The sequence below is a fragment of the Rathayibacter sp. AY1D2 genome (assembly GCF_002932695.1).
Taxonomy (GTDB): domain Bacteria; phylum Actinomycetota; class Actinomycetes; order Actinomycetales; family Microbacteriaceae; genus Rathayibacter.
Map to the genome: position 1 here is coordinate 1 of NZ_PSVX01000026.1, position 49,329 is coordinate 49,329.

The following is a 49,329-nucleotide window of genomic DNA, read 5'->3' on the forward strand; positions in this document are numbered from 1 at the left end:
GTACCGGCGATTGTTCACGGTAACAAGGGAGCACGACCATCGGTTGCGAAACTCCCACACCCGTCGGTCCGCCCGCTGCGGCTTTCTGCGTGCCTGGGCCGACCGACGGGTGTGGGAGTTTCGCAACCGATGGTCGTGCTCCCTTGTTACCGTGAACAATCGCCGGTACCGTGCGAAGACCACACCGCAGGCGGGATCCCCCGTCCGCCCACCGGTTCGCTGCAGAACCCGAGAGGACACGTCGACGATGACGTCACGACCCCCGGGCGGAGGCAGGCCCTCGCGCCTGCTCGCCGCCACCCTCGCCGCATCCGCGACGATCGCCCTCGCCGCCGGCGCCGCCGTGCCGGTCGCCGTCGCCGCGACAGCGGCGACCACTCCCGCGCAGAGCCTGCTCGCGGACTTCACCTTCGACACCGCCCCGAGCGGAGGCGCCTTCACCGACAGGTCGACCCGCGCCGCCGTGAAGGGCACGCCGACCCTCGTCGCCGGCCGCACCGGGCAGGGCAGCGCCGTCTCGCTGTCGTCCTCGTTCTGGCTCGACCTCACTGCGACCGACGGGCAGCCGCTGCTGAAGGGTCGCGACTCCGTCACTCTGTCGTACGACTCCAAGCCCGCCGCCGCGGACAACGTCGGCTGGTCGGTCTTCGCCGCTCGCTCGGCCGCGACCCAGGACTACGCCCAGGAGAAGTACGTCGGCGTCCTCGACAGGACGAACGGCCTCACCGTCGAGCGGTACGCCAACAGCGGCGCCCGCGACTCCTCGGGCAACCTCACCGGCCCGAGCAGCACGGAGTGGAAGCACGTCGATCTCGTGCTGAGCGCCGGCACCGCCCGCCTCTACGTCGACGCGAAGCCCGTCGCCGTCACGACGGCCGGCCCCTCGCTCGCGACGGTCCTCGGATCGACCGGCGGAGTCCTGCAGATCGGCAAGGCCAACTGGGGCGGCGGGGAGTACTTCGCCGGACTCCTCGACAATCTGCGCGTCTACGACCGCGCCCTGACCGGGGCCGAGCTGGGCGCGACGAGCAGCACCGTGGCAACCGACCTGCGCGCCGCCCTCGACGTCCCCACGACCGTGCTCGGCGACCTGCCCGCGCAGGTCCTCGGGAACACCGTGACGTGGACCGCCTCCGGCGCCGGCGCCGCGCGCGTCTCCTCCACCGGCGCCGTGAACCTCTCGGGCCTCACCGCTCCCGTCGCCGTCCGCCTCCAGGCAGCCGTCGCCGGGCAGACCTACGCGTGGGACAGCACCCTCGCCGTGCCCGGCGGGCGCATCGCCACCTCCGTCAAGACCGTCACCACGACGAACGGAGTGAAGGACGACCCGCTGGCGTACAACGACGACCGCCGCGCGGACTCGCTCTTCACGGCCGCACTGCCCGCCGGCGCGACCACCTGGGAGCCGCTGAACCGCTCGCAGTCGATCCTCTCCGTCCTCAAGGACGGCGATCAGGCGCAGCGCCCGAACGCCCAGATGGGCTCGCCGCTGCTGTTCCGCTCGAAGGACGGCTCGCTCGGCGCGGTCTCGTCGCAGAACAACGCCACGGACTCCGTCTACCTCTGGAGCTCCGCCGACGGCCGCACGTTCCGCGACCAGCGCGTCCTCCGGGTCGCGCCGGGCTCGGTCGTGACCGACCCGCGGATCGTCTTCGACTCCGCCCTCGGCGTCTACAAGCTGTTCTGGACCGATCTGCTCACCACCGAGGGCCGCGTGACGCTGTTCACGGACCTCGCCTCCGGCACCGCTCCCGGAGCGACCACCCGCGCCGACGCCCGCGTCCCCGGTGTCCAGGGCTCGGGTCTCCCCGCCGGGTTCACCCAGGGCCAGGCCGGCGAGACGGCGCTGACCTCGGCCGAGTTCAGCACGTTCTACCGCGAATACGTCGACCTGAAGAACACCGGTGTGAAGTCGCTCAGCGGCTCCGTCGACTCCGGCGCCGGATCCGCTGCGATCGCCGCAGCGCTCCCGGGGCAGGCCGTGATGGAGTACAACGACGGCTCGACCAAGTCGCTCAACGTCGACTGGCAGGACGATCTGACCACCGCCGTCGACACCTCGCGTCCCGGGACCTACCGGGTCACCGGCTCCGTCCAGCAGGACCCCGAGGCGATGGTCAACGAGGCCCGCGCGGATCCGCACGTCTTCTTCAACGAGGACGACGGCTACTACTACCTCACGGGCTCGCACTACGGTCAGGACTCGCTCGGCCCGATCGAGGAGAGCTCCAGCTACCGCAAGATCGGCCTCAAGCGCTCGAAGACCATCGCCGGTCTCGACTCCGCTCCCGAGCAGATCGTGATCGACCCCGACGCCGGCACGCCCGGTCGCCAGAGCCAGTACCCGAACACCTTCTACGGCTGGGGCGGATACATCTGGGCGCAGGAGTTCCACAAGATCAACGGCACCTGGTGGATCGTCGCCGGCATGAACAAGGGCTACGCGCCTGTGGGCGGCTGGTGCGACAACACCGTCCTGATCCCCTACACCGGGACCGACGCCTCGATCGCCGAGGGCGGATTCCTCGACCAGACGAAGTGGGGCGAGCCGGTCGTCCTCGAGGGCGCGGCCTTCGACGTCAGCTACATCGACCGCCAGGAGAACGGCGCCACCCAGGGCTACTGGGTCCTGCCCAACGGCAACACGCTCTCCCTCGCCAAGGCGACGATGGGGCCCAAGGGCACCGTCCCGCTGGTGACCGGTGCGGTCACCCGCATCTACGGCGAGAGCCAGCCGTGGGAGTCGGGCAAGCGCTCGCCGACCCCGTCCGACACCACCGAGGGCAACGACCAGGGCGTCGTCGAGGCGCCGTTCATCGTGTCCAAGGGAGGACGCATGTACCTCACCTACTCGGGCGGAACGGTCGACAAGTACTACTCGCTCGGCCTGCTCACGGCCGACGCGAGTGCCGACCTCCTCAACCCCGCGACGTGGACGCAGACCGCGTTCCCCGTGCTGGACACCGAGGACACCTACCTGGGCCGCCTCGGCGCGGACGAGACGCAGTACTTCTCTCGCCAGCAGGCCGGCACCGGGCACAACTCGTTCGTCGAGGACGAGTCGGGCAACCTGCTCCTCGCCTACCACGCCCGCCCCTACCCGGACCCGCACACGGCGACCGATCCGCAGAACGCGGGCGGCCTGTTCGATTCGGACCGCAACACCTGGTTCAAGGGCGTGAACATCCGCGCGAGCGGCCGGCTCGACCTCTCGCTCTCGAAGGAGCAGGAGGTGGCCTCGGCCAACCGCACCGTCACGGCGACGATCACCGTGAAGGCGCCGGCTGTGCCCGTCACCGCCACTGCAGCGGCTCGCTGCGTCGCGGGCAAGGTGGTGGTCACGCTGACCACTGTCAACAAGGCCGCGTCGACCGCCGACCTCCGCTGGAACACCCTGTGGGGCGCGAAGACGCAGCAGATCGATGCGGGCCGGACCGCCTCGCTGGCCGTGACCACGCGGGCCGCCTCGGTCGCCGCCGGCACCGTCCAGGGGGTCGCCACCGTCGGCAGCGCCTCCGCTCCCGTGAGCGCCGCCTACCCGGCGCTCCGCTGCGGCTGACCTGACCGGGTCCTCCGACCGACGACGCCCGGCCGCCTCTCACCTGAGGGCGGCCGGGCGTCGTCGTTCCGGTCTGCGGTGATGTGCCGGGCGACCGGGTCGCGACCCTCGATGATCTCGGCGGTGCAGCCGGCATCGCGGGAGAAGACCCACCGGATGACGCGGCCGCGTCGGACGACCGGACCGTTGCGATCCACGAACGACTCCCCATCGAGGGGAGGTCGTCGGTCGGCGACGTACGGGGTGTCGTGAGTCGGACGGGAAGAGGCGAGCCGGTCTGCCGCTGCTGCACGAACCGGCCCGCCCCTTCGGCATCGTCTCAGTGGACGAGGGCGGCCTCCGCCTCGTCCCAGGCGGGGTTCAGGACTTCCTTCTTCCCTCGGATGAGGAGGAATCCGGTGAGAGAGGCCGCGACCATGGTCACTGCTGCGGCCAGGAACACGGCCTTGTAGCCGTCGGTGAATGCGGTGAGCTCGGCCGTTCCGGACGCCATGGCGGAGTCCGCGGTGCTCGCGTAGAACACGGTGAACACCGCGAGACCGATGGACCCGCCGATGTGGAAGACGGAGTTGACGACGGCGGAGGCCACTCCGGCGTCCTCGTTCTCGACCCCGAGAAGGGCGAGGTTCTGGACGGGCACGAAGAGCATGGAGAGTCCGATTCCGAGCACGACCAGGGCGGGCAGGACCTGGAGGAAGTAGTTCCCGTCCGGGGTGATGCCGAGGAGCAGGAAGAGCCCTGCTGCCGAGACGAGCGGCCCGACGATCATCAGGGGTCGGGGGCCGAACGTGTTGAGGATCTTCGTGGTGACGGGCGAGAACGCCATGATCGCGACGGTCATGGCGAGGTTCGCGAGTCCTGCCATCAGCGGTCCCATTCCGAGCACGATCTGGAAGTAGAACGCGAGATAGAGGATGGCCCCGATCATCACGGCGCCATTGGCGGCCTGGATCAGGATCGCGCCGCCTCGCACACGACGCAGGATGACGCGCAGGGGCAGCAACGGCTGGTCGACCGTGCGTTCGATGAGCACGAAGACGGTCAGCAGGACGATGCCGAGTGCGAGGAAGGCGACGGTGTCGATCGCGCCCCATCCGTGCTCGGCTCGGGTGAACCCGTAGACGATCGCGCCCAGTCCCAGGGTCACGGTGACGGTTCCCCAGACGTCGTAGCGGTTGTCTCCTTCCGCCTTGCTCTCGCGGAGCACGAGAGCCCCGCCGACGAGGCCGAAGGCGACGAAGATGAGGTTAACGAAGAGGCACCAGCGCCAGTCGGTGAATTCGGTGAGCACGCCGCCCAGGATCAGGCCGATTGCGGCTCCGGATCCGGCGACCGTGCCGAAGACGGCGAAGGCGAGATTGCGCTCCTTGCCGTGGGCGAACGTCACGGTGAGCATGGCGAGTGCGGCGGGGGCGAGCAGTGCCGCGAAGGCGCCCTGGACGCCGCGAGCGATGACGAGTTCCATGCCGCTCTGCGACAGTCCGGCCCAGAGCGAGGCCGCTCCGAAGCCGATCATTCCGACCATGAAGGTGCGCTTGCGGCCCCAGTAATCGGCGATCCGACCGCCCAGAAGGAGAAGTGCTCCGAAAGCGAGGGCGTAGGCGGTGACGACCCACTGGCGCAGGCTGTCGCTCATCCCGAGATCCAGTTGGGCCTGAGGCAGGGCGATGGTGACGATCATCGTGTCGAGGACGACGACGAGCTGGGTCATGGCGAGAACGGCGAGCGCCCACCAGCGGGCGTTCGGCTTGTCCGCGATTCTGGACATGAAGAAACCTCCAGGCTTCTGAGGAATGAAGTCGCTGGAGGTTTTCAGCCTCGGATCCCGCACCGGCAGTGCATCTGACCGCCCGCAGCTCCGAAGCTGGGCAGGCCGTTACCGTACCACAACTGTACAATCATGAATGTACAGTTACTTTCTGATTCGTCGACCTTGACAGCCGTCCCTCCGGCTGCAGTCCGTCGTCAGGACGGCTCGACACCGAGGGGGTCGAGCCTCACCTTCCGACGTCGGCAGGAGAGGATGGCAGACTGGCGGCCGACGCTGTCGCACCCGCTCGTGCGGTGACGCGTCGACACCCTCCGGGCGCCTCAGCACCCGCCGTCCCTAGCCGCTCACTCGGACCGAGGGAGCGGCGGAATCGATCACGACATGGAACCGAACCCGCCCAGCGGTGAGGGGGTCCTGCCTTCTCCTCGGACGTCTCCTCGCGCGACGCGACCCAACAACCGGACTCGGATCCTCGACGCAGCGGTCCGTGTCGCGGCGAGGGAAGGTTCTGTTCGCGTCACGCTCGAAGCGACTGCCGAAGAGGCTGGGCTGACACGCGGTGGAATGATGTACCACTTCCGCGATCGAGCCGATCTCGCTCATGCTCTCCAGGAGCACGTCGCGGCAGGCTGGGAAGCCCAGCTGATCGACGTCGCGGGGAAGACCGCGGACGAGGCCACCTTGACGGAGCGCGTGAGTGCCTACGTCACCGTCGCCCTGACGCCGTCGACGCACATGCAGATCGGACTCCTCCAGGCCACGGGCAGCGACACCGCTCTCCGAGCGCCGGTAGCGGAGGTGCGCCGAAGGTGGACGCCCTCCGCAGAGGAGACCGCGACCGATCCGATCGCTCTCCGCCAGTTCATCGCCTGCCTGGCGGCTGACGGCCTGTGGTCACACCACTCCCTCGGAGGCGATCGGATACCGGACGACACTCGAGCCGCGGTGATCTCCGAGATCATCCAGCTCTCCAGCCCGGGGTGATGCACGAAGGGCACTTTCCGGCGCGAGGCGGATCCCGGTCGGAGGAGCTCGACCGGGACCGAGACTCTTCCTTCTGCGGTCGAGGATCAGGACAGGCCTGTCCCCGGACCCGGCTCCTGGGTCGAGGCGAGCCCCAGGCCGGCCTCGCACTGCTGAGGATGCAGCAGGGACGGCCTCCTCGAGGAGCGCCGCCATCGCGTCGCGCCACGGCAGCACGGTCGCGAACGCGGCGCCCAGGATGGTCGGCGACGCCTCGTGCTGCCCCGGAGCGCCCAGGACGCAGCCGGAGGCGACGTCCATGTCGAAGTCGCGCCACGTGGAGCGTCACCGACACGACCGATCCGACGACGGCCGACCAGGAGACGTCCCGCGTGCGCCCGCACAGGCACTCGGCTCGTCAGCGGGACAGCAGCGCGACGTGGATCTCCTCGGCGAGGAGGTCCAGTGCTCTGGCGTGGGACGCCAGGAAGGCCCGGCCGTCGCGCGTGATCGAGAAGCGCTCGATGCGCTGCAGCGGGGTCCTCCTGCCTCTCTCGAGGAGCACCAGACCCCGGCGGGAGAGCCGCAGGAGGCGCTTGCGCACCTCGACGACATCGACACGGTCACCGGAGCGGTGGTCGAGAACCTCTCGGAGGCGGGACTCGCCGCGGTTCTCGCCGGTCGCGAGCGCGATCAGGATGAAGACGTCGGTGCTGCAGTCGAGCCCGCAGGCTCCGCAGCGGTTCGTGCACCGCGCAGAGCGTGCCAGGGACACGAGGAATCGATCGAGGCGCATCACGGGTGTCTCCTGGGGAACGGCGGTCTCCTGCTGCAACGAGAGGAACGGGCCGGACCGGTCACGGTCGGCCCGCATCCGGGAGTCCGCTCAGGAGAGGTTCGCACATCAGCGATCGGTCCGGACAGCAGGATACGGCCCGATCGCCGCCCCGGTCCGCAGCCGGTGGTGATGCCGCCGCGGCGGGATCGTCGGGCGATCAGGGTCGAGGACCCGTCCGTACGGCGCAGGGGGGCTCAGGAGAGAGGGAGGGCGTTGCCGTTGATCAGCAGGAGGTCGTGTCCTCCGACCGCAGCTGCGCTGCCGGCCGCTCCGTCGTCCTTCTCCTCGGTGAGGGTGTGCGACTGCGCGACCTTCGTCAGCACGGGCCCGATGGTCGGGACCGTCCCGGTTCTCACTCTGTGGTGCATCTCGTCGGTCGTCCTTCTGAGGTGGCGGCACTGCAGGGCGGCGCAGTGCCGGTCGGGGGCGGGACGACGAGGGAGCGGGCGATCGTGGCGCCCGCTCCCTCACCGTCTCAGCGGCAGCTGCGCGCCGGGTAGTCGACGCTCGTCTGCGTGCTGACCGTCTTCCCGTCGACGACGGCCTTTCCTGTCGCGGCCACCGACCCCGCGGGGATCGAGACCGCTCGGGTGGTGACGGCGCTCGACGCGGACGATCCCGGAGCGACTCCGGTCACGGTCTTCGAGCCGAAGGCGGTGACGGTCGTGATGTCCATGATCGAGCGGCTGTCGTTCTTGACCACAGTGGTCAGGACGACCTTCCCGCTGACGCAGCGGGTCGACGCCGTGGCGGTCACGGTCAGGGGCGACGTGACGGTGACCTTGGCGGTCACAGTCCGGTTCGCGGGTGCGACCTCCTCCGTCGGCGTCAGGTCGAAGACCGGCCGGCCGTCGGCGGCGTAGTGGATGCGGGCGAGACGGGTGTCGCGGCCGTCACCCCCGACTCCGTTGCCCCAGGTGTGGTAGACGTACACGTCGTTGCCGTCCTCGTCCTGGGTGACGGCTCCGTGGCCGGGACCCTGCTCGTAGGTGCGGTAGTCGAGGACGCCGTCGGGCAGGGGAACGCTTTGCAGGAGCGGGGCGTCGTACTTGGTCCAGCTCGCGATGTCGGTCAGGTCACTGCCCTCCTTCGCCCAGGCGCCGCCCACGATGTACTTCGGGCTGACGCCGCTGCTGGAGTAGACGAGCGTGATCCTCCCGTCGCGCTGGATCGCGAACGCTCCCTCGGACAGGTGGTCCTCGAACGTCAGCGAGGGCACGATGATCGGGGTCGGCTCGCCGATGACGCGGGTGGGGTTCGCGGGATCGACTTTGGCGATCCAGGTCGCCGGGTCGCTCACTCCGTTGTCGACGTAGCGCTGGGACCAGGCGTAGTACGCAGTTCCACCGGACTCGAAGTAGGTCATGTCGAGGCTGATGTTGCGTCCCGTGCCGGGGCGTCCGAGGGCGCTCCCATCGCTCTTCACGACGGCGCGCGGCGCGCTCCAGTCGGAGGGGTTCGCGGGGTCTCCGCCGTCGCGCAGCTGCATGATGTGCGCCTGCACCGTGAACCACTGACCGTTCTGGTTCGACTGGTCGTTGTCCGGGTTGAAGCACGGGGCGAACAGGATGGAGAGCTTGCCGCCGATCTCGTGGATCTCGGGGGCCCAGTAGCAGCCCGCGATCACCTTGCCCTCGGCGGTGCGGTCCATCCGCGTGGTGCGGTTGAGGAGGTCCACCTCACGGGCCCGTCCGCCGTTGTCGTCGCTGAGCTGGTCGATGCTGTCGGCGACCCGGATCGGCAGGTGCTGCGAGGCGACATTGTTGTTGTTCGTGTCGTCCGTGGCGGTGAAGAGGTACTGCGTCTTCCCGTTGCGCTCGTAGCGGTAGATCGTCGGATCCGCGCGGTTGTAGGCGAACGGCTCGTTGTACTGCCGCTGGCGGACGGTCCCGGAGAGGTCGTACGTTCCCGGGCCCTTCGCAGCGAGGTCGGCGAGCTGCTGCTGGTTCCAGTCGATGCCGAGGCTGCCGGTCGAGCCGTCGTTGTAGGAGAGCTGCGCCTTCACTCCGGACAGGGCGGAGGTGTCGCCCTGATCGATCGTCTGCGGTGCGACCGAGGATCCGGTGTTGACCGTGCGGCCGAACCTCTTCACGAGCGAGTCGGCGACGGAGCCGGAGACCGTCAGCGCGCCGCCCGGCAGAGCGTCGGCGACGCGGCCCGGGACTCCGGAGAGGTCGGGAGCGGCGACGGTGGCGGGGCTTCCTCCGAGGACCGCACCGCGGTTCCCGTCGGTCACGACGACGCTGCGACGGCCGCCGTCCTTCGGCCAGAACGCCTGCGCGCGGAGCTCGGTGCGGGCGAGGTCCGTGACGGTCGTGTACTTCGCCGCCCCGGAGGAGTCCGTCCAGGAGACGAGGTAGCGGTTCTGGTCCGTGTCGAAGACGGCCTTCGGCGCGACGACGCCGCCGGTGGTGCCGAGGTCGATGAGGCCGAGCTCGGTGAAGTCGGACGCGGTGGCGTCCGTGGCCTTGAAGATCAGAGCGCTCGAGGCCCCGGTGCCGTCGGACGCGCCCGACTGCAGGACGCGCGTGGCGATCACGCCGACGGTGCCGTCGGCGAAGGTGAACAGCGAGGGGTTCGCGAGGCCGCGGTTGTCGGCCTTGTCGGTTCCGAGGAAGACCCCGTCGGCGAAGAGGACTCCCGAGTTGCCCGAGAGCGGTGCTGCGTCGGCGACGGACGAGCCGAGTGCCAGGTGGAGGCCGCGGGCGATCGTGTCCTGGTTCGCCTTGTCCTCGCCGGTCGGCGTCCGGGTGTACGACACCACGGTCTTCGCCGTGGAGGCGCTGAGGACGGTGGTGCGGAAGGTCTTCGTCAGCGTGGTGGCGCCGACCTTCACGGAGGCGGTGAGCGCGAGTGCCCGGTCGGTCGCCGAGTCGTTCACGAGGCGGCTGCCGGACAGGCCGGCACCGTCCGCGCTCCACGACACGGTGTAGCCGGCGACCGTGGGAAGAGCGGTTCCGGAGGCGACGGTCGGCGGGACGACGAGGGCGGTGCGCAGGCGCGCCGTGGCGTCGGCCTCGGTGTCGGCGGCGACGGTGACGGTTCGCGCGGTGCCGGTGGCGGCGGATCCGGCGAACGTCGCGGTCGGGGTCAGGGTCACGGTGGCGTTCGCCGAGCCGGGTGCCGGGCGGCGCACGGAGCCGTCGGTGCCGATCACCGCGGGGTCGCTGCTCGCCCAGGTGAGGACGGAGCCGCCCGCGCCGCGGGTCGGGAGGGAGAGGTCGCTGGTGACGGGTCCGGTCACGGCGATGGTCGCCGCGGCGGCGTCCGATGCAGCGATCGCGGCAGCGGCCGGAGCCGCGTCCTCGCGCACCTGGTCCTGGGTCAGTGCGGAGGAGTAGACGTGCACGTCGTCCATCGCCCCGGCGAAGAGAGGGTCGGGGCCGTAGAACGACTTGCCGAGGAGGCCGGAGAAGGCGGAGGTGCCGACAGTCGCCGCTCCGGTCGCGGAGGTCGGGGTGGTCTGGGCGAGCCGGCCGTCGACGTAGGTCGAGACGCTGACGCCGCTGCGCAGGACCACGGCGACGTGGCTCCAGCGGCCGGTGGCGGCGGGACCGGAGTCGGCCGCGCGCTGCTCCGAGCCGTTCTTCACGGCACCGATCAGGCTGCTTCCACACTGGGGCGTGGTGAAGAGGTACCGCTCGGTCGACTGCCCGAGCGCGTACGCCCAGCTGCAGTTCTGGTTCCCCTCCCAGCGCAGCCAGGCCGACATGGTCACGTCGGTGGTGGCCGCCGTGGTCAGTCCCGGCGCGATCTCGGCGTAGGCGGCGGAGCTGCCTGCGGCGCCGCCGGGGAGGCGGAGTGCGCGGTCGGTGCCGCCGCGCGGACCGGCGACGGTCGTCGCTCCGGTCCCGCGTACGGTGGCGGAGCGGCCCGCAGCGGAGTCGGTCAGGGTCGTGCCCGCGCCCACGGCGGAGCCGACGGCGGCGGACGAGGAGAAGTCGTAGGAGAGGACCGGGCTGGGCACCGCGGCCTGTGCGGGTGCCGCGCCGAGCGCAGCCCCTCCCGCTGTCAGGCTCGCGGCGACCAGGAGGGCCGTCGTGCGTCGGAACCGCATTGTTCGTCTACTTCCGTGGGAGAGGTGGATGCGGGGAGCACGGACCCAGGGTCCATGCTCCCCTGCTCCGGTGGCCGGAGGCCCCGGAACGGAGGAGGTCAGGGGAGGGGCGGCTGGACGCCGCCCCTCCCCTGTCACCGGCCTAGCGGCAGGTGAGCGCCGAGTACGGCGCGGTGGCCGTCCTGGTGCCGTTCGCGTCCTTCGAGGCGACGCTCACCTCGCCCGCGGTGACCGAGGTCGCCCGGGTGGTGAAGGCGGCGGACACGGACTTGCCGGGAGCGACCCCGGCGAAGGTCCTGCTCCCCCACTGCGAGCCGACGGTCATCTCGACCGTGGAGCCGCTCGTGTTGGTGCCGGTCGCGGTGACCGTCACCTTGCCGGCGACGCAGCGGCTCGCGGCCGAGGCCGTCAGCGACGGTCCGGGAGGAGCCGTGGCGGTGATGGTGGCGATGGCCGGCGTCGCTGCCGAGTTGGCGAGCTGTCCGCGCACCTGCACGGTGTCGCCCGCCTTCTTCAGCGAGCTGAGATCGGCCGTCTCCCACGTCACGGCGACCGTCTCGCGGTGGCCGTCCTTGAACGTCGCGCCCACCGTGGCGGGCAGGTCGACGGTGGTCGATCCGGCCTGCACGGTCCGCGCCACGGCGTCGATCGAGGTCACCAGGAGCGACGGGTTCCACTTCGCGGCCAGCGCGTCGCGCTCCTTCGCGGTGATGGAGACGACGGATCCGTGGCGGGGCGACGTCGGCAGCGAGAAGCTGCTGGGGATCGTCCACTGGATGTCGCCCTCGAGCGAGTTCGTGCCGAGCGGGATGTAGCCGCGTCCGCCGTAGTTGTCGGTCCAGAGGAAGTACTTGTACCCCGCCCGGTCGCCCTCGTTGGTCTTGAAGATCTCGGGACCCTCGACCTCCGGCGTTCCGGCGGTGCGGCCGATGCAGGTGTCGATCAGGCTCCACGCGCCGGAGGCGGTGGTGGCCCGCAGGTTCGTCGACTTCTGTCCGATGATGTCGGGCGAGGGGCAGCCGCTGGTCTCGGTCGCCTTCGTGAAGCGGTAGTAGGTGTCGCCGTCCTTGAGCATCGTGGCGTCGATCAGCCCGTTGCGGCTGTTGAGCGAGGGGACGTCGGCGGCCTTGAACCAGACCTCGGGGGTGGTGAACTCCCGGAAGTCGCGGGTGGTGGAGGTGAGGATCTGCGGTCCGTTGCCGTCCTCGACGTTGCGGGTGCTGTCGGTGAAGAGGGCCGAGGTCCAGTAGACGACGTACGCGTCGATGGTGGGGTCGTAGGTGGCCTCCGGCGCCCAGGTCATGCCCGCGTTCGGCAGGTTGACTTCGACGTGGCGCTGCTGGCCCCAGTTGACGAGGTCCGTGGACTCCCAGATCTCGAGGTAGCGGCTGCCGCGGTTGGTCGAGCCGCCGAAGCCGGTGGTGCCGACGGAGAGGTCGGTGGCCATCAGGAAGAAGCGGTCGCCCTCCTTCGAGCGGAAGACGAACGGGTCGCGCAGGCCCTTCGTGCCCAGGGTCGAGGTGAGGATCGGCTGCGCGTCGTTCAGGGTCTTCCACGTGAGCGAGTCGTTGCCGTCGGAGGTCGCGAAGCGGATCTTCTCGCCCTCGATGCTGTCGCCGGTGAAGTACGCGAACAGGTACGCGTCGAGGTCGCTCGCGGCGACGGGGGCCGCGGCCGGTACGGTGCGCGTGAGGGTCCGGACGAGGGGCGTGGTGCCGGGGACGGTGATCGTCGCGGTGAGGGTGACGGTGGTCTCGGCGGACGGACGCGTGAGCGAGCCCTTCGCGACGACGTTCGGCGCGGTGCCCTTGTCGGCGGAGGTGATGACGGCCTCGTTCGACGAGGTCCAGGTCACCACGGCGCTGGCGCTGTTCGCGCGCGCGGCGGTGGTGGCGACGTCGGCTCCGGTCGAGGGCAGGTTCAGGCTGCCGCGCACCGGTCCGGCGAGGGCGGGATCGTTGGCGATGCCGTCGGCGACGGCCCGGGCGAGCTCGGCCTCGGCGCTGTCACCGGCGGCGTACGCCGGGACGGAGACGGTGGTCGCTCGGCCGACGACGGTGATGCCGCCGTGGACGGCGGTCGGGGTCAGCGTGACGGTGGCGTCCGGGCTGCCCGCGGCGGGCCGGGTGACGACGCCGCTGGTGCTGACGACGCCGGGGGCGCTCGACGTCCAGGTGATCGTGGAGCCGTTGGCGCCGGTCGTGGGGAGAGTGAGGTTCGAGGTGACGTTCGAGGTGTCACCGAGCGAGACGGCGGCGTCCTGGTTCGCGAGCACCGAGTGCACGGACGCGGCGCTCTGCTGCACCTGGCCGGCGGTGAGCGCGGAGGTCCAGACCTGCATGTCGTCGATCGCGCCGGCCCAGTAGGCGTCCGCGCCGTAGAAGGACTTGCCGAGGAAGCCGGAGAACGTGGAGGTGCCGATCGCCGAGGCGGCGGTGAAGGTCGTGCTGCCCTGGCCGACGAGGGTTCCGTCGAAGTAGGTCGAGACCGACTGGCCGCCCTTGACGACGACCGCCATGTGCACCCAGCGGTTCGCGGCGACCGGAGTGTTGCCTGCGGCCCGCACCTCGGAGCCGCTCTTGATCGCGCCGAAGCCGGCCGGTCCGCACTTCGTGGTGGAGAGGACGTGGGAGTCGACGCTGGAGCCGAGCGTGAAGGGCCAGGTGCAGTCCGGAGCACCGCTCCAGCGCAGCCAGGCGGACATCGTGACGTCCTGCGTGCCGGCGGGGATCAGGCCCGGGGCGATCCGGACGTGCGGCGCGGCCGACGTGCTCGATCCGCCCGGGAGCGAGAGAGCGCGGTCGGTGGAGGCGCCGGAGGGACCCGCGACGCTGGTCGCGCCGGAGTTGATCAGGGTGCCGGGGTGATTGCCCGGAGCGGAGTCGGCGACGACGGCTCCGTTGGCGAGCGTCGCGCCGATGCCGTCGAACGAGTACTGCAGCGCGGGAGCGGGGACGGTCTCTGCGGCGCCGGCGGCGCCGATCGGTCCGAGGACGCCGCCGAGGCAGGCGATCGCGAGCGTCAGCGCGGCGCCCGCTCGGGGGAGGCGTGAGCGCCGGGTGCGCTCCTGCCGGGGGGTTCGTGACATGGGGGGTCCTTCAGGTGAGGGGTCGGAGGGGGAGGACGGAGCCCGCGCGATCGGCCGGCGGAGTGGTGAGTCCGGCGTCCGTCTGGCGGGGAGGGAATCGCTGGAAGGCGGCCCGGGACGCGGGCCTGGCGACCCGTGATCGGGAGGCGGAGGTCGACGTGGGTGCGAGGACGAGACGTCGCGCGCTGCGGGCGCCGACCGCGGTCACCGCGTGGGAGGTGTCGGCCGGGCCGACAGTCATCGGGGCCGGGCGTGGGCCTGCGGCGGGAGGGTGCGGCGGGAGGGTGGTGCTGTCGTCATCATCGACGTTCCTCTCAGGTTCGCCTTCGAACCGGTCGGAGTGGGACGCGAGGCGCGAGGACGCGCTTGCCCACTTCAGGTGACACCGTACCGACTTTTGTTAACGGTAACAATGGCGGATTCCGGGCGATGCCGCAGCGACGGCGGGTGTGAGCGCTCTCTCCCTGCGAGCACGGGGATCCGCGTGGACGGATCACCCTCGCCCGGCGGGGCTCGGACCGGATCCGCTCGAGACCGGCACTTGACACCGGCTCCGCGACCGGTCGATGGTTGTCCACGTCAACATGCAGGTCGTGATCAGCTTCCCGTCCCACTCGGAGCGTCGGCGCTGACGCGTCCCGCGGCGGGACGACCGGATCACCATCCCGGTCGCTCCGGCGCATCCTCTGCCGTGCTCCGACCCCTTCGGACACGGCTCCTTCCTGCGACCCTCACCCGCGTCCCTTCGGGGACGCCGGATGTCTGTGAAAGGCACCCATGTCCCGGACAACGAAGTCCCACCCCTCCAAGCGCCTGATCGGCGCCCTGATCGCGGCCGTCGTCGGCATCACGACCTTCGGCATCAGCTCGCCCGCCTCTGCAGCCACCGCCCCGGTCGGCCTCGGATCGGCGCAGGAGATCCGCAACCAGCACAGCGTCATGTGTCTCGACGACTTCGACTTCGGCACTCAGCCCGGAGCCGAGGTGCGGCAGTGGAGCTGCACCGAGGGGAGCAACCAGCGCTGGCAGGTCACCGACCTCGGCACAGGCTACGCCGAGATCAAGAACACCTTCAGCAACCTCTGCCTCGACAACTTCGACTTCGGCACCACCCCGGGCTCGGAGGTGCGGCAGTGGAGTTGCAACGGCAGCACCGCCCAGCAGTGGCGGATCACCTCCGTCGGCGGAGGCTACGCCGAGATCGCCAATCGGCACAGCGACCTCTGCCTCGACAACAAGGACTTCCGCCAGCTCGACGGCTCCCCCATTCAGCAGTGGACCTGCACCGGCTCCAAGGCCCAGCGCTGGGCACTGACCGATCCGACCGTGCAGAAGATCACCTGGACGCTGAACCGCGTCGCGAGCCCGACCGCTGACGAGGCCGACGCCTATGCCCGCATCACCGACGCGATGGACCGCGCCGTGGCCCGCTACAACCGCCTCAGCAACATCTCCCGCTCCCTGACCGTCTCGTACAGCCCCGGAACCCCGACGGCCGATGCGAACATCTACGGCCAGATCCGCTTCGGCAAGGAGCGCGTCTACATGGTGGAGGGCACCGCCATGCACGAGATCTCGCACACCGTGGGCTTGGGCACGTCGACCACCTTCAACACGAACTGCGAGAACAGCAGCTGGGACTCGGCCCTGGCACTGCTGCGCACCTGGGACGGACCGGACGCGACAATCCAGTGCACCCCGGGTCACATCTTGAACTACGGCCTCAACTACAACAGCGAGTTCAGCCAGCTGAACCTCGATCGCCACGTGAAGCTGGTGCAGTCCATGCTCAGTGACGGCATGTAGCCGTCACTCGAGGCACGCCCGAACGAGCATCCTCGCCGCCCCTCGCGGGCGGCCGGCGCCGGCGGGGCGGGGAACCAGAGCCCTCCCCCCCCCGCCGGCGCCGCATGCCCCGATGTCTCCCTCCGGAGGCGCGGGGCAGCGGAGCGCTCGGGAGTCGAGGAGGGCCCCTCGACCGGGTGGTCGCAGCCGACGTGCCGGACGCCGCACCCTGGGGAGGGGGCGTCCGGCACGTCTTCCTCGTGTCCGCGCCGTCCGGTCCGCCGGACCCCCGGAGGCGCATGACGGGCGGCGTCTGCGGGCGCTAGCGGTTCCGCTCGACGGTGCTCGGCGCGGTCCGGTGCGTCTCCGGCGCCTCCGTGCCGACGGGCTCCGCCTCCCCGCTCGCCGCGGCCTCCCGCAGGTACTGCGCCGACATGACGCGGTAGGAGCGGGTGAGCATCGCCGCGCCGGCCGCGATGATCATGACGACTCCGCCGACCAGGAACACCAGCGCGATCCCCCGGCCGATGCCGTCGCCGAGCAGCCCGCCGAACGCCGAGCGCCCGGCCGGCGACTCCATGTACGGGATGAGCGCGAACTCGGCGATCGGGGCGATGAGGAACGACGTGATCGGAGCGGCGGCCGACTCGAACGCCGCCGCGAAGCCGAAGACGCGCCCCTGGGTCTCGAAGGGGACGACCTTCTGGATCACCGTCTGCTCGGCGGCCTCGACCGCCGGGATCAGGGTCATGTAGATCCAGATGCCGCCGGCGTAGAGCCACCACCAGTCGCGGAGGGTGAAGACCGCGCCGATCAGGCCCATCGCCATCACGAGCAGCAGCATCGTCCGGATGGGGTTCCTCCCGAGCCCGAATCTCGCGACGAGCAGACCGCCGATGACGAAGCCGGTCGCCGTCACTCCGAGCACGACGCCCCACAGCTCGACCGGGAACAGCTCGAGGCCGTACGGGTCCATCAGCGCCATGTAGACGCCGCCGATCAGGTTGTTGAACGTCGAGAAGACGATGAGCGCGAACAGCCCGGTCGCCGCCCGCACCGCGGTGATGCTGCCGCGGAGATCGATCAGCGGCTCCCTCTCCCCCGTCGGCGCGGGCCGGTCCTCCGGGATGCGCAGGAAGAGGAGGTGCAGGAGCGCGGCGGCGGAGACGCCGATCGCGATCACCAGCGTCCACCCCATGCCGAGCAGGCCGATGGCGAGCCCGCTGAAGACGCTCGTCACCACGAAGGCGAGGCCCTGGACCGTCCCGACGAGGCCGTTCGCGCGGGCGTGCCCCTCCACCGGGACCAGCAGGGTCACCGTCGTGGACAGGGCGATGTTGCGCATGTTCTCGATGACGGCGCCGAAGAGGATCGTGCCCGAGAACACCCAGAACCAGGGGGCGCGGAAGTCCAGGAGCGCCGCCTCGGGCAGCGCGAGGAAGAGACCGCCCGCGACGCCGAACGACACGAGCGTGACCGCGCCGGCGAAGACCATGACGCGGAACTTGCGGTGCCGGTCCACGATCGTGCCGAAGGCCATCGCGAAGACCGCGACGAGCAGCATGTAGGCGCCGCCGATGATCCCGGTCGCCAGGACGGAGCGCGTCTCGAGGTACACCCAGAACGTGAGCGCGAACCAGAGGAAGCTCGTCGTCACGTTCGCGACGGCGGTGTTGAGGAGGATCTGGTGGAAGTCGCGGAGCCTCGTCGAGGCGTCGACGGCGGGTCCGGACACGGGGGCGGTCGAGGACACGGCTTCCCTCCGCTCGCGACGGCGCCGTCGGTCCCGCGGCGGGAGTCGAGGGTCGTCGCAGCCACTGTAGGACCGCGTCGTCGGCGAGTCGAGAGGGACCGGGCGTCCGGCGGGGATGCGCTGCCGCCGCCCGCGCGGACGCGGGCGCCGCCGCCCTCGCGACCCGGATCAGCGGGCCTCGGGGGCGGCGGCGCCGACGGGTCAGACGATGGCGGCGCGGAGGGCCGCGGCGGCCTCGCCGACGTCCGGGGCGCCGTAGATGGCCCCGCCCGCGACGGCCACGAGGGCGCCGGCGCGCTGCACCGACTCGATGGTGGCGGTGCTCACGCCGCCCGCGACCGAGAACGGCACGCCGGAGGACTCGCCGTCGCGCAGCAGGGTCTCGAAGGTGAAGCCCTCCTCCGCCTGCTCGTCCAGACCGGCGTGCATCTCGACGAACTCGGCGCCGAGGGCGACGACCTCGCGGGCGCGGGCGGCCTTGTCGGGCACGCCGATGAGGTCGACGACGACGCCCTTGCCGTGCTTCCTCCCGGCGGCGATCGCGCCGGAGATGGTGCTGTCGCCGGCGACGCCGAGGACCGTCACGAGGTCGGCGCCGGCCGCGAAGGCCATGTCGGCCTCGAGCTCGCCCGCGTCCATCGTCTTGAGGTCGGCGAAGACCGTCTTGTCGGGGTGCGCCTCCTTGATGGCGGTGATGGCGGAGAGGCCGGCGCTCTTGATGAGCGGGGTGCCCAGCTCGAGGATGTCGACGTGCGGGGCGGCGGCAGCGGCGAGCTCGAGGGCGGCGTCGGTGCTGAGGGTGTCCATGGCGAACTGGAGCTTCACGGGGTTCTTCTTCCTGTCGAGGTGGGGAGTCGGGTCATTCGAGGTTCGCGTGGCGCGGCCAGAGCTCGTCGGCGCTGTCGCCGCGGCGCTGCCAGAGCGCGTGGAACAGGGCGTCGCCGGTGAGCACGACGACCTGCTCGAAGAGCCCGCCGGAGTACTGCGCCGAGGCGGCCCCGGAGCGGTCGAGCTTGTCGGCGGCGGGCACGACCACCACGGCGGAGGCGAGCCCGGCCAGCGGGGAGTCGGCGGCGGTCGTGATCGCCGCGACCCGCGCTCCGGCGTCGACGGCGGCCTGCGCGGCGCGGACGATGCCCCCGGTGGTGCCGGAGCCGCTCGCGGTGAGCAGCACGTCGCCGCCGCGGATCGCCGGGGTCGTCACGTCGCCGACCACGTGCACGACGAGTCCGAGGTGCATGAGGCGCATGGCGGTCATCCGCAGGGCGAGGCCGGAGCGGCCGGCGCCGTGGACGAAGACGCGGTCGGCGCCGGCGAGCAGCTCGAGGACGGGCTCGAGCCGGTCGGTCGTCAGCGAGGCGGTCGCGGCGGACACCTCGGCGGCGATCACGGCGAGCGCCTCTGCGGGGTCGGTGGTGCGGTCGTCAGCGGGCATGGGTCCACAGTGCGCCCGGCGACCGGATCCGCGCGCCACCTGATCGAGGAGGTCTACCTACCCGATCGGGTGGGCGGTGCCGCTCGCGGGTAGGACGGGTAGGTTCGGGGGATGGATCCCGCCGAGTCCCCCGCCTCCCGCACCCTGCTGCAGCAGCACGCCCGCACGGTGGCCGAGCAGGCCGACCGGCACGCGGTGGCGCTGGAGTCGGTGCTCGCCGCCCTGCGCGCCGAGCGCCTCGACGACCGTGCGGCCCGCACCGTCGCGATCGACATCGCCGCGAACGCCCTGGTCGAGCTGCGCACCGCCTCGGACGAGCAGCGCAGCGCGATGCTGGAGCCCGTCGTGGGCGCGTTCGCGCGGCTCCGGAGCGACCTGCGTCCGCTCGCGCGCTTCGGCGACCTCGACGTGCAGTTCGTCGAGCCGCCCGCCACCGGGCGCGCCCTCCCCGGCGAGGTGGCGCACGCGGCCCGCGCGATCGTGCGGAGCGCCGTGCTGGCGTTCGTGGAGTCGGAGCAGACGCGCCGGGTGCGGATCCAGTGGGACTGCGACGGGCTCAACCTGCTCATCGAGATCCGCGACGACGGCCGGGGCGAGCTGACGACCCGCGACGACGCCCTGCGCCCGATCGCCGAGCGCGTCCGCGGGCTCGACGGGGAGCTCTCGGTCGCGTCGACCTCGGGCTGGGGGTCGACCCTGTCGATCCGCCTCCCCCTCGATCCGCCGGCGCAGCCCGACGGGCTCGACCTCGCCGAGCTCAGCGCGCGCGAGCGGGAGGTGCTGAACCTGATCACGCTCGGCGCCTCGAACCAGCGGATCGCGGACGACCTCGGCATCAGCGGCAACACGGTGAAGTTCCACGTGTCGAACCTGCTGCGCAAGGCCGGGGCCCGCACCCGGGCGGAGCTGGCGGCGCTGGCGCGCTGATCGATCCGGGTGCCCCGTCCTCGCAGAGCCGTCCTCGCAGAGCCGCCCCCGGACGCACGGACGGGCCGCGGCGGCCGCCGAGGGTCTCCCGCTCTGCGGCGCCGCGGCCCGTCCGGCCGATCAGCGCGCCCAGATCACTCGCTCCGGAGCAGCCCGAAGCGGAACCGGCCGGAACCGTCGAGCGTGTCGTCGATGCCCGAGATCGTGGAGGAGGCGATGACGGTCTCCGTGCCCTCGAGGAGCGGCACGGTGATCGCCTTCTCCGCCGCGAGGCGCTGCGCCTCCTCGATCGCCGCGGTGCGCTCGTCGCCGGGGGCCAGGCTCCGCTCGCGCAGCACGACCTCGTTGTAGGCGTCGTCCTTCACGGCGGCGCCGAGGATGGAGGGGGCCTCGTCGGTGCCGTAGAGCAGGTTCAGGTAGTTGTCCGAGTCCGGGTAGTCCGCGAACCAGCCCTGCTGGTAGAGCGGGTAGGAGGTCGACTTCTCCTTCACGTACCGCGTCCACTCCGTCGACTGCAGGTCGACCGTGAACAGCCCGCTGCGCTCGAGCTGGTTCTTGATGAGCGCGTACTCGTCCGAGGTGCTGGAGCCGTAGTGGTCGGTGTTGTACTGCAGCTTGAGGTCGACGGGACCGGTGATCCCGGCCGCCCGGAGCGCGGCGGCGGCCTCGTCCGCGCTGGGACCGCCGCTCCCGTCGCCGAAGGCCTGCTCGTACGCCGGCGTCGATCCGGTCAGGGCGCTGGGGACGATCGAGTAGACCGGCGCGTAGGTGCCCTTGTAGACCTGGTCCGACAGCTCGTCGCGGTCGATCAGGTCGGCGACGGCGGTGCGGACGGCGAGCGCCTTGTCGGCGTCGGCCTCGGAGGTGGCGGAGCCGTAGGGCATGGTCTCGGGGTTGAAGACCAGGAAGCGCATCTCGGCACCGGGACCGGAGTGCACCGTCAGGCCCTCCTCGCCGCGGAGGTCCTCCGTGTCGGTCGCGTTCAGCGTGCGGTAGGCGACCGCGATCTCGCCGCGCTGGATGTCGAGCTTGAGGTTGCTCTCGTCCGCGTAGTAGCGGACGATCACGGACTCGTTGGCGGCGGCGCCGAGGAGGCCGTCGTAGGAGTCGTTGCGGGTGAGCTGCACGAGCGAGTTCAGCGTGTAGCTCGTGATGGAGTACTGCCCGCTGAAGGCGTCGCCGGCGACGATGTCGTCGTCGGTGGTGAGGGAGTCGGCCGAGAAGACGTCCTCGTCGACGATCGCGGCGGCGGGGCTGGTGAGGATCTGGGGCCAGAGGGCGTTGTCCGGGGTGGCCAGTGTGAAGACGACGGTGGAGTCGTCCTCCGCCGCGACCGAGACCATGTCCGAGAGCAGCGACGAGGGGCCGTTCGGAGCGGCGATCGCCACCTGGCGCTCGAAGGTGAAGACCACGTCCGAGGCGGTGAGCGGATTGCCGTTGGCGAAGGCGGCGTCCTCGCGCAGGGCGACGCGGTAGTGGGTCGGGTCGGTGAACTCGGCCGAGGCCGCGAGGTCCGGCACGGGATCCGTCGATCCGGGGGCGGAGGTCAGCAGCCAGGAGAAGACCTGGTTCTGCAGCGTCGCCGAGCCGAGGTCCCAGGAGCCGGCGGGATCCAGGGCGGTGACCTTGTCCGTGGTCCCCAGGAGGATCCCGGGGGGCGCCTGGGCGCCGGTGGTGCCCGGCGAGCAGGCGGTGAGAGCGACCGGCGTCGTGCCGTCGCGGTTCCGGCTACTCGAGCAGCTTGCCCGCGGTGGCGACCTCGCCGCTGATCAGCGCCTGGATCTCCTCCGGCACCGCGGGGATCTCCTCGCGCGTGATCCCCGCGGAGGGCGACCAGACGAGGTTCACCTGGAGGGCCGGGTCGATGTCCGGGTAGTCGCTGCGGTTGTGGCAGCCGCGGCTCTCCCGGCGCTCGAGCGCTGCCTCGAGGGTGGCCCGCGCGGCCATCGCGGCCGACTTGAGGTCGAAGGCGTGGGCGAGGTCCTGGAAGCCGGCGATGTCCGGGTGCACGCCGATGTCGGCGATGCGCGCCTCGATCGCGTCCAGCTCGGCGAGCCCGGCGAGCAGGCCCTCCTCGTCGCGGACGACTCCGGCGTGCTCGGTCATCGTGTTGCGGATCGCGCGCTGCAGGGCGCGGACGTTCTCGGTGCCGTCGGCCGCGAGCAGGCCGGCGATCTCGTCGCGGGCGACCTGGACGGACGCGGCCGAGCGGGTCTGGGCGGTCAGCGAGGCGGAGTACTCCGCCGCCGCCTGCCCGACGATCCGGCCGAACACCAGCAGCTCGATCAGCGAGTTGCCGCCGAGGCGGTTGGCGCCGTGCAGTCCGCTGGAGGCCTCTCCGATCGCGTAGAGCCCGGGGACGTCGGTGCTGTGGTCGTCCGAGCGCACCCAGACCCCGCCCATCGAGTAGTGCGCCGTGGGCGCGATCTCGATCGGGTCCTTCGTGATGTCGAGCATCTGCAGCTCGAGCATCGTCTGGTACACCCGCGGCAGCCGGGTCATGATCGTCTCGCGCGGCAGATGCGAGACGTCGAGCCAGACCCCGCCGTTCGGCGTGCCGCGACCCTCCTTGATCTCGGTGTAGCAGGCGAGGGCGACGCGGTCGCGGGTCGAGAGCTCGAGGCGCTCGGCGTCGTACTTGCCCATGAAGCGCTCGCCGAGGCCGTTGCGGAGGATGCCGCCCTCGCCGCGCGCGGCCTCGGAGATCAGCGTGCCGGCCGCGTTCTCGGGCTCGATGATGCCCGACGGGTGGAACTGGACGAGCTCGGGGTCGCGCAGGCGACCGCCGGCCTCGACGGCCAGGCGGAACGAGTCGCCCGTGTTCTCGTCGCGGCGGGAGGAGGTGCGGCGCCAGATGCGGTTGTGCCCGCCCGCGGCGAGGATCACCGCATCCGCGTGGATCAGGTAGCGGGTGCCGTCGACGAGGTCGAAGCCGTAGGCGCCGAACACGGCTCCGTCCTCGTTGACGAGGATGCGCGTGACGTACACGGTGTCCAGGATCGGGATCTCGAGCTGGGCGGCCCGGTTGACGAGCGTGCGCTGGATCTCGAGGCCGGTGTAGTCGCCCGCGAAGGCGGTCCGGCGGTAGGTGTGCGCGCCGAAGAAGCGCTGCGAGATGCGGCCGTCGTCCTCGCGGGCGAACGGCATGCCGTAGCGCTCGAGGTCCTGGATGCCGCGGGCGGCGTTGGAGGTGACGATCTCGACCGTGTGCGGGTTGGCGAGCTGGTAGGACTCGGTGATGGTGTCGGCCGCGTGCTGCTGCCAGCTGTCGTCGGGGTCCATCGTGGCGAGGGCGGCGTTGATGCCGCCGGCGGCGAGGGAGGTGTGCGCGTCCGACTTCGAGCGCTTGCCGAGCGCGAGGATGTCCACTCCCGCCTCGGCGAGCTCGATCGCGGCGCGCAGGCCCGATCCGCCGGTGCCGATGACGAGGACGGAGGTGGAGATCCGACGCTCCGGTGCGGTGGTCTCTGAAGTGGTCATGCCTCCACGCTAGGCACGGCGCTTCGATTACTCCAATGCATAATGCTGGGCACGGCCATGCGCATAGGGTATGCATGTGGATCTCGAGCAGCTCACCGGATTCGTCGAGGTCGCCCGCCTCGGCAGCTTCACCCGCGCCGCCGAGGAGCTGCATCTCGCGCAGCCCTCGCTGAGCCGCCGGATCGCCGCGCTGGAGCAGGACCTCGGCTCCGAGCTCTTCCACCGGGCGCGTTCCGGCAGCACCCTCACACCGGCCGGCGAGCTGCTGCTGCCGCTCGCCCGGCGCATGCTCGCCGACGCCGGATCGGTGCGCCGCGAGCTGGCCGAGCTGGCCGGACTCGAGCGCGGCCGGGTGCGGTTCGGCGCGACGCCGACGCTCTGCATCAGCCTCGTCGCGGAGGTGCTGCACGCGTTCCACTCCGCGCATCCCGCCGTGGAGCTGCACCTCGCCGAGGACGGGTCGCGGAGCCTCTTCGACCGGCTGGCACGGGGCGAGCTCGACCTGGCGCTGGTGACGACCTCGACCGCGGCCGCTCCCGGCGCCTTCACGGTGACGCCGCTGCTCGTCGAGGAGCTCGTCGTGGTCTCCTCCGCCGCGGAGCCTCCCCTCGCCGCGACCGGTGCGCTCGACCTGGCGGCGGTCGCCCGCCTCCCGCAGATCGTCTTCAACTCCAGCTACGACCTGCGCCGCACGACCGACGCCGCGTTCGCCGCCGCGGGCCTGGAGCCGGACGTGGTGCTGGAGGGCGCCGAGATGGACGCGGTGCTGCGCTTCGCCGAGCGGGGCCTCGGCGTCGCGGTCGTCCCGGCGATGGTGCTGCAGGGGCGCCCGGGGCTGCGCTCGATCCGCCTCGAGGAGCCGACGCTCGAGAAGCCCACCCTGACCCGGACGATCAGCCTCGCGCGCCCGGCGGACCTCGCGCCGACCGCCGCGGCGCGGGTCATGCAGCGCACCATCGCGGCGACCGCCCGCGCCTTCGCCGCCCAGGCCGGCGGAACGATGCGCCTGGCCGACGCCCGCTGACCGAGCTGGGGTCTCGAGGCGCCGCTGCTCGACCAGCAGTACGGCGAACATGCTGATCGAGCAGCCCCGGAGGGGCGCATCGAGATCCCCGCACGCGCAGGAGCGCCCCTGGCCCCGCTGGGCCGGGGGCGCTCCCCGGTGGTTCAGCCGTGCGCTACGAGCACGGGCGCGCCGCGTACGGAGCGCTCACCTCCGTCTCGACGGGGGCGCCGTTCATCGTGGCCGTGGCCTCGACGGTCACCGCACCGGCGGGCAGGTTCGCCTGACGGGTGGTGAAGGCGTGCGACACGGTCTTGCCGGGCGCCACCGAGGTGAACGACTTCGTGCCGGACATCGACGTGAAGGTCACGCCGACGGGGACGTCGGAGCCGTTGCTCGCCTGGACGGTGACGATCGCCTTGCCCGCGATGCAGCGGGTCGCAGCGCTCGCCGTGATGTCGAGCGCCGGAGCAGCCTCGCCCTCGGTGAAGGCGAAGGTGTCGAGCTCGAACAGGTCGCCCGAGGGTCCGGAGTAGCTGAAGTACACGTCGTGCACTCCCGTCGCTCCGGTCAGCGCGGCGCTGACGTCGGTCCACTCACCGGTCGTCCCGTTCACCGCGACGGTGCCCGCGACGGGCCCGGTCTCGGAGTCGAGGCGGACGGTGACGGTGCCGCCGGCCTGCAGCGCCTTGGCCTTCGCGGTGAACGTCGCGGCTCCGGTGTCCCCGAAGTCGACGGCCGACAGCGCGGTCCAGTCGCCGTTGTCGAGGTCCTTCAGCACGAGGTTCTGGGTCGCGCCCGCGGCGGGGGTGCCGAGCGGCGCCGTCGCGATGCCCTTGCTCCAGCCGATGGTCTCGGCCGGGAAGGTGCGGTACGGATCGAAGTCCTTCACCTGGTCGACGCCCTTGTAGTCGCCGACCACCTGCTGCACCGTGCCGTCGGCGTTGAACTGCAGCTCCTGGATGTGCGGGCTGCGGTACCCCTGGGTGGTGTCGCCGTTGATCCGCTTGTTGAGCGTCGGCGCGTGGTAGGTGAAGTAGTACTTGCCGCCCAGCTCGAAGACCGACTGGTGGTTGTTGCCGCCGGTGCCGGCTCCGAAGAAGCGGCTCTGGTTCGGGAACATCACGCCGGCGTAGTTCTCCTTGGGCCAGGACATCGGGTCGTCCGAGATCATGTAGCCGATCTCACCGCCGCCCGGGTAGCCGGGCTCGCGGGTCTGGTTGCCGCCGAAGTCGTTGCCGCCGAAGTGGGACGAGTACGAGAGGTAGTACTTGTCCTGGCGCTTGAACACCTGGGCCGCCTCGAACGCGACGGGCGCGTCCACGACGGCCGAGGTGCCCTGGGTCGAGATCATGTCGTCGCCGAGCTCGATCACGCGGATGTTCTTCGGGTTGTTGAAGCGCTCGGCCGCGGGGAGCGCGGTCGAGGCGGGTCCGCCTCCGAAGAACAGGTAGCCCTGGCCGTCGTCGTCGACGAGCGGTGCCGGGTCGAACTTCCACGCGACCGCCTCGGCGCCCGGGGTGGACGCGTTGATGAGCGTGGAGGTGCGCTGGCTGGTCCACGGGCCCACCGGCGAGTCGCCGGTGATCACGTTGCTGGAGCCGCCGCCGTTGGCGTAGTAGAGGAAGTACTTGTCGACGCCGTTCACGGTCTTCTTCGCCATGCCGGGAGCCCACGAGTTGCCGGTGTAGGGCGCGACTCCGGTGGAGCCGGCGACCTGGATCTCGCCGTGGTCGGTCCAGTTGACGAGGTCGTCCGAGGAGATCACGGTGATCTGGTTGATCTTGCCGTAGTCGATGCCCGCCGAGACGCCCGTGGCGGGGTTCGGAGCGTAGCCCTGGGTGTCGTTCGTCATGTACATGTACACGCGGCCGTTCTCGACGAAGCCGAAGCCGTCGGCGCCGAACTTCCAGCCCATGAGCGGGTTGTGGTCGCCCGGGATCTTGCCCACGACCTCGATGGTGCGCGAGGCGGGCGCGGGCGGCGCCGCTCCGACCAGCGAGACGTCGTCGAGCTTGTAGTCCATGAGATGCGTCTCGGGCGCGGCCGAGGGAGTCGCGGTCCACGGCGTCTCGAAGAAGAGGCGCGCGGTCGCGACGCTCTGCCCGGCGGGGATGGTGAACGATCCGTTGATCGTCGCCCACTGCCCCTTCGTGGCGGTGACGCTCGCGAGGTTCGTGTAGGTGCCTCCGCCGTAGTGCATGGTGGCGAAGAACTGCTTGGTCGCGGGGCTCGCGGCGTTCTCGTACTTGATCTGCGCCTTGACCTGGTAGGTCTGGCCGGCGACGACCCTGCCGCTGAGGTCCTGCATGGCGCCCGCGCCGGTGGTCGTGCGGCCGGTGACGAGCGCTGCGGCGGTGCCGGTGCGCGCATCCGTGGTCGTCGCGATGGTGCCGGCGTCGGCGGCGTTGCCGTTGTTGACGAACCAGCTGCTGATGCCGCTCTCGAAGCCGCCGTTGACGATGAGCTCCGCCTCAGCGGCGGACGAGGTCTGGGCGGCGAAGGGGGCCACCAGGAGCGCGGTCAGCGCGGCCGTGGCCAGCAGCCTCAGCCGCAACCGCCCCTTCGGAGCGGCTTCTCGTTGTGGTGATCTCACGGATCCTCCTTGATCGTGTCGTGCAGGAGATCGTCGGCGACGGGTGCCGCTGACGCGTTCGGGGGCGGGGGCGGCCGCGCGGGCCGCCCCCGGAGTGCTCAGCCGCAGGACGCGGCCGGGTGGGGCGCTCTCACCGTGGTCGTCACCGGCTCGCCGTCGAGGGTGGCGGTCGCGGTCACGACCACCTCGGCGGCGGGGACCGAGGCCGCCCGCGTGGTGAAGGCGTGGCTCGTCGTGGCGCCGGGTGCGAGCGCGGCGACCGTCTTCGTGCCGGAGGCGCTCTCCATCCGGAGGGCGACGGGCACGTCGTCGGCGTTGGTCGCCCGCACGGTCACGACGACCTTCCCCGCGATGCAGCGGGTCGCGGCGGCGGCGGTCACATCGAGCGACGCCTCCTTCAGCGTCCCGAGGCGGGCCAGCTGGTAGCTGAGCGCGCGCTCCGGGGCGTCGATCTGGTTCTGCGTTCCCGCGGTACCGACCGCCTGCGCCTTCGCGAGGACCGACTGGAGGTCGGACCAGGCGTCGGCCGGGTAGTCGTCGGAGCGGAGCGTCGCCGCGTGGGCGACGGCCGCGTCGAGCTGCGAGCGGTCGAGCGCCTTCCCCTCCGAGGAGAGGGTGTCGCTCAGGAGGAACTCGTCGACGTCGACGTGGCCGCCGGCGGTCTTCGTCGCGTAGCTGAACAGCCCGAGGCGGTGGCCCATGAAGTGCGTGAGCTGACCGTCGAGGGTCTGCGGGCCGACGCGGCTGCCGAGCTTCGTCCAGCTCGTCCCGTCGAGGCTGTACGAGAAGGTCGTCCAGAGCTGTCCGGCCGGGGCCGAGAGCTCGAGGTCGGCCTTCAGGCGCACCTGCGAGGCGTCGCCGAGTGCGGCGGTGGTGCCGGGGAGGAAGGACTCGACGGCCGCCTGATCGAACGTGGTCGCGAACGGCTGGCTGCGGTTCACGACGCCGACGGTGGTGACGCCGTCCACGCGCTTGACCGCGACGTAGGAGAAGCCGCGGTTGTAGGCCGCGAGCCCGGCGACGTCGCCGTCCTTCATCCCGGAGACGTCGAACGCCGCCTCCGCCGACTGCTTCGGAGCCACGATGCGCTGGGAGAGCGTGTTGCGCGCCTCCTCCAGGTACGTCATCTCGGGCGAGCCCGAGAGGCGCGTGTGCGCGGCCGTTCCGCTGAGCACCTTCCCGTTGGTGAGGCGGAGCCAGCCCTCGCGCTCGGTCAGCGACCAGTAGCGGTTGTCGGGGGCGTGGTTCCACTGCCAGGGGAGGGCGAGGGTCGAGCCGTTCGGCTCGATCTCGGCGGCCGTCGGGCGCTCGAGGGTGGGAGCGGCGCCGACGAGCGAGACGTCGTCGAGCAGGTACTCGGTGCTCGAGGACGCCGGCTGCGGATTGCCCCACGGCGTCTCGACGGCGAACTTCACGCTGCCGACGTTCGCGGTCTCGGGCACCGTGTAGGTCCCCGTGATCGTCGTCCACTGCCCCTGCGTGACGGCGGCGGAGGCCATCGTCACGGGTCCCGCGCCGAAGTCGGCGCAGAGGTTGAAGCGGACCGACGCGGGGCCGGTCGTGTACTTCACCTTCGCGGACACGGTGTAGGTCACGCCGCGCTGCAGCTTGTTCGCCAGCACCTGGCTCGGGCCTGAGCCGTTGAGCGTGCGGGTGCCCACGCGGAGCGCGGCGGTGCCGGACGCCGGGTCGGTCGTGTCGGCCGACAGCGTCGCGCCGAACTGGCCTGCCCACGGCGCCGTCCCCGACTCCGCTCCCGGGTTCTGGAGCAGCTGCACGCCGAGCAGCGACGCGTCGTAGGAGGGCGCGGGCGGGATCGTCCACGACTCGTCCTGGTAGGCCTTCGCCGGGGCGTCGTTGTCGAAGTCGTCCGAGACGACGATGCTCTTCTGCCGCTCGAACAGCTCCTCCTCGGGGCTGAGGCGGATCGGCTTCGGGAAGCTCCCGCCCACCGGCACCGAGCCGTTCGTCCCGAACGTCGGCCAGCCGTCCTTCCACGTCGCCGGGATGAGCCCGGGGATGCGGCCGGTCGGGAAGCTGTCGCGGAAGAACATGCCGTGCCAGGCGGTCGAGCCGTCCTCCTTCGCGATCGGCACGAGGCTCCCCTGGGCGAACCCGCTGGAGTTCAGCACGCCCTTGCCCTCGTAGGGGTTGCTGCCGTCGGCGGTCGCGTAGCGGCCCAGCAGCTCGGACGAGCGGAACAGCGCCACCTGGCGGCCCTGGCCCGAGGGCCAGGTGATGATGACGATGTAGTACTGCCCGTCGATGTACTGCACCTGCGCGCCCTCGAACAGGCCGCCGAGGTAGCCGGCTCCCGGGTAGTCCGAGGTGCGGAGGATGTTCGGGTACTCGGCGACGACGGTCGTCAGGTCCTCGCTCAGCTTCACGGCGCTGGTGGATCCGGAGCCGTAGAAGATGTACGGCGTGCCGCCGTCCGCGTCGTCGAAGAAGAGCGACGGGTCGTGGAAGGCGCGGCCGAGGGCTGTGCGGGTCCAGGCTCCGTCCTCGATGTCGTCGGTCGAGTAGAGGTAGGAGCCGCCGAGGTTGTTGGTGTTGAAGACCGCGTAGTAGCGGCCGTCGTGGTACCGCAGCGACGAGGCCCACTGGCCGTTGCCGTAGGAGTTCTGCCCGTTGCGGAGCGAGAAGCGGTCGCCGATCTCGAGCCGGTCGAAGACGTAGTTGACGATCTCCCAGTTGACGAGGTCGTAGGACTTCATGATCGGGGCGCCCGGGCTCAGGTGCATCGTGGTGCTGATCATGTAGTAGATGTCGCGGCCCTCGTCGTTCTCGGACGCGGGCACGCGCTCGACGCTGACGTCGGGCACGTCGGCGTTCAGCAGCGGCACGGAGTAGGTGCCGTCGCCGCGGTCCGTCGACGTGTAGGAGGCCTTCGGCGACCACGCGCCGGCCGCGGTCGCCGGAGCCGCGCCGGAGGCGAGCAGGCCCGCCGCGAGGAGGGCGCCGATCGCCGTGGAGGCGACTGCGCGCATCGGGGTCATTCGAACAGCGACAGCGTCAGGACGGAGGAGTAGTCGCCGGGGGCGACGTCGGCCTCGGTCTTCAGGGTGAGGCCCGCGGACACGGTCCAGGACCCGTCCGTCGCGGTCTCCTGCGAGTCGAGCGACAGCGCGAGCAGCTCCTGGTCGAACAGGCCCACGGCGTCGGCGCCCTCGTCGAGGATCGTGTCGACCGGGTCGCCCTCGGACACGAGGCCCGACTCGCCGCCGTCCACGAGGACCGGCGTCCAGCCGAGGTGGTCGGAGGAGATGTCCTCCTGGTCCGCGTCGCCGGTGAAGGCGCTCGCCGAGCCGAGGACGTACCAGCCGGCTCCGGCCGGGATCTCGTCGACGGTCCGGGTGTCCGTCACGGTCACGTCGGGCAGCTGCCCCGTGAAGGCGCGCACGGTCGGGGTGGAGCCCTCCTCGGCGAGCGTGGCGGAGGTGCCGTCGATCGACATCGAGAGGGCGCCGGGCTGCTCCAGCTCCTCGATGCTGACGTTCACGTCGACGTCGTCGGAGCCGTACTCGGTGTCGGCGGCCGCGGCCGCGGCGGCGACGCCGGACAGGAGCAGGCAGCCGGCGAGAGCGGCGCCCGAGCGGACGAGCCAGAGGGGTCGGGGGGTGCGTCGCGTGGACATGGTGTTCCTCACTCGATCGGCATCGTCGCCGATCAGGTCGAGCGCCGGACGGCGCGGAGTGGTGGCGCGGCCCGAGGCCGCGAGAGGACGGAGCGCGGCGCAGCCCGAGGGGCGTTCGGCCGCGCCTGGAGCGCAGGACGCGCGGAGAGCGGCGGACGGCTCGTGCGCGGCGGCTTCCACAGCGTGGCCACGCGAGCTCCAGCTCTCGACCCCCTCAGCACTGAGGGGAGAAAGGCTGCCCGATACTCGTCTCTCTCGACTGCTGAGCTTTCCCTCAGCTAGTCTTGCGGGCAATGTTACCGGGAACATTCCCGATTGCAAGGACGTGTTCTCAACCGTCCGGAGCAGCGCAGCGAGGCGATCACCGCGTTCCGCCGCGGCCGGGCGGGGACGGCGGGAGGGGACGAGGATGTCCGCAGGGGCGGCGACGGCGGAGGCCGAGCAGGAGGTCGTGACGACGGAGTGCGCGGAGCGCTCAGGCGTCATCGGCGTGCTCCTGGGCGACTTCGAGCCGTTCGGCACGGAGGTGCTGCAGGGAGTGGCGACGGCGCTCCGGGGGACCCGGTTCGACCTCCTCGCCGGCAGCGGGGCGAGCCGCCGGGGCCGGGCGGGATGGGAGCAGGAGTCCCTGCGGCGCCTCACCGAGGCGCACGTAGCGGGAGCGATCCTGGTGACTCCCTCCGGCGTGATCCCCCCGTCGGACCTGCCGCTCGTCGTCGTGGATCCGCTGACCGCGCAGACCGAGCTGCACTCGGTGGCGACCGACGACTTCGGCGGAGCGCAGCTGGCGACCAGCCACCTGATCGGGCTCGGCCACCGCCGCATCGGCTTCGTCGCGGGCCGCCCCGACCTGGAGTCGTCGCACCGGCGCGGCGCCGGCTACCAGCGGGCGCTCGCGGACGCCGGCCTCCCCTACGACCCCGCGCTCGTACGGGTCGGCTACTACCGGCACGACCCCTCCCTCGCCGCCGCCCACGAGCTGCTGCTGCTGCCCGACCGCCCGACGGCGGTCCTCGCCGCGAACGACGCCTCCGCCATCGCCGTGATCGAGGCGGCCCGGGCGCTGGGCCTCTCGGTGCCGGGGCAGCTTTCGGTCGTGGGCTACGACGACGTGCCCGACGCCTCCCGGGTGGTCCCCGCGCTCACGACGGTGAGGCAGCCGCTGCACCGCGTGGGGCGCGCGGCCGCCCGGGCGCTCCTGACGCTGATCGACGGCGGGAGCGTGGCCGAGCAGCACGTGCGGCTGCGCAACAAGCTCGTGCTCCGCGGGTCGACGGCGCCTCCCGCCGAGGGCCCGCCGTCCGGCTGACTCCTCCCCCTCCCCCAGCCGGCGGGAATACGCTCGGCGCATGAACCAGCAGCGCACTCCGGTCACGGTCACGGTCACGGGAGCCGGAGGCGCCATCGGCTACGCGCTCCTTTTCCGCATCGCCTCGGGTCAGCTCCTCGGGCCGGACGTCCCCGTCCGCCTGAACCTGCTCGAGATCCCCTCCGGCCTCCGCGCGGCCGCGGGCACGGCGCTCGAGCTGCAGGACGGCGCCTTCCCCCTCCTCCGCGGGATCGAGGCGACGGACGACCCGGCCGCCGCGTTCGACGGCGCGAGCGTCGCCCTCCTCGTGGGCGCCCGGCCGCGCAGCGCGGGCATGGAGCGCGCCGACCTGCTCGCCGCGAACGCGGGCATCTTCGGACCTCAGGGTGCCGCGCTGAACGCGCACGCCGCCTCCGACATCCGCGTGCTGGTCGTCGGCAACCCGGCCAACACCAACGCCTGGATCGCGCGGCGCAGCGCCCCGGACATCCCTGCCGGCCGCTTCACCGCGATGACGCGCCTCGACCACAACCGGGCGGTCGCGCAGCTCGCCGCGAAGCTCGACGCCCCCGTCGACGCGATCGAGGGCGTCGCGATCTGGGGCAACCACTCCGCCTCGCAGTACCCGGACGCGACGCACGCCACCGTCGGCGGACGTCCGGTGCCCGAGCTGGTCGACGCCGAGTGGCTGCACACGGAGTTCGAGCCGCGGGTCGCCAAGCGCGGCGCCGAGATCATCGAGGTCCGCGGAGCCTCCTCGGCCGCGTCCGCCGCCTCCGCCGCGATCGACCACGTGCGCGACTGGGTCGACGGCACGTCGTGGACCTCGGCCGCCGTCGAGTCGGACGGCTCCTACGGGGTGGAGGAGGGGCTGATCTCCTCGTTCCCGGTCCGCTCCGTCGACGGCGAGTGGCGGATCATCGAGGGGCTCGAGATCGACGCGCACTCCCGCGCGCGGATCGACGAGTCCGTGCTCGAGCTGCGCGCCGAGCGCGACCAGGCGCTGGCGTTCCTCGCGTCCTGACGCGCCCCTCCCCGTCCTGTCTCCGCGGGATTCCACTCCGGTGCGCCTCGCGCGACGTGTCGCGTACCGGAACGGCATCCCGCGGAGGGGCTCAGCGGCGCTTCTCCGGAGTGGGGAGGGTGCCGGAGGCGCGGGCGGCCTCGTACCAGGCGTGCGCCTCCTCCTGGCGCTCCGCCTCGGCGCCGGTCGCGATCGCCGCGCGCACGTGCTCGGGCCCGTAGCCGAACGACGCGACCAGGTCGGCGGCGTGCGGGCGGATGCGCGCGAGCAGGCGGTCGATGTAGGACGTCACCGCGACCGCTCGCTGCGACGACAGGCGCCCGTGGATGAGGTACCAGTCGAGGTGCTTCTCGATCAGGCCCAGGCCGAACAGGTCGCGGAGCCAGGTGAGGACGGTGCGCGTGCCCGCGTCCTCGACGCCGGCGAGCGCCTCCGTGAACGCCTCCCACTGCAGCAGCTCGGCGTGCGCGCGCGCCGCCTCGATGAGCTCGCTCTGGTGCGCGTTGAACAGGCGTGCCGCCTCGTCGGAGGGCAGCTTCGACGCCGGGCGCAGCCGTGAGGCGATCCCCGCGACCATGCTCTCGACGCGGCCGGTGAGCAGCTCGCGCTGGTCCTCCCGCAGCTGGCCGACCGAGCGGGCCGTCGATCCGCGATCGGCGACGACCTGGGCCAGACGGCGCAGACCGGAGTTGTCGACGGTCGCCCCCGCGACCTGCGAGGCGGCGTAGCGCGCCAGCTCCGCGGGCTGGGCGCCCTTGAAGCGGCGTCCGACGTCGGTCAGCAGGCGCTTGGCGACCAGCTGGAGGAGCACGGTGTTGTCGCCCTCGAAGGTCGCGTACACGTCGAGGTCGGCGCGCAGCTGCGTGAGCCGGTTCTCCGCGAGGAAGCCCGCGCCTCCGCAGGCCTCGCGCGCCTCCTGCAGCGTGTCGAGAGCGTGCCAGGTCGAGAGCGCCTTGAGTCCCGCGGCGAGGGTCTCGAGGTCCTGCCGCGACTGCTCGGTGTCGTTCGCGCCGGAGAACACCTCGTCGAACGCCGTCAGCAGCTTCTCGTGCGCGAAGGCGGCGGCGTAGGTGGTGGCCAGGCGCGGCAGGAGGCGGCGCTGGTGCCGCTGGTAGTCGAGCAGCACCTCCTCCCGCTCGCCGCCGCCGGTGAACTGGCGGCGCTGATCGCCGTAGGTGACGGCGACCGTCAGCGCGATCTTCGCCGCGGCGACCGAGGCTCCGTCGAGCGAGACACGGCCCTGCACGAGCGTGCCGAGCATGGTGAAGAAGCGGCGGCCCGGGCTCGCGATCGGCGAGGAGTAGGTGCCGTCGGCGGCGACGTCGCCGTAGCGGTTCAGCAGGTTCTCGCGCGGGACGCGGACCCCGTCGAAGTGGAGGCGGCCGTTGTCGATCCCGTTCAGACCGCCCTTGAGGCCGTCGTCCTCCCCGCCGACGCCGGGCAGGAACGCGCCCTGCTCGTCGCGGATCGGGACGAAGAAGGCGTGGACGCCGTGGTTCACCCCTTGGGTGACCAGCTGCGCGAAGACGACCGCCGCGCGCCCGTCCACCGCCGCGTTGCCGAGGTAGTCCTTCCAGGCCGCGCGGAACGGCGTCCGCAGCACGAACACGCCGTCCTCGTAGGTGGCGGTCGTGGCGATCGACGCGACGTCGGAGCCGTGCCCGGTCTCGGTCATCGCGAAGGCGCCCGGGATCTCGAGGCTCATGATCCCCGGCAGCCACTTCTCGTGGTGCGGGCGCGTGCCCAGGTGCAGGACCGCGGCGCCGAAGAGCCCCCACTGCACGCCGGACTTGATCTGCAGCGACGGGTCGGCGGTGACCAGCTCCTCGAAGCCGGCGATGTTGCCACCGTGGTCGGCCTCGCCGCCGAGGTCGACCGGGAAGGCGCGGTGCACGCCGCCCTCGGCCGCGAGCACGCGCATCTGCTCCGAGACGCGGAGGCGGTGCTCCTTCATCGGGAGGCCGTCGGTGCGGTGCAGCTCGGGGCGGGCGGTCAGGGCGCGGCTGGCGAGGCGCTGCTCGCGCCAGGCGCCGAGCAGGGTCTCGCCGAGGGCGGCGACGTCGACGGAGGGGGCGCCGTCCTCGTCCAGGCGCGCGTCGACCTCGGAGCCGAGGGAGTCCACCGGCGGCGTGGGCGCGATGGAGCCCGAGCGGGAGCGCCGGGCCCGCGTGCGCCCGGTGGCCGCCCGGTCGGCGGCGTCGGCGGCGGAGCGGGGGTGGGGAGCGGTGCTGACCATGGTGTTCGTGTCCCTTCGACCGTCTGCGGTTCGGGCCGCTCCCGGTGCGTCGTGCGCCGACGGGCGCGGCAGCGGAGGCGGTCCTCGCACGGTAGGTCGCGCGGCGGCGCGGCGGAAACGTTCCGTCGCCCGGGCACAAACGGCGCCGGGCGGAGGAGGAAGCGGGTTGTCGGAACCGACCAGGCGGGGCGGGGCGCCTCGTCTGTGCGCTGGGGCTGTCCCTGCCGACGGGAGCGGAGGAGGGGGCGGCTCGTCCGTGTGCTGAACGGGCTGTCCCTACGGGCTGCTTCTGCGGAGGAGGGACGCCGCACCGGAGGCCGCCTCGCTAGTCTCTCGGCATGAGCGAGCCGCCGCTGCCTCCCCCTCCGCCCGCCCGACAGCCGGCGGCCGGGCCGCCCGCGGACGTCGCGGCAGCGCCTCCCCGGACTCCGGGTGCGCCGCCCGTGGACGTCGCGGCCGCGCCTCCCGCGCCTCCGGCCGCGCTGGGATCCGGGGTTCCGCATGGGCGCCCGGTCCGCGTCTGGGACCTGGTGCTGACGATCGTGCTGATCCTCGTGGCCTCCGCGGTGACGCTGCTGCTGTCGTTCTTCGGGCTGTTCTTCGCGATGGCCAGCGACTCGTGCGGCGGATCGAACGCCTGCGACATCGGCCTGATCGAGGGCGGGGTGGTCCTCGCCGCAGGAGGAGTGTGGGTGCCGTTCCTCGCGGCGCTGGCCGTCTCGATCGTGCTGCTGGTGCGGCGGCGCATCGCGTTCTGGGTGCCGGTGGCGGGCCTCGCGGTGTCGTTCTGCTGCACGCTGCTCGGCGGGTGGATGGCGTCGACGGGCGCGGGCGGCTGAGGGCGCTCGCCGACGCCTCGGACCGAGGACGCTCGCGTCGGTGACGAGATGGGCACGATCGCCGACGCGGAGCCCGGAACACGGTCGCCCACGCCGGCGCCCGCCTCCGTCGCGGGTGGTGAACCGCGCGCCTCAGCGACGGATCAGTAGCTGTCCCAGCCGGGCTCCCAGTCGGGCTCGTCCGGCGGCACCCAGTCGTCCTCCGGCGGCTGAGCGGCGGACACCGGCGGACCGGACGACTCGCGGCCGAACGAGGGCTTCGCCCCTTGCGAGCGGGACGACCCGCCACGGGCGGCCGGCGCGCGGCGGGGAGCGGGAGCCTCCTCACCGGGTTCCGGGACGGCGATCTCGGGGCTCTCCCCCGCGACGACGGCGAGAACGGCCTCGCCGTAGGTGAGCAGCTTCTTCTGGCCGACGCCGCCGATGATGCTGAGCGCGTCCATCGTCGCCGGCTCGGCGGTCGCGATCTCGCGGAGGGTTGCGTCGTTGAAGACGATGTAGGCCGGGACCGCCTGCGCTCGGGCCTGCGCGGCGCGCCACTCCCGGAGCCGCTCGAACAGCGGCTGAGCCTCGCCCGACAGCTCGGCGACGGTGGACCGCCCGGAGCGGGAGGATCCGCTGGAGCGGGCCGGCTTCTCCGGCTCCTGCCGCAGCTCGACCTTCCGCTCGCCGCTGAGGACGGAGCCGGACGCGGGCGTGAGCACGAGCGTGCCGAAGCCGTCGTCGTTCACGCCGAGAAGGCCCTGCGCGAGGAGCTGGCGGGCGACTCCGCGCCACTGGGTGTCGCTGAGCTCGGCGCCGATGCCCCAGGTGGCGAGGCCGTCGTGCTGGTGCTGGGTGGTGCGCGGCGTGGTCTTGCCGCGGAGGACGTCGATGATGTGTCCGGCGCCGAACTGCTGATTGCGCTCGCGCTTGAGGCGGACGACCGTCGACAGGAACTTCTGCGCCGCGACCGTGCCGTCCCAGGAGGCGGGCGGCTCGAGGCAGGTGTCGCAGTTGCCGCAGGCGGTGCTCTCCTGGCCGAAGTAGGCGAGCAGGTTCACCCGGCGGCACTGGACCGTCTCGGAGAGCGCGAGCATCGCGTCCAGGTGCGCGGACATCCGCCGACGGTGCGCCAGGTCTCCCGGCGACTCGTCGATCATCCGGCGCTGCTGCACCACGTCCTGCAGGCCGTAGGCGAGCCAGGCGGTGGACGGCAGTCCGTCGCGGCCGGCGCGACCCGTCTCCTGGTAGTAGCCCTCGACCGACTTGGGCAGGTCGATGTGCGCGACGAACCGCACGTCCGGCTTGTCGATCCCCATGCCGAAGGCGATGGTCGCGCAGACGATGACGCCCTCCTCGCGCAGGAACCGCGACTGGGCGGCGGCGCGTACCCGCGAGTCGAGGCCCGCGTGGTACGCGACGGCGTCGAAGCCCGCCGAGCGCAGCGCCTCGGCCGTCGCCTCGACGCTCTTGCGGGAGAGGGCGTAGACGATGCCCGCGTCGTGCGCGTGCTCGCGCCGCAGGAAGTCGATCAGCTGCTTGCGCGGCTCGACCTTGTTGACGATCCGGTACTGGATGTTCGGGCGGTCGAAGCTCGAGACGAAGTGGCGGGCGGCGCCGAGGTGCAGGCGCGAGGTGATCTCGCGGTGCGTCGCCTCGGTGGCGGTCGCGGTGAGGGCGATGCGCGGGACGTCGGGCCAGCGCTCGGCGAGCTCGCCCAGTGCGAGGTAGTCGGGGCGGAAGTCGTGGCCCCACTGGCTGACGCAGTGGGCCTCGTCGATCGCGAAGAGGGCGATCCGGCCGCGGGCGAGGAACTGCTTCATGCCCTCGTTGCCCAGGCGCTCCGGAGCGACGTAGAGCAGGTCGAGCTCGCCGTCGAGGTAGGCGCGCTCGACGCGGCTGCGCTCGCCCGCGTCCTGGGTGGAGTTGAGGAACTCGGCGCGGACGCCGTTCGCGCGGAGGGCGTCGACCTGGTCCTGCATCAGCGCGATGAGCGGGGACACGACCACGCCGGTGCCGGGGCGCACGATGGCGGGGATCTGGTAGCAGAGCGACTTGCCGCCGCCGGTGGGCATCAGGACGACGGCGTCGCCGCCTCCGATGACCTGCTCGACGATGGCCTGCTGCTCGCCGCGGAAGGAGCCGTAGCCGAAGACCTTCTCGAGGATCGCCTGCGCCTCGGAGGATCCGGAGCCCGCAGCGCCGCTCGCCGCGTCGCTCCGGACGCCGCCGCGGGACTCCGCCGAGGGGTCGGCGAGCGGCGGGGCGGGGAGGGCTGTCGCGGTGGGCTCTGTCACCCGGGGAACTCTACCCGCCGCCTCCGACGCCGCCCCGGGGGTCCGGGGAACTGTGGAGAAGGGCCGCAGGGAGGGAGCTGGGGAGGCGGCTGCGGGGAGGTCGGGGGTCTTCTGCGGCGCCCGGATCAGAGGTCGGTGAGGGTGCGGGTGTCGCCGTCCCAGAAGCGGACGCCCGCGAGGCCGACGGTGAACGGCTCGCCGAGGAGGGGGACGGCGTCGCCGAGCTGCTCGGCGCGGAGGCGGCGCGAGACGCTGATGTGCGGCGTCCAGGCGTCCGGCAGCGAGGTGTCGACGCCGCCCGGCACGAGGCGCGTGGCCCGGTCGTGCAGAGCGTCGAGGGCGGGCGAGCGGACCACTCCCCAGGCGAGGACGAAGCGCCCGGCGTGCGGGAAGAGGAGGACAGCACCCAGGTCGACCGTCGCCGGAAGCGGACCGAGCGCGCCCGGCTCCGGGGCGGTCAGCTCGGGCCCCGCGATAAGGGTGAGGTGCGGGCGGTTGCTGGCGGACGTGTGCAGTGCGAGGCTCGGGATGCCGGCCGCCTCGAGCGCCTCCCACTGGGTGCGGACGCGAGCCTCCGACTCCGGATCGAGGAGGACTTCGAGGCTGCGCATGTCCACATTCTGCCGCGGCTCCCGTGTGCGGGCCTTCGCGGGCGCGCGGCCACTCGCGGGTGCGCGGTCCTCGTCGGCTCCCGCGAGTGCGCAGGAGTCGTCGCACTCGCAAGCACGCAGGAGTTGTCGCACTCGCCCTCGGCTGCGACGACTCTTGGAGACTCGACACTCGTCCACTCGAGCGACCCTCGAGTGCGCAGAAGTCATCGTGCTCGCGCTCGACTACGACGACTCATGAGTGCTTGGCACTCGGCACTCGGCACTCGGCGCTCCCGCGAGTGTGCAGGAGTTGTCGCACTCGAGCTCGAGTGCGACAACTTTCGCGCACTCGCGGGGGCGAGGAGCGGGGCGGAGACGGGGAGCGGGCGGGCACCGCCGGCCCCGCGCCCCGCCACCCGCGTCAGCCGATCGTCACGAGGGCGGCGAACAGCTCCGGCGCTCGGCGGTCGACGATCCGACCGCCGACGCGGATGCCGACCAGCGCGAAGACGGTGCCCAGCACGAGGGCGGCCGCCAGTCCGGCCAGGCCGAAGGCCGGGTCGCCGCCGATGAGCGAGATCGCGCCGAGGACGATCGACGGGAGCGCCAGCAGACCGGTCGCGGCCATGCTCCCCAGCATCACGACGCTCGAGATCATCCCGGAGCCCGGCGGCGTCTTCAGCGGGCTGTCCCCCGGCCCGGGCACGGGGTAGACGACGAGCGACGAGGCGACGCTCGACACTCCGAACCCGCTGAGCACGAGGGCCAGCGCCATGCCCAGCACGGCCGGGATCGCGTCGGCGCGTCCCGCGTACAGCGCGGTGCCCACCGCCACGACGACCACCGCAGGGACGCCGATGATCGCGGCGGCGACGACGCGACCGGCGCGGTCGGCCGACCCCGTCACTCCGGAGCTGACGTGCGCCGCCCAGGCGGTGCCGTCGTACGACACGTCGGCGCAGAGCGTCACGCCGAAGATCAGACCGACGAGCACGGCCGAGAGCAGCACGAAGGTGTCGCCGCCGCTGCCGATCGCGGAGTAGAAGACCGCGAGGACGACGACGGCGGGGATGACGAGGAGCCCGCGGCTGTAGCGCGGGTCCCGCCACCAGTAGCCGAGGGCGCGCGCGGCGACGGCGCCGGTCGGGGTGCCGGGGAAGCGCCCGAACAGGCCGAGGCCCGCGGATCCGGAGGCGGAGTGCGCGCCGGACGCGGCGGGCTCCGCGAGCGCGTGCCGCAGCGCCCGGGCCCACGCCCAGACGAGGACGGCCAGCGTCGCGAGCCCGATCAGCAGGCGCGCGATCGCCGCGACCCAGTCGCCCGCGACGACGGATCCGGGGACGGCCCAGATCGCGCCGAGCGGCGACCAGCCGAGGGCGCCCGCGATCACGGGCAGGACGTCCAGGCCGTCGCGGATCACGTTGGTCAGGCCGAAGAAGAGCGGTCCGAGCAGGATGACGACGACGAGCACGACCCCGCCGATCACCTCGCGGTAGCGGCGGCTCGAGCCCAGGCCCGTGGTGAGTGCGCCGATCAGGCGGGACGCGACCACGCAGGTCGCGACGCCGATCACCGCGGCGACGAGGCCGGGCAGGATGCCGATCGGACGGCTCCACCAGGCGGCGGCGGAGGCGAGCGCCCCGAGCGTGGTCACCACGCCGGGGATGCCCGCGAGGCCCGCGGCGGCGAGCCCGAGGAGGAGGGTCCGCAGCGGGATCGGGAACGTCGCGAGGGTGGGCAGGTCGAGGCTCTGGTCGGAGCCGGACAGGAAGATCGGCCCGAGCACCCAGCCGAGGATCAGAGCGGATCCGCCGAGGACGATCGCGACGTTCGCGAACGCCGGGTCCGTGCCTCCGAGCGCGACCAGGCCGGCCGCGACCAGGCCGAGCATCGCGATCGCGTAGAGACCGCCGAGGATCACGCCGATCAGCTGCCACACGTTCCGCGTCAGCGAGTTGCGGAGCAGGAGCAGCCGCAGCCTCAGGAGATGCGCAACCATGCCGGTCCCTCCTGGTGGGTGCGGCCGCCGACCAGCTCGACGAAGCGCTCCTCGAGGCTGGAGCCGGCGCGGACCTCCTCGAGGGTGCCGGAGGCGAGCACGCGGCCGTCTGCGATGACGGCGACGCGGTCGCACATCCGCTCGACGAGGTCCATGGAGTGGGACGAGACGATGACCGTGCCGCCCGACGCGACGAAGCCGGTGAGGATGTCGCGGATGTTCGCCGCCGAGACCGGGTCGACCGACTCGAACGGCTCGTCGAGCACCAGGAGGCGCGGGGCGCGCACGAGCGCGCAGGCGAGCGCGATCTTCTTGGTCATGCCCGCGGAGTAGTCCACGACGAGCGTGCGGTCGGCCGGATCGAGGCCGAGCAGGGCGAGGAGGTCGTCGGTCCGCTCGACGACGACGGAGCGCTCGAGCCCGCAGAGCAGGCCGTAGTAGGTGACGAGCTGGAGACCGGTGAGGCGGTCGAACAGCTTGACGCCGTCGGCGAGGACGCCGATCAACCGCTTCGCCTCGAGAGTGTCCTTCCAGACGTCGACGTCGTGGATCGTGACGACGCCACTGTCGGGGCGGAGCAGGGCCGTGGCCATCGAGAGGGTCGTCGTCTTGCCCGCGCCGTTGGGGCCGACGAGCCCGAAGAAGGACCCGGCGGGGACGTCGAGGTCGATGTCCTTCACGGCCTCCTTGTCGCCGAAGCGCTTGCGGAGGCCGCGGATCCGCAGAGCGACCTCGCCGTGGCGGCCGGAGGCCTCGGGGGCGGCCCACGCGGGGGTCGCGGAGTCGGTGAGCGCGGAGTCGGTGCCGTCGGCGGCGGTGCGCGCGGCGGCGGTCTCGGTATCCGTGCCGTCCTGGGGAATGCCGGGGGGCGTCGTCCCGTCCATGTGTGTCCCTTCCGGGCCGCGGTGGGCGGCCGCTCCTCCACCCTAGGCAGGCGCTGCGGTCGGGGCATCCGTCCCGCGATGGAGTCGCGCGGCCCCGGCCCCTCGACGGGGCGGGGCGGGAGCACGGCCGCCTACGCTGGCCCCATGCCCACGCTCCTCCTCGTCCGGCACGGACGCACCACCGCGAACACCGCGGGGATCCTCGCCGGACGCACCGCCGGAGTGCGGCTCGACGACGTCGGACGCACGCAGGCGGCGCGCACCGGGGAGCGGCTGGCGGCGGTCGAGCTCGCGACCGTGGTGTCGAGCCCGCTCGAGCGGTGCCGGCAGACCACGCGCTTCGTCCTCGAGCGGCAGACGGGATCGCCGGCGACGGTGATCGACAAGGACATCACCGAGTGCGACTACGGCGACTGGTCGGGGCGCTCGCTGCGGGATCTCGCGACGGAGCCGCTCTGGGCGACGGTGCAGAACCAGCCCTCCGCGGTGGTGTTCCCCGGCGGCGAGGGGATGCTCGCGATGCAGGCCCGGGCCGTGTCGGCGATCCGCCGGCACGACGCGGCGGTGGCGGAGGAGCACGGGGCCGGCGCGGTGTGGGCGGCGGTCAGCCACGGCGACACGATCAAGGCGATCCTCGCGGACGCGCTCGGCATGCACCTCGACCTGTTCCAGAGGCTGAGCGTCGGACCGGCGTCGGTGTCGATCATCCGCTACGGCGCGGGGCGGCCCGAGGTCGTCGCGATGAACACGGACGCCGGGGACCTGGGCTGGCTGCGGAAGGCGGCCCCCGTGGCGGACGCCGCCGTGGGGGGCGGGGCGGGGCACGAGTAGGCGCGGGTTCGGGAGGGCCGCTTCAGGGCTCGATCGAGCGGCAGGGACGCTGGTGCTCGGCAGCGGCGGATCTCGATGCGTCCGCTCCGCGGGGGGCTCGGTCAGCAGAAGAGACGGCGACTCGATCAGCAGGCCGCCCGAGCCCGACGCGCGCAGCCACTGCGGAGGCGGGCGCTCGTAGACTGAGGGCATGCCTCCGATCGTGCACGGATTCGACTGGCCCGATCGCGTCGTCGTGGGGACCGTCGGCTCACCCGGCTCGCGCTCCTTCTACCTCCAGGCCAAGACCGGGCCCCGCGTGGTCAGCGTCGGCCTCGAGAAGCAGCAGTCGGCCCTCCTCGCCGAGAAGATCGACGAGATCCTCGACCAGCTGATGACCGCCCAGGGCAACCCGGTCAGCGTCCCCGCCGGCACTCCCCCGGAGCTCGTCGACAACGACCCGCTCGACCAGCCCGTGGAGCCCGAGTTCCGCGTCGGCGGTCTCAGCCTCGGCTGGGACCCGTCCACCGCGCAGATCGTGATCGAGGCCTACCCGCTGACCGAGGCGGAGGACGACTCCGAGGAGGAGCCCGAGCCCACCGAGATGCTGCAGGTGAAGATCCCGGTCGGCACGGCGCGCGCCTTCGCGAAGCGCACCCTCGAGGTCGTCGGCGCCGGACGTCCGCTCTGCCCCCGCTGCGGCGAGCCGATGGATCCCGACGGGCACGACTGCCCGCTCGCATGAGCGACCCGGGCGGGCTCGACGGCGAGCTGGAGCTGGCCGGCCGGATCACGATCGCCTCGAACGCGACGTTCCTCGCGCAGCTCGGCGAGACGTCCGTCGTCTACAAGCCGATCTCGGGCGAGAAGCCGCTGTGGGACTTCCCGGACGGCGTGCTCGCGGGCCGCGAGGTCGCCGCCTACCTCGTCTCGGAGGCGCTCGGCTGGAACGTGGTGCCGCGCACGTGGCTCCGCGACGGTCCGCTCGGGCCGGGCATGGTCCAGCTCTGGCAGGACATCGATCCGGACCAGGACGCGGTCGACCTGGTGCCCGCCGACGCCGTGCCCGACGGATGGCGGCACGTCCTCGACGGCAGCGACGAGGAGGACCGGGACATCTCCCTCGTGCACGAGGACTCGACGGCGCTGCGCCGGATGGCCGTGTTCGACGTGGTCGCCAACAACGCGGACCGGAAGGGCGGGCACGTGCTCGCGCTGCCCGACGGCCACCGCTACGGGGTCGACCACGGCCTCACCTTCCACTCCGAGCACAAGCTGCGCACGGTCCTCTGGGGCTGGATCGGCGAACCGCTGCTCGAGGAGGAGCTGACGGCGCTGGCGCTCCTGCGCGCGCAGGTCGACGGACCGCTCGGCGAGGCGCTCTCGGAGCTGCTCACCGAGGACGAGGTCGCCGCGTTCGCGAAGCGCTGCGAGCGGCTCGGCTCCTTCGGCCGCTTCCCGGGCCCGCGGGGCGGGATGCCCGCGGTGCCCTGGCCGCTGTTCTGAGCCGGGCGCGGTCGGAGGTCAGGACGAACGCCGCAGGAGCGACGGGGACGCGCTGATCCTCAGCCGCGGGAGCGGATCCCTCCTGCCTCCTGAACCGCTCAGAAGCTCCAGCCGCGGCCGAACAGCTCCTCGCCCGGCGCTCCGCCGCCTCCCGGACCCGCGCCGCGAGCGCCGAGGTAGGAGGAGACGACGGCCGCTCCCAGGTCCTCCGCCTCCGGGTTCACCACCGAGCCGCCGACCCGGCGGGCGAGCGAGTCGATGAAGCGCGCGAGGCCCGAGTCGTCACCCAGGCGGAAGAACGTGGTGTGCGCGCCGAGGCGGAGCGACGCGTCGAGCTCGCGGACCGAGACGGCGACGGTCAGCGGGTCCGGCGGGTAGTCGAAGAAGACGCCGCCGTCGGGCTCGAGGTGCGCGGTCGGCTCGCCGTCGGTGACGATGAGCAGCACCGGCTGCGCGTTCGGGTGCTTGCGGAAGTGCCGGTTGGCCAGCAGCAGCGCGTGGTGCAGGTTCGTGCCCTTGTCCCATTCCGCGTCCAGGCCGACCAGCTGCTCGACGTCCATCACCTCGGCGCGTCGGCCGAAGGCGACGAGCTGCAGCGCGTCGTTGCGGAACCGGCTGCTGATCAGGGTGTGCAGGGCGAGCGCGGTGCGCTTCATCGGCACCCAGCGGCCGTCCATCGCCATCGAGAACGACGTGTCGACGAGGAGCGCGACGCAGGCCTGCGTCCGCGCCTCCGTCTCCTGCACCTCGACGTCGTCGATCCGGATGCGCACACCGGAGCCGACCGGTCGGCCCTCGCCGGCGGTGCGGGTGAGGGCGTTGGTCACCGTGCGGGGGATGTCCCAGGCCTCGGTGTCGCCGAACTCCCACGAGCGCGTCGCTCCGGAGCGCTCGCCCGCCGCGCCCGCGCGCCGGACGTCGCGGGCGCCCTGACGGCCGGAGACGGTCTCGGCGATGTCGCGCAGGAGCGCCTTCCCGAGCTGGCGCATGGCCTTCGGGCTGAGGGCGAGGCGGCCGTCGGAGCCGCGGCGCAGGGTCCCGGAGTCGCGCAGGGCCCGCTCCAGGCGCTTCAGCGTCTGCGCGTCGACCGAGGCGTCCTCGCCGAGGCGCTTCGCCAGCAGGTCGAGGTCGAGGTCGTCGAGGGAGGAGCGGTCCGTCTGCGCGAGCTGGTCGGCGAGGGCGTCGAGGTCGGCCAGCTCCTGGAACACGCCCGTCCCGTCGCCGAGGCCGAGCCCCTGCTCGCCGTCCATCCGCTCGGAGCCGCCCCAGTCCTCGCCGGGACGGAGCCCCCGCAGGGTCTCGTCGAGGCGGCCGAGGGACTGCATGAGCTCCGGCGTGCCGAAGGCCTCCTGGGCGAGCGCGTCGAGCTCGGCGCGCTGCTCGGCGGTCATCGAGTTGCGCATCCGCTGGGCCGCGGCCGCGCGGGCGGCGAGCGCGTCGATCAGCTCGTCCACCGACTCCGGTCCCTCGGGGAAGTACTCGCCGTGCTGCTCCATGAAGGCGTCGAACTGCTCGGGGGTGTCCTCCCCGCGCGCGTGCGCCTCGAGCAGCTCGTTCAGGTCGCGGAGCATCGCGTCGATCGCGGCCCGGTCCTCGTCGCTCGCGTTCTCGAGGGCCTGCTTCATCCCCTCGAAGCGCTGATCGAGCATCTCGCGGCCCAGGAGCTCGCGGATCCGCTCGAAGTCGGCGCGCGCCTCGGGGCTCTGCCAGCGGTAGTCGCGGAGCTCCGAGACGGCCGCGGCCGGTGAGGGCGGGAGGCTGTCGAGCTGGATCTCTGCGAGCGCGCGGTCGCCGTCGTCCATCTGCGTGTCGCGGGCGAGCTGCTTGCGCTCGGCGAGGACGGCCTTGTCGAGGAGCTCGCGGATCTCGCGGAGCGTGCCGTCGAGGTTGTTCCTCTGCGTGAGCTCGCGACGCCGCTCGGCGACGCGGGCGGCCAGGTCGTCCAGGCCCTCGCGGTCGCGGGTGCCACGGCGGAGGAACTCGCGCAGGGCGCGCTCGGGCGAGGTGCCGCCCATCACGTCCTCGCCGATCGCGTCGAGGGCCTCCTTCAGGTCGACCGGAGGAGCGAGCGGATCGGGTCCCCCGTCGTACTTCGCGTAGCGCGCGTCGCGCTTCAGCCGCCGGTTGCCGCGCGGAGCATCAGCCATAGACGGCCTCGCCCCCGCCCGTCTCCTTGCTCAGCTTGCGCGAGAGGTAGAGGCCCTCGAGGGCGAGCTCGACCGCTCCGGCGCGGCGCCCCTCCCCCACGGCGTCGAGGCGCTCGGCGACCTCGTCGTACACGCGGGCCTCGCCCAGCAGCGGCAGGCCGGCCAGGAACTCGCGGGCGGTCACCTGCTCGCCGGTCGTGATCATCGCGCCGTTCTCGACCGCCTCGACGAGCGGCCCGAGGTCGACGCCGCGCAGGTGGGCGCGGACGGTCTCGGCGGTGGCCTGACGGAGCAGGTGGTCGAGGATCTCGTCCTCGCGGCCCTCCTCCCCCGACTCGAATTCGATCTTGCCGCCGAGCACGTCGACGGCGGTCTCGAGGTCGATGGGGCGGGCGACCGCCTCCTCCTCGCCGCGGCGGGTGGCGCGGTGCAGGGCGGCGGCGGCGATGGTCTCGGCGCCGGCGATGGCGAAGCGGGCGCTGACACCGCTGCGCTGGTCGACGGAGCTCGACTCGCGCAGGGCTCGCGTGAAGCGGGCGAGGATCTCGATGAGCGCATCGGGCACGGTCGCGACGAGGTCCGCCTCCTGCCGGATGACGGCGACCTCGTCGACGAGGGCGGTCGGGTAGTGGGTGCGGATCTCGGCGCCGAAGCGGTCCTTCAGCGGCGTGATGATCCGGCCGCGGTTCGTGTAGTCCTCCGGGTTCGCGCTCGCGACGACGAGGACGTCGAGGGGGAGGCGGAGGACGTAGCCGCGGATCTGGATGTCGCGCTCCTCCATCACGTTGAGCATGGCGACCTGGATCCGCTCGGCGAGGTCCGGCAGTTCGTTGATCGCGACGATGCCGCGGTGGCTGCGCGGGATGAGGCCGAAGTGGATGGTCTCCGGGTCGCCCAGGCTGCGGCCCTCGGCCACCTTCATCGGGTCGACGTCGCCGATGAGGTCGGCGACGCTGGTGTCGGGGGTGGCCAGCTTCTCGACGTAGCGCTCCTCGCGGGGCTTCCACGCGACGGGCAGGTCCTCGCCCAGCTCCTCCGCTCGGCGGCGGCTCTCCGTGGTGATCGGCTCGTAGGGGTGCTCGCCGAGCTCGGACCCCTCGATGACGGGCGTCCACTCGTCGAGCAGGCCGACGAGGGTGCGCAGGAGGCGGGTCTTGCCCTGGCCGCGCTCGCCCAGCAGGACGATGTCGTGGCCGGCGATGACGGCGCGCTCGACCTGCGGGATGACCGTCTCGGCGAAGCCGTGCAGGCCCGGCCAGGGATCGCGGCCCTCGCGCAGGGCGTCGAGCAGGTTGTCGCGGATCTCGGTGCGGAGGCTCTTCTGCACGTGCCCGGAGGCACGGAGCTGGCCGAGGGTCTGGGTCGTCGGGCGCATCACCTCGGCAACGCTACGCCGCAGGTCCGACACGTGGTGGAGGTGCGGCGGATTCGCGGCGCGGGCTTGCGCGGGCGCCGCGCCGCGGACGGCTCAGCGCTCGAGGCGAGGGGCGGCGGCGAGCAGGCGGCGCGTGTACTCCTCCTGCGGTGCGGCGAGGAGCGACGCGGCCGGCCCCGCCTCGACGATCCGACCCTCGCGCATCACGGCGATGCGATCGCTCATGTGGGCGATCACGCCGAGGTCGTGCGAGATGAGGAGGAGGGCGAGGCCGTGACGGCGCTGCAGGTCGTCGAGCAGGTCGAGGATCTGCGCCTGCACCGACACGTCGAGGGCCGAGACGGGCTCGTCGCAGATCAGCACGTCGGGGCGCGTCGCCAGGGCCCGGGCGATCGAGACGCGCTGGCGCTGACCGCCGGAGAGGGTCCGCGGCGAGCGCCGCTCCAGGGCGGGGTCGAGCCCCACGCTCTCGAGCAGTGCGGGCACGGAGGCTGTGCCGGCGTCGCGGAGGAGGCGGCCGACGCTCCAGCGCGGGTCGAACGAGGAGAGGCTGTCCTGGTAGACGGCGCCGATCCGCGGGCGGCGGGGACGGCGGGAGCGCTCGGTCGCTGCCGACCACGGCTCGCCGAACAGCTCGACGGCGCCCGCGTCCGGACGCCGCAGCGCCAGCACGAGCCGGGCCACCGTGCTCTTGCCCGACCCGGACTCGCCGACGAGCCCCACGGTCTCGCCGCGCCGCAGCCGGAGGTCGACGTCGTCGACCGCGACCCTCACTCCTCCGCCGGGCAGCGGGAAGCGGGCGGCGAGTCCGCGGGCCGCGACCACGACCTCGCCGGGAGTCTCGGGCGGGGTCGCCGGTGCGGTCGGGTCGGTGAGCCGGGAGCCGCGCGGGCGCCCGGCGGGGACGGCGGCCACGAGCGCGCGGGCCTCGGGGCTGCGGGGCGCGCGCAGCACCTCGGCCGCGGTCCCCTCCTCCACCACGCGGCCGTCGGCCAGCACGAGGATGCGGTCGGCGAGGCCCGCCACCACCGCGAGGTCGTGCGAGACCAGGACGAGCGCCCGGCCGCGCGCCTTCTGCTCGGCGAAGAGCTCGAGCACGCGGGCCTGGACGGTCACGTCGAGCGCGGTGGTCGGCTCGTCGGCGACGAGCAGCGGCGGATCGAGCGCCACGGCCGCCGCGAGGAGGGCGCGCTGGCGGAGCCCGCCGGAGAGGTCGCCGGAGCGCTCCCGCATCCGCTCGGCCGGCTCCGGCATGCCGACGCTCGCCAGGGCCTCGACCGTCCGCTGCGCGCGCTCGGCCGCGGGGAGGCGGCCGTGGAGGCGGAGCACGTCGCCGATCTCGCGGCCGATCGGGCGCAGCGGGTCGAGCGAGAGGAGCGCGTCCTGAGGGACGAAGCCGACGGATCCGCCGCGCAGCCGCCGCAGCTCCCGCTCGCCCG

The 49,329-nt window shown here is 72.4% G+C and carries 32 protein-coding genes; 11 read left to right on the top strand and 21 right to left on the bottom strand.

The window, feature by feature from the left end:
• Positions 1-247 precede the first annotated feature (247 nt).
• Positions 248-3,559 carry a family 43 glycosylhydrolase gene (locus C5D04_RS08445; protein WP_104347569.1) on the top strand — a complete coding sequence of 1,104 codons (3,312 nt, stop codon included), beginning with the start codon at positions 248-250 and terminating at the stop codon, positions 3,557-3,559.
• A gap of 319 nt (positions 3,560-3,878) precedes the next feature.
• Here the strand turns inward: C5D04_RS08445 and C5D04_RS08455 are convergent, their stop codons facing one another.
• Positions 3,879-5,327 carry an MFS transporter gene (locus C5D04_RS08455; RefSeq protein ID WP_104347570.1) on the bottom strand — a complete coding sequence of 483 codons (1,449 nt, stop codon included), beginning with the start codon at positions 5,325-5,327 and terminating at the stop codon, positions 3,879-3,881.
• Between the two features lie 384 nt (positions 5,328-5,711).
• Here C5D04_RS08455 and C5D04_RS08460 point away from each other — a divergent pair, with 384 nt between their 5' ends.
• On the top strand, positions 5,712-6,314 hold the full coding sequence (locus C5D04_RS08460; RefSeq protein WP_104347571.1) for a TetR/AcrR family transcriptional regulator: 603 nt from the start codon (positions 5,712-5,714) through the stop codon (positions 6,312-6,314).
• 397 nt (positions 6,315-6,711) lie between these two features.
• Here C5D04_RS08460 and C5D04_RS08465 read toward each other — a convergent pair whose 3' ends face one another.
• From C5D04_RS08465 to C5D04_RS08475, 4 genes are all read right to left on the bottom strand, one after another.
• On the bottom strand, positions 6,712-7,092 hold the full coding sequence (locus C5D04_RS08465) for a hypothetical protein (RefSeq protein WP_146076480.1): 381 nt from the start codon (positions 7,090-7,092) through the stop codon (positions 6,712-6,714).
• Between the two features lie 233 nt (positions 7,093-7,325).
• Positions 7,326-7,454: a hypothetical protein gene (locus tag C5D04_RS18660; protein WP_258059766.1), complete on the bottom strand. Its 129-nt coding sequence runs from the start codon at positions 7,452-7,454 to the stop codon at positions 7,326-7,328.
• A gap of 152 nt (positions 7,455-7,606) precedes the next feature.
• Positions 7,607-11,188 carry a family 43 glycosylhydrolase gene (locus C5D04_RS08470; protein WP_104347572.1) on the bottom strand — a complete coding sequence of 1,194 codons (3,582 nt, stop codon included), beginning with the start codon at positions 11,186-11,188 and terminating at the stop codon, positions 7,607-7,609.
• A gap of 142 nt (positions 11,189-11,330) precedes the next feature.
• Entirely contained in the window at positions 11,331-14,276 is a 2,946-nt protein-coding gene (locus C5D04_RS08475; protein WP_104347573.1) for an immunoglobulin-like domain-containing protein, read from the bottom strand.
• A gap of 777 nt (positions 14,277-15,053) precedes the next feature.
• Between C5D04_RS08475 and C5D04_RS08480 the strand changes: the two genes are divergently transcribed.
• Positions 15,054-16,082 carry an RICIN domain-containing protein gene (locus C5D04_RS08480; RefSeq protein WP_104347574.1) on the top strand — a complete coding sequence of 343 codons (1,029 nt, stop codon included), beginning with the start codon at positions 15,054-15,056 and terminating at the stop codon, positions 16,080-16,082.
• Positions 16,083-16,383: 301 nt separating this feature from the next.
• On the opposite strand, the gene C5D04_RS08485 is transcribed toward C5D04_RS08480, so the two are convergent.
• The 3 genes from C5D04_RS08485 to hxlB form a co-directional block, all read right to left on the bottom strand.
• A complete protein-coding gene (locus tag C5D04_RS08485) occupies positions 16,384-17,814 on the bottom strand; it encodes an MFS transporter (RefSeq protein WP_104347575.1) in 1,431 nt (476 codons plus the stop codon).
• A 201-nt stretch (positions 17,815-18,015) separates the two neighbouring features.
• Positions 18,016-18,639: a 3-hexulose-6-phosphate synthase gene (gene hxlA, locus C5D04_RS08490; protein WP_104282514.1), complete on the bottom strand. Its 624-nt coding sequence runs from the start codon at positions 18,637-18,639 to the stop codon at positions 18,016-18,018.
• Between the two features lie 34 nt (positions 18,640-18,673).
• Positions 18,674-19,249 carry a 6-phospho-3-hexuloisomerase gene (gene hxlB, locus C5D04_RS08495; protein WP_104249685.1) on the bottom strand — a complete coding sequence of 192 codons (576 nt, stop codon included), beginning with the start codon at positions 19,247-19,249 and terminating at the stop codon, positions 18,674-18,676.
• A 111-nt stretch (positions 19,250-19,360) separates the two neighbouring features.
• On the opposite strand from hxlB, the gene C5D04_RS08500 reads away from it, so the two are divergent.
• A complete protein-coding gene (locus C5D04_RS08500) occupies positions 19,361-20,176 on the top strand; it encodes a response regulator transcription factor family protein (protein WP_104347576.1) in 816 nt (271 codons plus the stop codon).
• A gap of 134 nt (positions 20,177-20,310) precedes the next feature.
• On the opposite strand, the gene C5D04_RS08505 is transcribed toward C5D04_RS08500, so the two are convergent.
• On the bottom strand, positions 20,311-21,696 hold the full coding sequence (locus C5D04_RS08505) for an ABC transporter substrate-binding protein (RefSeq protein ID WP_258068870.1): 1,386 nt from the start codon (positions 21,694-21,696) through the stop codon (positions 20,311-20,313).
• Between the two features lie 208 nt (positions 21,697-21,904).
• The gene (locus C5D04_RS08510; protein WP_104347578.1) at positions 21,905-23,656 is read right to left on the bottom strand and encodes an L-aspartate oxidase; all 1,752 of its coding nucleotides are present in this window, start codon (positions 23,654-23,656) and stop codon (positions 21,905-21,907) included.
• A gap of 70 nt (positions 23,657-23,726) precedes the next feature.
• Here C5D04_RS08510 and C5D04_RS08515 point away from each other — a divergent pair, with 70 nt between their 5' ends.
• Positions 23,727-24,680, top strand: coding sequence for a LysR family transcriptional regulator (locus tag C5D04_RS08515; protein ID WP_104295989.1), 954 nt, complete (start codon positions 23,727-23,729; stop codon positions 24,678-24,680).
• A gap of 154 nt (positions 24,681-24,834) precedes the next feature.
• Here C5D04_RS08515 and C5D04_RS08520 read toward each other — a convergent pair whose 3' ends face one another.
• From C5D04_RS08520 to C5D04_RS08530, 3 genes are all read right to left on the bottom strand, one after another.
• Entirely contained in the window at positions 24,835-27,255 is a 2,421-nt protein-coding gene (locus C5D04_RS08520; protein WP_219815018.1) for a family 43 glycosylhydrolase, read from the bottom strand.
• Between the two features lie 98 nt (positions 27,256-27,353).
• Positions 27,354-30,245: a family 43 glycosylhydrolase gene (locus C5D04_RS08525; RefSeq protein ID WP_258065649.1), complete on the bottom strand. Its 2,892-nt coding sequence runs from the start codon at positions 30,243-30,245 to the stop codon at positions 27,354-27,356.
• 5 nt (positions 30,246-30,250) lie between these two features.
• The gene (locus tag C5D04_RS08530) at positions 30,251-30,892 is read right to left on the bottom strand and encodes a hypothetical protein (protein ID WP_104233676.1); all 642 of its coding nucleotides are present in this window, start codon (positions 30,890-30,892) and stop codon (positions 30,251-30,253) included.
• Between the two features lie 409 nt (positions 30,893-31,301).
• Here C5D04_RS08530 and C5D04_RS08535 point away from each other — a divergent pair, with 409 nt between their 5' ends.
• Together C5D04_RS08535 and C5D04_RS08540 are read left to right on the top strand one after the other, a co-directional pair.
• Complete coding sequence (locus C5D04_RS08535; RefSeq protein ID WP_104224380.1) at positions 31,302-32,201, top strand: LacI family DNA-binding transcriptional regulator; 900 nt, start codon at positions 31,302-31,304, stop codon at positions 32,199-32,201.
• Between the two features lie 40 nt (positions 32,202-32,241).
• Positions 32,242-33,225, top strand: a complete 984-nt coding sequence (locus tag C5D04_RS08540) for a malate dehydrogenase (RefSeq protein ID WP_104224379.1) — start codon at positions 32,242-32,244, stop codon at positions 33,223-33,225.
• A gap of 91 nt (positions 33,226-33,316) precedes the next feature.
• Here the strand turns inward: C5D04_RS08540 and C5D04_RS08545 are convergent, their stop codons facing one another.
• Positions 33,317-35,461 (bottom strand): acyl-CoA dehydrogenase, encoded by a 2,145-nt coding sequence (locus tag C5D04_RS08545; RefSeq protein WP_104257808.1) that lies wholly within the window; start codon positions 35,459-35,461, stop codon positions 33,317-33,319.
• Positions 35,462-35,799: 338 nt separating this feature from the next.
• Here C5D04_RS08545 and C5D04_RS08550 point away from each other — a divergent pair, with 338 nt between their 5' ends.
• Positions 35,800-36,300: a DUF6264 family protein gene (locus tag C5D04_RS08550; RefSeq protein WP_146087849.1), complete on the top strand. Its 501-nt coding sequence runs from the start codon at positions 35,800-35,802 to the stop codon at positions 36,298-36,300.
• Between the two features lie 143 nt (positions 36,301-36,443).
• On the opposite strand, the gene recQ is transcribed toward C5D04_RS08550, so the two are convergent.
• The 4 genes from recQ to C5D04_RS08570 form a co-directional block, all read right to left on the bottom strand.
• Positions 36,444-38,579, bottom strand: coding sequence for a DNA helicase RecQ (recQ, locus tag C5D04_RS08555; protein ID WP_104287760.1), 2,136 nt, complete (start codon positions 38,577-38,579; stop codon positions 36,444-36,446).
• A 125-nt stretch (positions 38,580-38,704) separates the two neighbouring features.
• Positions 38,705-39,190, bottom strand: coding sequence for a 2'-5' RNA ligase family protein (locus C5D04_RS08560; protein WP_104347581.1), 486 nt, complete (start codon positions 39,188-39,190; stop codon positions 38,705-38,707).
• A gap of 400 nt (positions 39,191-39,590) precedes the next feature.
• Positions 39,591-41,168, bottom strand: coding sequence for a transporter (locus C5D04_RS08565; protein WP_104347582.1), 1,578 nt, complete (start codon positions 41,166-41,168; stop codon positions 39,591-39,593).
• Complete coding sequence (locus C5D04_RS08570) at positions 41,150-42,052, bottom strand: ABC transporter ATP-binding protein (RefSeq protein ID WP_104347583.1); 903 nt, start codon at positions 42,050-42,052, stop codon at positions 41,150-41,152. Before C5D04_RS08570 ends, C5D04_RS08565 begins: the two co-directional genes overlap by 19 nt.
• A gap of 144 nt (positions 42,053-42,196) precedes the next feature.
• On the opposite strand from C5D04_RS08570, the gene C5D04_RS08575 reads away from it, so the two are divergent.
• The 3 genes from C5D04_RS08575 (at position 42,197) to C5D04_RS08585 (ending at position 44,368) form a co-directional block, all read left to right on the top strand.
• Complete coding sequence (locus C5D04_RS08575) at positions 42,197-42,883, top strand: histidine phosphatase family protein (protein WP_104347584.1); 687 nt, start codon at positions 42,197-42,199, stop codon at positions 42,881-42,883.
• A 190-nt stretch (positions 42,884-43,073) separates the two neighbouring features.
• Positions 43,074-43,607: a DUF3090 domain-containing protein gene (locus C5D04_RS08580; RefSeq protein WP_104225051.1), complete on the top strand. Its 534-nt coding sequence runs from the start codon at positions 43,074-43,076 to the stop codon at positions 43,605-43,607.
• Positions 43,604-44,368 carry an SCO1664 family protein gene (locus C5D04_RS08585; RefSeq protein WP_104225050.1) on the top strand — a complete coding sequence of 255 codons (765 nt, stop codon included), beginning with the start codon at positions 43,604-43,606 and terminating at the stop codon, positions 44,366-44,368. Before C5D04_RS08580 ends, C5D04_RS08585 begins: the two co-directional genes overlap by 4 nt.
• A 98-nt stretch (positions 44,369-44,466) precedes the next feature.
• Here C5D04_RS08585 and C5D04_RS08590 read toward each other — a convergent pair whose 3' ends face one another.
• The 3 genes from C5D04_RS08590 to C5D04_RS08600 all read right to left on the bottom strand — a co-directional run.
• On the bottom strand, positions 44,467-46,515 hold the full coding sequence (locus tag C5D04_RS08590; RefSeq protein ID WP_104233652.1) for a VWA domain-containing protein: 2,049 nt from the start codon (positions 46,513-46,515) through the stop codon (positions 44,467-44,469).
• A complete protein-coding gene (locus tag C5D04_RS08595) occupies positions 46,508-47,890 on the bottom strand; it encodes a magnesium chelatase (RefSeq protein WP_104262318.1) in 1,383 nt (460 codons plus the stop codon). The genes C5D04_RS08590 and C5D04_RS08595 overlap by 8 nt, the downstream gene beginning before the upstream one ends.
• 93 nt (positions 47,891-47,983) lie before the next feature.
• Positions 47,984-49,329 (bottom strand): ABC transporter ATP-binding protein (locus C5D04_RS08600; protein ID WP_104347585.1); only part of this gene is annotated, 1,346 nt, incomplete at its 5' end.

Coding starts and splice junctions, on each gene's coding strand:
- C5D04_RS08480 (WP_104347574.1), top strand. CDS start 15,054: ATGTCCCGGACAACGAAGTCCCACCCCTCCAAGCGCCTGATCGGCGCC.
- C5D04_RS08500 (WP_104347576.1), top strand. CDS start 19,361: ATGGATCCCGCCGAGTCCCCCGCCTCCCGCACCCTGCTGCAGCAGCAC.
- C5D04_RS08560 (WP_104347581.1), bottom strand. CDS start 39,190: ATGCGCAGCCTCGAAGTCCTCCTCGATCCGGAGTCGGAGGCTCGCGTC.
- C5D04_RS08570 (WP_104347583.1), bottom strand. CDS start 42,052: ATGGACGGGACGACGCCCCCCGGCATTCCCCAGGACGGCACGGATACC.
- C5D04_RS08515 (WP_104295989.1), top strand. CDS start 23,727: ATGCATGTGGATCTCGAGCAGCTCACCGGATTCGTCGAGGTCGCCCGC.
- C5D04_RS08475 (WP_104347573.1), bottom strand. CDS start 14,276: ATGTCACGAACCCCCCGGCAGGAGCGCACCCGGCGCTCACGCCTCCCC.
- C5D04_RS08545 (WP_104257808.1), bottom strand. CDS start 35,461: ATGGTCAGCACCGCTCCCCACCCCCGCTCCGCCGCCGACGCCGCCGAC.
- C5D04_RS08535 (WP_104224380.1), top strand. CDS start 31,302: ATGTCCGCAGGGGCGGCGACGGCGGAGGCCGAGCAGGAGGTCGTGACG.
- C5D04_RS08550 (WP_146087849.1), top strand. CDS start 35,800: ATGAGCGAGCCGCCGCTGCCTCCCCCTCCGCCCGCCCGACAGCCGGCG.
- C5D04_RS08595 (WP_104262318.1), bottom strand. CDS start 47,890: ATGCGCCCGACGACCCAGACCCTCGGCCAGCTCCGTGCCTCCGGGCAC.
- C5D04_RS08580 (WP_104225051.1), top strand. CDS start 43,074: ATGCCTCCGATCGTGCACGGATTCGACTGGCCCGATCGCGTCGTCGTG.
- C5D04_RS08510 (WP_104347578.1), bottom strand. CDS start 23,656: ATGACCACTTCAGAGACCACCGCACCGGAGCGTCGGATCTCCACCTCC.
- C5D04_RS08540 (WP_104224379.1), top strand. CDS start 32,242: ATGAACCAGCAGCGCACTCCGGTCACGGTCACGGTCACGGGAGCCGGA.
- C5D04_RS08525 (WP_258065649.1), bottom strand. CDS start 30,245: ATGCGCGCAGTCGCCTCCACGGCGATCGGCGCCCTCCTCGCGGCGGGC.
- C5D04_RS08590 (WP_104233652.1), bottom strand. CDS start 46,515: ATGGCTGATGCTCCGCGCGGCAACCGGCGGCTGAAGCGCGACGCGCGC.
- hxlB (WP_104249685.1), bottom strand. CDS start 19,249: ATGCCCGCTGACGACCGCACCACCGACCCCGCAGAGGCGCTCGCCGTG.
- C5D04_RS08565 (WP_104347582.1), bottom strand. CDS start 41,168: ATGGTTGCGCATCTCCTGAGGCTGCGGCTGCTCCTGCTCCGCAACTCG.
- C5D04_RS08470 (WP_104347572.1), bottom strand. CDS start 11,188: ATGCGGTTCCGACGCACGACGGCCCTCCTGGTCGCCGCGAGCCTGACA.
- C5D04_RS08445 (WP_104347569.1), top strand. CDS start 248: ATGACGTCACGACCCCCGGGCGGAGGCAGGCCCTCGCGCCTGCTCGCC.
- C5D04_RS08585 (WP_104225050.1), top strand. CDS start 43,604: ATGAGCGACCCGGGCGGGCTCGACGGCGAGCTGGAGCTGGCCGGCCGG.
- C5D04_RS08530 (WP_104233676.1), bottom strand. CDS start 30,892: ATGTCCACGCGACGCACCCCCCGACCCCTCTGGCTCGTCCGCTCGGGC.
- C5D04_RS08460 (WP_104347571.1), top strand. CDS start 5,712: ATGGAACCGAACCCGCCCAGCGGTGAGGGGGTCCTGCCTTCTCCTCGG.
- C5D04_RS08455 (WP_104347570.1), bottom strand. CDS start 5,327: ATGTCCAGAATCGCGGACAAGCCGAACGCCCGCTGGTGGGCGCTCGCC.
- C5D04_RS08575 (WP_104347584.1), top strand. CDS start 42,197: ATGCCCACGCTCCTCCTCGTCCGGCACGGACGCACCACCGCGAACACC.